This window comes from Streptomyces sp. NPDC050842 (assembly GCF_044456565.1).
Classification (GTDB): domain Bacteria; phylum Actinomycetota; class Actinomycetes; order Streptomycetales; family Streptomycetaceae; genus Streptomyces.
Genome location: NZ_JBITGA010000014.1, coordinates 113478 through 169683 on the forward strand (window position 1 = coordinate 113478; position 56206 = coordinate 169683).

General features: G+C 73.1%; 50 protein-coding genes and 1 pseudogene (2 of these 51 only partly in view). 19 read left to right on the forward strand and 32 right to left on the reverse strand.

Annotated elements, in window-relative coordinates; genetic code table 11:
* The 6 genes from ACIBG6_RS35830 to ACIBG6_RS35855 all read left to right on the forward strand — a co-directional run.
* A protein-coding gene (locus ACIBG6_RS35830) for a hypothetical protein (protein WP_399226920.1) crosses the window boundary here: on the forward strand, window positions 1–1108 show its 3' portion. 215 nt of this gene lie to the left of the window's left edge; 1108 of the gene's 1323 nt are visible here — the last part of the coding sequence; the start codon falls outside the window, past its left edge; its stop codon occupies window positions 1106–1108.
* A 46-nt stretch (window positions 1109–1154) separates the two neighbouring features.
* Window positions 1155–1859, forward strand: a complete 705-nt coding sequence (locus ACIBG6_RS35835; protein WP_399226921.1) for a TetR family transcriptional regulator — start codon at window positions 1155–1157, stop codon at window positions 1857–1859.
* Between the two features lie 102 nt (window positions 1860–1961).
* A complete protein-coding gene (locus ACIBG6_RS35840) occupies window positions 1962–4163 on the forward strand; it encodes a molybdopterin oxidoreductase family protein (RefSeq protein ID WP_399226922.1) in 2202 nt (733 codons plus the stop codon).
* A gap of 164 nt (window positions 4164–4327) precedes the next feature.
* Entirely contained in the window at window positions 4328–5773 is a 1446-nt protein-coding gene (locus tag ACIBG6_RS35845) for a CitMHS family transporter (protein WP_399226923.1), read from the forward strand.
* A gap of 176 nt (window positions 5774–5949) precedes the next feature.
* Complete coding sequence (locus tag ACIBG6_RS35850; RefSeq protein ID WP_399226924.1) at window positions 5950–6651, forward strand: hypothetical protein; 702 nt, start codon at window positions 5950–5952, stop codon at window positions 6649–6651.
* Window positions 6638–7426, forward strand: coding sequence for a class F sortase (locus ACIBG6_RS35855; RefSeq protein ID WP_399226925.1), 789 nt, complete (start codon window positions 6638–6640; stop codon window positions 7424–7426). The genes ACIBG6_RS35850 and ACIBG6_RS35855 overlap by 14 nt, the downstream gene beginning before the upstream one ends.
* Before the next feature lie 40 nt (window positions 7427–7466).
* On the opposite strand, the gene ACIBG6_RS35860 is transcribed toward ACIBG6_RS35855, so the two are convergent.
* From ACIBG6_RS35860 to ACIBG6_RS35870, 3 genes are all read right to left on the reverse strand, one after another.
* The gene (locus ACIBG6_RS35860) at window positions 7467–10796 is read right to left on the reverse strand and encodes an ATP-binding protein (RefSeq protein ID WP_399226926.1); all 3330 of its coding nucleotides are present in this window, start codon (window positions 10794–10796) and stop codon (window positions 7467–7469) included.
* Window positions 10797–10904: 108 nt separating this feature from the next.
* Window positions 10905–13769 carry a VCBS repeat-containing protein gene (locus tag ACIBG6_RS35865; protein WP_399226927.1) on the reverse strand — a complete coding sequence of 955 codons (2865 nt, stop codon included), beginning with the start codon at window positions 13767–13769 and terminating at the stop codon, window positions 10905–10907.
* On the reverse strand, window positions 13769–16312 hold the full coding sequence (locus ACIBG6_RS35870; RefSeq protein WP_399226928.1) for a S8 family serine peptidase: 2544 nt from the start codon (window positions 16310–16312) through the stop codon (window positions 13769–13771). The genes ACIBG6_RS35865 and ACIBG6_RS35870 overlap by 1 nt, the downstream gene beginning before the upstream one ends.
* Before the next feature lie 377 nt (window positions 16313–16689).
* Here ACIBG6_RS35870 and ACIBG6_RS35875 point away from each other — a divergent pair, with 377 nt between their 5' ends.
* Both ACIBG6_RS35875 and ACIBG6_RS35880 read left to right on the forward strand, forming a co-directional pair.
* Window positions 16690–18081 (forward strand): aldehyde dehydrogenase family protein, encoded by a 1392-nt coding sequence (locus tag ACIBG6_RS35875; RefSeq protein WP_399226929.1) that lies wholly within the window; start codon window positions 16690–16692, stop codon window positions 18079–18081.
* 44 nt (window positions 18082–18125) lie between these two features.
* Window positions 18126–19208, forward strand: a complete 1083-nt coding sequence (locus ACIBG6_RS35880; protein ID WP_399226931.1) for a Zn-dependent alcohol dehydrogenase — start codon at window positions 18126–18128, stop codon at window positions 19206–19208.
* A gap of 88 nt (window positions 19209–19296) precedes the next feature.
* Here ACIBG6_RS35880 and ACIBG6_RS35885 read toward each other — a convergent pair whose 3' ends face one another.
* The 10 genes from ACIBG6_RS35885 to ACIBG6_RS35930 all read right to left on the reverse strand — a co-directional run bounded on the left by ACIBG6_RS35885 (window position 19297) and on the right by ACIBG6_RS35930 (window position 28284).
* Entirely contained in the window at window positions 19297–20223 is a 927-nt protein-coding gene (locus ACIBG6_RS35885) for a PDR/VanB family oxidoreductase (RefSeq protein WP_399226932.1), read from the reverse strand.
* Between the two features lie 3 nt (window positions 20224–20226).
* Window positions 20227–21678 carry a purine-cytosine permease family protein gene (locus ACIBG6_RS35890; RefSeq protein WP_399226933.1) on the reverse strand — a complete coding sequence of 484 codons (1452 nt, stop codon included), beginning with the start codon at window positions 21676–21678 and terminating at the stop codon, window positions 20227–20229.
* The gene (locus ACIBG6_RS35895) at window positions 21675–22022 is read right to left on the reverse strand and encodes a Rieske (2Fe-2S) protein (RefSeq protein ID WP_399226934.1); all 348 of its coding nucleotides are present in this window, start codon (window positions 22020–22022) and stop codon (window positions 21675–21677) included. Before ACIBG6_RS35895 ends, ACIBG6_RS35890 begins: the two co-directional genes overlap by 4 nt.
* Window positions 22019–22885: an iron-containing redox enzyme family protein gene (locus ACIBG6_RS35900; RefSeq protein ID WP_399226935.1), complete on the reverse strand. Its 867-nt coding sequence runs from the start codon at window positions 22883–22885 to the stop codon at window positions 22019–22021. Before ACIBG6_RS35900 ends, ACIBG6_RS35895 begins: the two co-directional genes overlap by 4 nt.
* Window positions 22882–23688 carry a dihydrodipicolinate synthase family protein gene (locus tag ACIBG6_RS35905; RefSeq protein WP_399226936.1) on the reverse strand — a complete coding sequence of 269 codons (807 nt, stop codon included), beginning with the start codon at window positions 23686–23688 and terminating at the stop codon, window positions 22882–22884. Before ACIBG6_RS35905 ends, ACIBG6_RS35900 begins: the two co-directional genes overlap by 4 nt.
* 44 nt (window positions 23689–23732) lie before the next feature.
* Window positions 23733–24296: a DUF6190 family protein gene (locus ACIBG6_RS35910; protein WP_399226938.1), complete on the reverse strand. Its 564-nt coding sequence runs from the start codon at window positions 24294–24296 to the stop codon at window positions 23733–23735.
* Complete coding sequence (locus tag ACIBG6_RS35915; RefSeq protein ID WP_399226939.1) at window positions 24286–25464, reverse strand: pyridoxal phosphate-dependent aminotransferase; 1179 nt, start codon at window positions 25462–25464, stop codon at window positions 24286–24288. The genes ACIBG6_RS35910 and ACIBG6_RS35915 overlap by 11 nt, the downstream gene beginning before the upstream one ends.
* 219 nt (window positions 25465–25683) lie before the next feature.
* Window positions 25684–26430: a DsbA family protein gene (locus tag ACIBG6_RS35920; RefSeq protein WP_399226940.1), complete on the reverse strand. Its 747-nt coding sequence runs from the start codon at window positions 26428–26430 to the stop codon at window positions 25684–25686.
* Window positions 26431–26464: 34 nt separating this feature from the next.
* Window positions 26465–27265 carry an MBL fold metallo-hydrolase gene (locus ACIBG6_RS35925; protein WP_399226942.1) on the reverse strand — a complete coding sequence of 267 codons (801 nt, stop codon included), beginning with the start codon at window positions 27263–27265 and terminating at the stop codon, window positions 26465–26467.
* Window positions 27266–27345: 80 nt separating this feature from the next.
* Entirely contained in the window at window positions 27346–28284 is a 939-nt protein-coding gene (locus ACIBG6_RS35930; protein WP_399226944.1) for a DMT family transporter, read from the reverse strand.
* A gap of 122 nt (window positions 28285–28406) precedes the next feature.
* Between ACIBG6_RS35930 and ACIBG6_RS35935 the strand changes: the two genes are divergently transcribed.
* Window positions 28407–29075, forward strand: a complete 669-nt coding sequence (locus ACIBG6_RS35935) for a TetR/AcrR family transcriptional regulator (protein ID WP_399226945.1) — start codon at window positions 28407–28409, stop codon at window positions 29073–29075.
* A gap of 43 nt (window positions 29076–29118) precedes the next feature.
* Here ACIBG6_RS35935 and ACIBG6_RS35940 read toward each other — a convergent pair whose 3' ends face one another.
* From ACIBG6_RS35940 to ACIBG6_RS35955, 4 genes are all read right to left on the reverse strand, one after another.
* Window positions 29119–29898 (reverse strand): TetR family transcriptional regulator, encoded by a 780-nt coding sequence (locus tag ACIBG6_RS35940; protein WP_399226946.1) that lies wholly within the window; start codon window positions 29896–29898, stop codon window positions 29119–29121.
* 214 nt (window positions 29899–30112) lie between these two features.
* Window positions 30113–31030, reverse strand: a complete 918-nt coding sequence (locus ACIBG6_RS35945) for a DMT family transporter (protein ID WP_399226947.1) — start codon at window positions 31028–31030, stop codon at window positions 30113–30115.
* A gap of 263 nt (window positions 31031–31293) precedes the next feature.
* Window positions 31294–31989: an ArsR/SmtB family transcription factor gene (locus ACIBG6_RS35950; RefSeq protein ID WP_399226948.1), complete on the reverse strand. Its 696-nt coding sequence runs from the start codon at window positions 31987–31989 to the stop codon at window positions 31294–31296.
* Between the two features lie 18 nt (window positions 31990–32007).
* Window positions 32008–32697, reverse strand: a complete 690-nt coding sequence (locus tag ACIBG6_RS35955) for a TetR/AcrR family transcriptional regulator (protein ID WP_399226949.1) — start codon at window positions 32695–32697, stop codon at window positions 32008–32010.
* Window positions 32698–32758: 61 nt separating this feature from the next.
* On the opposite strand from ACIBG6_RS35955, the gene ACIBG6_RS35960 reads away from it, so the two are divergent.
* The 3 genes from ACIBG6_RS35960 (at window position 32759) to ACIBG6_RS35970 (ending at window position 35050) form a co-directional block, all read left to right on the forward strand.
* Window positions 32759–33910 carry an acyl-CoA dehydrogenase family protein gene (locus ACIBG6_RS35960; RefSeq protein WP_399226950.1) on the forward strand — a complete coding sequence of 384 codons (1152 nt, stop codon included), beginning with the start codon at window positions 32759–32761 and terminating at the stop codon, window positions 33908–33910.
* Between the two features lie 77 nt (window positions 33911–33987).
* Entirely contained in the window at window positions 33988–34275 is a 288-nt protein-coding gene (locus ACIBG6_RS35965) for a YiaA/YiaB family inner membrane protein (protein ID WP_399226951.1), read from the forward strand.
* A 148-nt stretch (window positions 34276–34423) separates the two neighbouring features.
* Window positions 34424–35050 (forward strand): TetR/AcrR family transcriptional regulator, encoded by a 627-nt coding sequence (locus ACIBG6_RS35970; protein WP_399226952.1) that lies wholly within the window; start codon window positions 34424–34426, stop codon window positions 35048–35050.
* Here the strand turns inward: ACIBG6_RS35970 and ACIBG6_RS35975 are convergent.
* Window positions 35041–35502: a MaoC family dehydratase gene (locus ACIBG6_RS35975; RefSeq protein ID WP_317593944.1), complete on the reverse strand. Its 462-nt coding sequence runs from the start codon at window positions 35500–35502 to the stop codon at window positions 35041–35043. The two genes, ACIBG6_RS35970 and ACIBG6_RS35975, sit on opposite strands and share 10 nt — an antisense overlap.
* Window positions 35503–35649: 147 nt before the next feature.
* On the opposite strand from ACIBG6_RS35975, the gene soxR reads away from it, so the two are divergent.
* A complete protein-coding gene (gene soxR / locus ACIBG6_RS35980; protein WP_399226953.1) occupies window positions 35650–36123 on the forward strand; it encodes a redox-sensitive transcriptional activator SoxR in 474 nt (157 codons plus the stop codon).
* Here soxR and ACIBG6_RS35985 read toward each other — a convergent pair.
* The 5 genes from ACIBG6_RS35985 to ACIBG6_RS36005 form a co-directional block, all read right to left on the reverse strand.
* A complete protein-coding gene (locus ACIBG6_RS35985) occupies window positions 36098–36829 on the reverse strand; it encodes a 3-keto-5-aminohexanoate cleavage protein (protein ID WP_399226985.1) in 732 nt (243 codons plus the stop codon). The two genes, soxR and ACIBG6_RS35985, sit on opposite strands and share 26 nt — an antisense overlap.
* A gap of 29 nt (window positions 36830–36858) precedes the next feature.
* The gene (locus ACIBG6_RS35990; RefSeq protein ID WP_399226954.1) at window positions 36859–37488 is read right to left on the reverse strand and encodes a hypothetical protein; all 630 of its coding nucleotides are present in this window, start codon (window positions 37486–37488) and stop codon (window positions 36859–36861) included.
* Window positions 37489–37634: 146 nt separating this feature from the next.
* The gene (locus tag ACIBG6_RS35995) at window positions 37635–38933 is read right to left on the reverse strand and encodes a serine-threonine protein kinase (protein ID WP_399226955.1); all 1299 of its coding nucleotides are present in this window, start codon (window positions 38931–38933) and stop codon (window positions 37635–37637) included.
* A 69-nt stretch (window positions 38934–39002) separates the two neighbouring features.
* On the reverse strand, window positions 39003–40343 hold the full coding sequence (locus ACIBG6_RS36000) for an erythromycin esterase family protein (protein ID WP_399226956.1): 1341 nt from the start codon (window positions 40341–40343) through the stop codon (window positions 39003–39005).
* 75 nt (window positions 40344–40418) lie between these two features.
* Window positions 40419–41678: an exo-beta-N-acetylmuramidase NamZ domain-containing protein gene (locus tag ACIBG6_RS36005; protein ID WP_399226957.1), complete on the reverse strand. Its 1260-nt coding sequence runs from the start codon at window positions 41676–41678 to the stop codon at window positions 40419–40421.
* Between the two features lie 139 nt (window positions 41679–41817).
* Between ACIBG6_RS36005 and ACIBG6_RS36010 the strand changes: the two genes are divergently transcribed.
* A complete protein-coding gene (locus ACIBG6_RS36010; RefSeq protein ID WP_399226958.1) occupies window positions 41818–42612 on the forward strand; it encodes an SDR family oxidoreductase in 795 nt (264 codons plus the stop codon).
* Window positions 42613–42696: 84 nt separating this feature from the next.
* Window positions 42697–43290 carry a TetR/AcrR family transcriptional regulator gene (locus ACIBG6_RS36015; protein ID WP_317593938.1) on the forward strand — a complete coding sequence of 198 codons (594 nt, stop codon included), beginning with the start codon at window positions 42697–42699 and terminating at the stop codon, window positions 43288–43290.
* Here the strand turns inward: ACIBG6_RS36015 and ACIBG6_RS36020 are convergent.
* Both ACIBG6_RS36020 and ACIBG6_RS36025 read right to left on the reverse strand, forming a co-directional pair.
* The gene (locus ACIBG6_RS36020; RefSeq protein WP_399226959.1) at window positions 43287–44501 is read right to left on the reverse strand and encodes an acyl-CoA dehydrogenase family protein; all 1215 of its coding nucleotides are present in this window, start codon (window positions 44499–44501) and stop codon (window positions 43287–43289) included. The two genes, ACIBG6_RS36015 and ACIBG6_RS36020, sit on opposite strands and share 4 nt — an antisense overlap.
* 6 nt (window positions 44502–44507) lie before the next feature.
* Window positions 44508–45530: a phosphotransferase family protein gene (locus ACIBG6_RS36025; RefSeq protein ID WP_399226960.1), complete on the reverse strand. Its 1023-nt coding sequence runs from the start codon at window positions 45528–45530 to the stop codon at window positions 44508–44510.
* 131 nt (window positions 45531–45661) lie between these two features.
* Between ACIBG6_RS36025 and ACIBG6_RS36030 the strand changes: the two genes are divergently transcribed.
* On the forward strand, window positions 45662–46993 hold the full coding sequence (locus ACIBG6_RS36030; RefSeq protein ID WP_399226961.1) for an enolase C-terminal domain-like protein: 1332 nt from the start codon (window positions 45662–45664) through the stop codon (window positions 46991–46993).
* Window positions 46994–47035: 42 nt separating this feature from the next.
* On the opposite strand, the gene ACIBG6_RS36035 is transcribed toward ACIBG6_RS36030, so the two are convergent.
* From ACIBG6_RS36035 to ACIBG6_RS36065, 7 genes and pseudogenes are all read right to left on the reverse strand, one after another.
* The gene (locus ACIBG6_RS36035) at window positions 47036–47947 is read right to left on the reverse strand and encodes an MBL fold metallo-hydrolase (RefSeq protein WP_399226962.1); all 912 of its coding nucleotides are present in this window, start codon (window positions 47945–47947) and stop codon (window positions 47036–47038) included.
* A 90-nt stretch (window positions 47948–48037) separates the two neighbouring features.
* Complete coding sequence (locus ACIBG6_RS36040) at window positions 48038–48334, reverse strand: hypothetical protein (RefSeq protein ID WP_399226963.1); 297 nt, start codon at window positions 48332–48334, stop codon at window positions 48038–48040.
* 101 nt (window positions 48335–48435) lie between these two features.
* Window positions 48436–48738, reverse strand: a pseudogene (locus tag ACIBG6_RS36045) (DUF202 domain-containing protein); the annotation flags it as partial.
* A gap of 101 nt (window positions 48739–48839) precedes the next feature.
* Window positions 48840–49235, reverse strand: coding sequence for a YidH family protein (locus tag ACIBG6_RS36050; RefSeq protein ID WP_024761968.1), 396 nt, complete (start codon window positions 49233–49235; stop codon window positions 48840–48842).
* 63 nt (window positions 49236–49298) lie between these two features.
* Window positions 49299–49820, reverse strand: coding sequence for an NUDIX domain-containing protein (locus ACIBG6_RS36055; RefSeq protein ID WP_399226964.1), 522 nt, complete (start codon window positions 49818–49820; stop codon window positions 49299–49301).
* 27 nt (window positions 49821–49847) lie between these two features.
* On the reverse strand, window positions 49848–50612 hold the full coding sequence (locus tag ACIBG6_RS36060) for a glucose 1-dehydrogenase (RefSeq protein WP_399226965.1): 765 nt from the start codon (window positions 50610–50612) through the stop codon (window positions 49848–49850).
* Between the two features lie 41 nt (window positions 50613–50653).
* On the reverse strand, window positions 50654–51283 hold the full coding sequence (locus tag ACIBG6_RS36065; protein ID WP_399226966.1) for a TetR/AcrR family transcriptional regulator: 630 nt from the start codon (window positions 51281–51283) through the stop codon (window positions 50654–50656).
* 106 nt (window positions 51284–51389) lie between these two features.
* Here ACIBG6_RS36065 and ACIBG6_RS36070 point away from each other — a divergent pair, with 106 nt between their 5' ends.
* The 3 genes in view from ACIBG6_RS36070 to ACIBG6_RS36080 are tightly spaced (at most 32 nt apart) and all read left to right on the forward strand, a layout consistent with a single transcriptional unit that may run on beyond the window.
* Window positions 51390–53045: an FAD-binding dehydrogenase gene (locus tag ACIBG6_RS36070; RefSeq protein ID WP_399226967.1), complete on the forward strand. Its 1656-nt coding sequence runs from the start codon at window positions 51390–51392 to the stop codon at window positions 53043–53045.
* A 32-nt stretch (window positions 53046–53077) separates the two neighbouring features.
* Window positions 53078–53494, forward strand: a complete 417-nt coding sequence (locus tag ACIBG6_RS36075; RefSeq protein ID WP_399226968.1) for a hypothetical protein — start codon at window positions 53078–53080, stop codon at window positions 53492–53494.
* Window positions 53491–56206, forward strand: the 5' portion of a protein-coding gene (locus ACIBG6_RS36080) for a HEAT repeat domain-containing protein (protein ID WP_399226969.1). The gene runs 674 nt beyond the window's last position; 2716 of the gene's 3390 nt are visible here — the first part of the coding sequence; its start codon is at window positions 53491–53493; its stop codon lies off the right edge, out of view. Before ACIBG6_RS36075 ends, ACIBG6_RS36080 begins: the two co-directional genes overlap by 4 nt.

The following is a 56206-nucleotide window of genomic DNA, read 5'->3' on the forward strand; positions in this document are numbered from 1 at the left end:
GCTGCGCACGGTGTGGCGGGCGGCCACGGGCGGGCGCTTCGACCTGGCCGAGCACGGCACGGACGTCCGCGGCTGGCTGCGTCGGCTCGCGGAGCCGTACCCGGCCCGCGTCCGGGAGACGACACCCCGGCACTGGTCCCTCCGGCCCCCGCCCGTGATCGACGAGGCGGGCCTGCGCGCGGACGTCGTCACCGAGATCCGGGCGTCGGCCGCCGAGGGCGGCGCCTTCACGGCCCCGCCGTTCGCCGGCCTTCCGGGAGCGCTGGAGGCGATCGCCGAAGAGGCCGACGCGGACCTCGCCCTCCGCCTGTACCTCCGGGTCCTCAAGGCCCGGCGCATCGCCGTCGGCAAGGCGCAGTTCGACCGGCTGATGGCGCTCGACGAACGCCTCGCGTACCCCGGTCCGCTCGTCTACGACGACCTCGCCGTACGGTGGCCGCCGGTGGACCCCGCCCGCCGCGACGCCGAGGGGGACTTCGGCCTCACCGCGCTCGCGTCCCGGTTCGCCGGGCCCTGGTACGCGGACACGCCCCGCGACGTCCTGGAACGGGCCGTGGCCGACGACGAAGCCGGGCAGACCCCGGGCACCGCGGCGGCCGTGCTGCTCCAGGACGCCCTCCGTCTCCTGGAATCCCCGGTGCCCACCGGCACGATCGCCACGGTGTGGGGTGCCGCATCGGAACAGGGGTACGACATCGAGGTGGCGGGGACCGACGGAAGGGAGTGGCTCCGGACGGTCGCCGCGGCCTGCCGCGACCACCTCGCCCGGGTCGCCCCCGCTTACGAGCCCCGTACGGCCCCGGTCCGGGCCGAACTCGCCGACGCCGTCCTGGACGTGCTGCGGGAGTCGGCACCGGAGCTCGCGCGCCGGACCGTCAGCCCGCACGCGCGCCCGCTCCCGGGTACGGTCGCGGCCGAGGCCGTCGCGCGGGTCGTCTCCGAGGCCGACCCGGATCTCGGCTTCCGGCTGCTCGTCCGTCTCCTCGCGGTGCTCGCCGTGCCGCTCACCGAGGAGCGGTACGCCCGCTGCCGGGAACTCGGCGAGCGATTCGGGTACGGCGCGTGGCATGTCCCCGAGGCGGTGGAGCGGTTTGTCCGATACGAGTGAGACCGGCGTCGCGGTCGGGCGAGCCGGACCCGACGGGAGCGGCATCATGGCTTCTGTGTCCCAGACCAGCCCGAAGACCCCGCCGGTTCTCCGCCGTGCCCCCGTCCAGCAGCGCAGCGCCGAGCGGCTTGCCCGGATCCTCGACGCCTGCGCCGATCTCCTCGACGAGACCGGTTACGAGCAGCTGAGTACCCGCGCCGTCGCCGCCCGCGCGGGCGTCCCCATCGGCTCCGTCTACCGCTTCTTCGGCAACAAGCGGGCGATGGTCGCCGCCCTCGCCCACCGCAACCTCGACCAGTACGCCGAGCGGATCTCCACCCGCTTCGCGGCGACGCCCCTCCTCGACGCGTACGGAGCCATCGACGGTGTCCTCGACGAGTTCATCGCCATGAAGCTGACCGTCCCCGGCTTCGCGCTCGTCGACTTCGGCGTGCCGGGAGGCGCGCCGGGGGAGACAGCGGCGGAGAGCGGTGAGGGGAAGGACGTGGGGGAGGGGGCCGAGGCAGGGCCCGGTGCCGAGACCGCCGTCGAGGACCCCAATCACCTCGTCGCCGAGCGGCTCTGCGCCCTGCTCGCCACCCACCTCGGCCGCACCGCCGACGAGGTCCTGCTCCGCAAGGTCCTGGTCGGCGTCGAGACCGCCGACGCCCTCGTCCGGCTCGCCTTCCGCACGGCTCCCGAGGGCGACCCGGCGCTGATCGCCGAGACCCGCCAACTCCTGTACGCCTACCTGGCGCCCTCGCTCGCCTAGCGCCCCGCTCCGCCTCGCCCCGCACCCGGATTCCGCGCGCCCCTCCCGTACGTGCCTACCGGTCGGTATGCTCGGCGCCACCCGACGCACCAGGGAGACGCCATGCCCACCGCCCTGCGCATCTGCCCCCTCTGTGAAGCGACCTGCGGACTGACCCTCACGCTCGACGGCTCGCGGGTCACGGGCGCCCGCGGCGACCGCGAGGACGTGTTCAGCCAGGGGTTCATCTGCCCCAAGGGCGCAGCCTTCCCCGAGGTCGACGCCGATCCGGACCGGCTCCGCCGCCCGCTCGTCCGGAAGGACGGCCGGCTCCAGGAGGCGAGCTGGGCTGAGGCGTTCGACACCATCGCCGCCCGGATCAGGCCGTTGATCGAGGAGTACGGGCAGGACTCCGTGGGTATCGTCCTGGGCAACCCCAACGTGCACACGATCGCCGGCGCCCTCTACCCGCCCCTCCTCATCGGCGCCCTGCGCACGCGGAACCTCTTCACCGCGTCCACGCTCGACCAGATGCCCAAGCACGTCTCCAGCGGCCTGCTGTTCGGAGACCCCTTCGCCGTACCCGTCCCGGACCTGGACCGCACCCACCACCTCCTGATCCTCGGAGCCAACCCGCTGGACTCCAACGGAAGTCTGTGCACCGCCCCCGACTTCCCCGGCAGGCTCAAGGCGCTCAAGCGGCGCGGCGGCGCCCTCACCGTGGTCGACCCACGCCGCACCCGCACCGCGCGCCTCGCCGACCGCCACGTCGCCATCCGCCCCGGCGCCGACGCACTCCTCCTCGCCGCCCTCGTCCACACCCTCTTCGAGGAGGGCCTCACCGACCTCGGCGCGCTCGCCGCCCATGTCGAAGGGGTCGAGGACGTACGGGAGGCGGTGAAGGAGTTCAGCCCCGAGGCCGTCGCCGCCGCCTGCGACGTGGACGCCGCCACCCTCCGCACCCTCGCCCGCGAACTGGCCGCGGCGCCCTCCGCCGCCGTCTACGGACGGATGGGCAGCTCCACCGTGGAGTACGGCACCCTCGGTAACTGGCTCGTCGACGTCCTCAACGTCCTCACCGGCAACCTCGACCGGCCCGGGGGCGCGCTCTTCCCGCTCTCCGCCACCGCACCCGCCCCGCGCCCGGCGGGTCCCGGAAGGGGTTTCGCCCTCGGCCGCCGGCACAGCAGGGTCTCGCACCACCCCGAGGCCAAGGGGGAGTTGCCGCTGGTCGCACTCGCCGAGGAGATCGAGACGCCGGGGGACGGACGCATCCGGGCAGTGATCACCGTCGCCGCCAACCCCGTCCTCTCCGCCCCCGACGGGAACCGGCTCGACGACGCCCTCGGCTCCCTCGACCTCATGGTCGCCGTCGACCCGTACCTCAACGAGACCACCCGCCACGCCGACGTCCTCCTCCCCCCGCCGCCACCCTCCCAAAGCGCCCACTTCGACTTCGCCTTCAACGGCTTCGCCGTCCGCGACCAGGCCCGCTACACCCCTGCGGCCGTCCCCCTCGAAGCGGACTCCATGGACGAGTGCGAGATCCACGCCAGGCTGATCCTCGCCGTCTCCGGCATGCATGGCGCCCCGCCGTCCGCCGTCGACGAGCTGGCGATCGACACGACCCTCGCCAAGGCCGTCACCCAGAAGCACTCACCGGCGTACGGCGCGGATCCGAAGGAGTTCGCGGGCCGGCTCACCGGCGCCACCGGACCCGAGCGCCGGCTCGACCTGATGCTGCGCCTCGGCCCGTACGGACTCACCCTCGACGAACTGCGGGCCCACCCGCACGGCATCGACCTCGGCCCGCTCAAGCCGCGCATCCCGGACCTCCTCAAGACCCGCAGCGGCCGGATCGAACTCCTCCCCGCGCCCCTCGCCGCCGATCTGCCCCGGCTGCGCGCCGCGCTGCACGCCGTACCGGCCCCCGGCACCCTCCAGCTCGTCGGCCGCCGGCACCTGCGCTCGAACAACAGCTGGCTGCACAACACCCCCGCCCTGGGCGGCGGCTCGAACCGCTGCACCCTCCAGGTGCACCCCGAGGACGCGGACCGGCTGCTGCTCACCGACGGCGGGCTCGCCCAGATCACCGGGGAAGGCGGCTCCCTCGAGGTACCGGTGGAGATCACCGACGGAGTACGTCCGGGCGTGGTGAGCCTGCCGCACGGCTGGGGCCACGACCGGCCGGGCACCCGGCTCTCCGTGGCGGCCGCGCGCCCCGGGGTCAATGTCAACCAACTCCTCGACGGCTCCCGGATCGACCCTCTCTCCGGCACCGCCGTCCTCAACGGCTTCCCCGTCGAGGTGGCGCCCCTCGACTAGCCTCCTTGCCTCGGCCCCCGCCCCCCCGTGCGGCCTCGGCTCTGACCTGGGGTTTTGCTCGTATTGCTCACGCGTCAACATCTTGTTAACGGCAGAAGAGGGCACCTACCGTCATCCGGACCGCCGCTCGGCGGCAGTTCAAGGGTGAACGTGAGGTGTCCTCCATGCTGACCGTCCTCGGCTTCGCGATGATCGCGACCTTTCTGGTCCTGATCATGATGAAGAAGATGTCGCCGATCGCGGCGCTCGTGCTGATCCCCGCGCTCTTCTGTGTCGCGGTCGGGCAGGGGGCCCAGCTCGGCGACTACGTCATCGAGGGGGTCGGCAAGCTGGCGCCGACCGCCGCGATGCTGATGTTCGCGATCGTCTACTTCGGCGTCATGATCGACGTCGGCCTCTTCGACCCGATCGTCCGGGGCATCCTGCGCTTCTGCAAGGCCGACCCCGTGCGCGTCGTCGTGGGTACGGCGGTGCTCGCCGCGATCGTCTCCCTGGACGGCGACGGCTCCACCACCTTCATGATCACCGTCTCGGCGATGTATCCGCTGTACAAGCGGCTCGGCATGAGCCTCGTCGTGATGACCGGTGTCGCCGCCACCGCCAACGGCGTCATGAACACCCTGCCCTGGGGCGGCCCCACGGCCCGCGCCGCGACCGCGCTGAAGCTGGACGCCTCCGACATCTTCGTACCGATGATCCCCGCGCTCGGCATGGGCCTGGTCTTCGTCTTCGCCCTGGCGTACGTCCTCGGGCGCCGCGAGCGCAAGCGCATCGGCTACCTCACGCTCGACGAGGCCCTGGTGCCGGAGACCGAGACCGTGCTGGTCGCGGCGGGCGGCGGAGCGGGCGGCGGGGCCGGCGCGGACGCGGACGCGCCGAAGAAGTCCGTCGGCGACTCCGGTGCGACCACGACCACGACCACGGCCTCGGCCACGGGCGCGGGCGTCGGCGCGGGTGACGGCGACGGCTTCCAGGGGCTCGACCCGAACCGGGCGAGCCTCCGGCCCAAGCTGTACTGGTTCAACGCCGGCCTCACGCTCGTGCTGCTCACCGCGATGATCCTGGAGCTGCTGCCGATCCCGGTCCTGTTCCTCCTCGGCGCCGCTCTCGCGCTCACCGTCAACTACCCGAACATGGCCGAGCAGAAGGCCCGGATCGCCGCCCACGCGGACAACGTCCTCAACGTCTCGGGCATGGTCTTCGCCGCCGCGGTCTTCACGGGGGTCCTCACCGGCACGGGCATGGTCAAGCACATGGCCGACTGGCTCGTCGGTGCCATTCCCGAGGGCATGGGGCCGCACATGGCCGTGGTCACCGGCCTGCTGAGCCTCCCGCTCACCTACTTCATGTCGAACGACGGCTTCTACTTCGGCGTGCTGCCGGTCCTCGCGGAGGCCGGCGCGGCCCACGGCGTGTCGCCCCTGGAGATCGCCCGGGCCTCGCTGGTCGGGCAGGCGCTCCACATGTCCAGCCCGCTGGTGCCCGCCGTGTACGTCCTCGTCGGCATGGCGAAGGTGGAGTTCGGCGACCACACCCGGTTCACGGGGAAGTGGGCCGCGCTGACCTCGCTGGTCGTGCTGGCGGCGGGGATCCTCTTCGGGATCATCTGAGCCGGGCGGCCCCGACCCGTCCCCGGTCCCGTGCGGCGACGGGGAGTGGGCCGGACGGGTGGAGAGGGAGGTCGGTGCGGTCGAGTCGTCACCGTTTGTGTCCATGTCGTGACAGATAGTCGGATTATCGCAAATACGCGTCCGCTGTGCTCCCTCACGACTGGAGGACCTCCCTCATGACGACTCCCCCCACCCGCACTCTTCTCCGCGCGGCGCTCGCCACCCTGGCGCTCGGCGGTGTGACCCTCGCCGGCGCCCCGACGGCCTTCGCCGCGCCCGGCGACAACGGTGACGTCAAGGTCCACCGACAGAACACCCCTGACACCAGCCAGGCCAACGAGCCCCAGGTCGGATGCACCTTCCGCTTCGCGGCCTTCAACTTCGACGGCCTGCAGAGCATCCAGTGGAACATCTATGAGCAGCCGGGCCAGCCAGGCAACCAGGACCCGTCGCTGAAGAACGGCAGCATCGCCGTCGACAGCAACGGTGACGGACACACGGACGACATCACCGGCCTGTCAACCGGCATGTACAAGGTCGAATGGACGTGGGTGGGCCAGAGCGGCGCGGCGAAGTCGAAGGTCTTCCGGGTCAACTGCCCCGGCGGCGTGATCACCAACCCGACGCCGACACCGACGCCCACCAACGGTAACGGGGGCCCCGGCGGTGGCCCCGGCGGGAACGGCGACAACGGCGGCAACGGTCACGGCAAGCCCCCGCACGGCCCGGTCGGCGCGGGCGGCGGCGGCAGCGCGCCGATCGCCGCCGAGGACTCCTCGGCCTTCGGCATCGGGGCGGCCGTCGCGGCGGGCCTCGCCGGCACGGCCGGACTGGTCCTGATCCGTCGCTCGCGCCGCCGCGACAATGGCGCCGCGTAGGTCCGGCCTCACGCCCGGGCCTCACACGCCCCGGTCCCGCCTCACGCGCCGTCACCGGCGACTCCTCCGGCTCACCAGGACCGTCACGGTGACGTGCGTCCTGGTGGCCGGGGGCGCCTGGTGGGCCGGGGGCGGGGAACCGGCCGACCCGCCGCTCGCCGCGGCACCGGCCGCACCCGGCCCGGCCGCGGCGGCAGCGTCCGCGGCGAGGGCGGCCGGCGCCCCGGCCGCCCTCGACCACAAGGCGAAGCCCAGGGCGCTCCCCAAGGCCACGCCCCCGCCCCGGCCGGCACCGCCCCCCCGGCCGCTGGCCCGGTCGCGCCCCACGGCGCTCGCCGTCCCCGCCATCACCATCGAGGCCCCGGTCATCGACCTCGGTCTCGACGGCGCCGGGCGGCTCGCCACCCCACCGGTAGAGAACCCCCGGGTCGTCGGCTGGTACGCGAAGGGCGCCACCCCGGGAGAGCGCGGCACCGCCGTCGTCGTGGGTCACCGCGACACCCGCAGCGGGCCCGCCGTCTTCCTCAACCTCGACTCGCTCAGCCCCGGCAACACCGTCCGGGTCGCCCGCGCCGACGGCAGGGTCGCCGTCTTCACGGTCGACCGCGTCCGGACGTACGCCAAGGCCGACTTCCCCGACAAGGAGGTGTACGGCGCCACAGGACGGCCCGAACTGCGGCTGCTTACCTGTGGCGGATCATTCGACCCCAGCAAGGGCTACGAGGCGAACATCGTCGTCTACGCCCACCTCACCGGCGTCGACCGGACGATCTGACCGACGGACCCCAGCCGCGTCCGTCGCTCTCTCTCCCCGTTCAGTCGCTCTCCCCGCTCCGGCGGGCTCCCGCCACCCGGCGGGCTCCCGCCGGATAGGGCAGTTCCTCCGCCAGGGCGGCCGCACGGTCGAAGCCCTCGGCCGCCTCCCGCTCCCGGCCGAGTGCCGCGAGCGCGGCGGCCCGCACCGTACGGGCCTCGGTCTCCGCGAGCCGTTCACCGGCCCGTTCCGCCCGCCCGGCCTCGGCCTGCGCCACCTCGGCGGCCTCCGCGGCCCGCCCGCACGCCAGCAGCGCCCAGGCCGTCAGATGGGCCGTGCCCGCCTCCCGATAGCCGGCGAGGAGCCGCAGCGCCTCCTCCGGCCTGCCCTCCCGCACCGCCAGCTCCGCCCGCGCCGACCGCACCTCGTACTCGGCCTGATGGTCACCCTGGGCCACCGCCGTCCGCTCGGCCGGGTCGAGCAGCTCGCCCCCGCCGGGTTCGTCCTCCCGCATCCGTACGCGGGCGAGCGCCACCAGCGCGTACGGGGCGCACCACACGGCGTGCGACTCCGAGTCCCGCACCGCCGTCTGGGCGAGCTCCCGGGCCTCCGCCACCTCCTCCACGAGGAGATGGAGCTCCGCCAGGTTGGCCCGCTCGAAGACCGTCGCCGTCGGATCGCCCGAGCGCTCCGCGAGCGCGAGCGCCCGGCGGCCCGTCGCGATGGCCTCCCTCAGCCGCCCCGCCCGCCGCGCCGTCTCGCGCAGCACCGAGAGCACCGAGGCCAGCAACTGCGGATCGCCGTACGCCTCCGCGTGCGGAAGCGCCCGGTCCGCCACCGGGCCCGCCTGCCCGAAGCGGCCCGCGAGCCCCAGCGAGGTCGCCCGCGCCGCCAGCGCCCTGGCGAGCAGCCCGCGCCGCTCCGGGCCCGTCACCGTCTGCGCCGCGTCCTCCGCAGCCCGGGCGGCGACCACCCCCTCCTCGTACCGGCCCGCGACGAAACACAGCACCGCGCGGGCCAGATGGTGGGCGCTCGCCACGGCCGCCGGGGTCCCGGGGCCGGGCGGGCAGGAGTCGAGCAGCCGGAAACCGTCCTCCGTACCGCGGGTCTTCGGCATCAGCTCCGCGAGCCGCGCCGCCGCCAGGACCCTGCCGTCAGCGTCCCCGCGCCTCCCCAGCTCCTCCAGCGCCTCGGTGAGCAGCCGGGCCGCCTCGTCGAATCGGCCCAGGCGGCGCAGCACGGCGCTCCGGTCGATCCGCGCCCGCGCGGACTCGGCCGCCAGCGCGTCGAGACGGCCGGTGAGTTCGGCGTAGTAGCGGTCGGCGGTGTCGTTGGCGTAGAGCGCCGCCGCCCGCTCGGCGGCCTGCCGCAGATAGCCGGTGGCGCGCGGGTCGTCGGCGCGGGTCAGATGGGCGGCGAGCGTGTCCACGGCTTCGGGACGGCGGCGCAGCACCGCCTCCGCGTACGCCGAGTGCAGGAGTCGGCGGCGGGCCGCCGAGAGCCCTTCGTAGCAGGTCAGCCGGACCAGCGGATGGCGGAAGGCGAGCCCGGCCACCGGCCGGCCCTCGCTGACCACCCGCCGTTCCTCGACCACCGAAGCGGCGACGGCCGCCTCCACGCCCTCCGTGGCCTCGGCCGCCGAGAGCCGCGGATGGCCGCCGCGCCGGGCCACGTCGAGGACCTCGGTGAGGGCCGCGTCCTGCCCGGCGACCGCGACCGCGTCGACCACCCGGCGGGCGGCGGGACCCAGCCGGCCCAGACGCTCCGCCACCAGCTGCCGTACGCCCTCCGGGGCGCTGGGCCGCTCGTCCCCGTCCCTTACGGCACGGGCCAGTTCGAGCGCGAACAGCGGATTGCCCAGCGACAGCTCCCACACCCGCTCCGGTACGGCTCCGTCGGAGCCCAGCGCGTCCGCCGTCAGCGCCAGACACGCCTCGCGGGACAGCCGGGGCAGCTCGACCGCACCGGCGAGGGACTGGCGCAGCAGCAGGTCGAGCACCTGGCGGCGGGGGTCGGACGCCGGAAGTTCCTCAGGGCGGACAATGGCGAGAAATCGCCAGGTACTTCCCCCTTCGCGGGCCCGGCGGGCAAGATGGCTGAGGAGCTGGAACGAGCCCGCGTCCCCCGCGTGGAGGTCGTCCAGGACCACCATCACGGGCCGCTCCGCCGCCAGTTCACCGAGCAGCCCCGCCGTCGCCCGGAACAGCCGGTCCCGCTCCTCCTCGGGACTGCGGCCGCTCTCCGGACGCACCCGCCCCAAGGACGGCAGAAGCGCCGCCAGTTCGGGATACTCCGCGCCCGCCCTGGCCCGCTCCCCGGCCGGCCGGTCCGCCAGCCAGCCGTCCAGTGCCTCGGTGAACGGTCCGTACGGCGTGTGCCCCTCCGCGTCGTGGCCCGCGCCCCACAGCACGGCCGTCCCGTCCGCGGCCGCCCGCCGGGCCGCCTCCCCGGCAAGCCGTGTCTTGCCGAGCCCCGCCTCGCCGGTGAGCACGAGCACGGGCGGGGAGCCGGGGGCGAGCAGGTGCGCGAGGAGTTCGTCCCGACCGCGCAGGGGAGCGGTGGGCGGCCGCCGCACCACGGCCGGCAGCGCGGGCCCCACCGAGCGGGGCGCCGGCACGGGCGCGGCCAGTGCCGCCCGGTGCAGCCGCTCGGTCTCCGGGCCCGGGCGCACGCCGAACTCCGCGTCCAGCGCCTCCCGGCACAGGTGGTACTGCGCCACCGCGCGGCGCCGCAGCCCCTGCCGCACGTACGCCTCGATCAGGACCCGGTGCGCCTCCTCCTCCGCCGGAGCCACCGCGAGGACCTGCTCGGCCGCGGGGACGGCCTCCTCCGGGGCGCCCGCGGCCAGATGGGCGGCGGCGAGGGCGAGCAGGGCGCGCTCCCGCAGCGCCGAGAGCCGCTCGCGGCGCGCCTCGGCCCAGGGCGCGTAGCGGTCCTCGGGCAGCAGCTCGCCCGTGAACGCCTCCAGGGCGGCGGCGAGCTCGGCGCGCCCACCGTGCGCGAGCGCAGCCTCCGCCAGTGCCTCGGCCTCGTCGGCGTCGATCCGTACCGTCCGCGGATCGAGCCGCAGCAGCGAGCCCTCACCGGTCAGATAGGAGGAGACGGACCGGGGAGCCAGCTCGGGTTCGATCGCCCGCCGGGCCGCGTGCAGCGCCACCCGCAGACTGCCCAGCGCGGCCTGCGGATCCGCGTCCGGCCAGCAGATCTCCATCGCCTGCTCGCGGTGGAGGCTGTGTCCGGGGGAGACCGCGAGCAGTTTCACCAGCGTGCGCGCGCTCGGCCGCGGCCACCGCTCGGAGAGCGGCGGCCCGCCGTCCCGGTCGACCCGGAACCCGCCGAAGAGGCGCACTCGCAGCACCGGAGGTGCGCCCGCTGGTATGTCTGCGCTCATGAGGGCGCCCACTGTAATGGGTGGCCTGTGCACCGGAATGGCGCGGTCCGGGGATGGCCGGAGACCCCCGCCCGATGGTGCGGGCGGGGGTCCGTGATCCGAGGCGGGCTACTGGGCGGTCAGCCTGCCCGTCACCATGCCGTGGATCGCGCTGTCCTGGAGCAGGTAGCGCCCGCCGGACAGTTCGATCGTCCGGTCGAAGCCGGTGTCGTCCTTGCCGAGGCCGACGACCTCGTCCACGCCGTCGCCGTCGAGGTCCGCGACGACCATGTTCTGGGTCGCGTAGCCGCCCAGCTTGGCCAGGTGGTTCGGGTAGTTGTCGCCGGCGGTGAGCACCGACGGGTCCCACAGGTAGGCCGCGCCCTCGGTGCCGCCGAAGATCAGCCGGCGTCCGCCCGGGCCCGTGCCGAACCGCGCGTTGCGCAGGGTCGGCAGCGTGTAGATCTCGTGCTCCTTCCCGTCCTTGGCGAAGGTGCGCAGGGAGGCCGTCCCGGCGAGGACCAGACCCTCGTCGCCGGTGAACCAGTTGCCGAGCGTCCAGGCGCCGCCGCCGGTCGCGGTGTGCACGACCTCGCCCGTGCGGACGTCACGGAGCTCGAAGTACGTGCTCCAGTTGGCGCCTTCCCTCACGATCCACGAGTAGACGACGGCGTGCCCGTCCGCGTACGGGATGCCGGGCGAGGCGTACACGCCGTGGAAGAGCTGCGCCGCGTAGACCGTGGTGTCCGCGTCGCCGGTCCAGGTCGGGTCCGCCGACCAGAGGGCCTTGCCCGTACGGGCGTCGAGCGCCGTCCCGCCGACGACGGCCGTCCCGTCGTTCACCCCGCGCGTCTGGTACGAGCCGAGGACCTTGCCCTCGGCGACGGCGAGGTCGGAGAAGACCAGGCCGGGCGCGGGCGCGTACGTCCAGAGGTCCCGCCCGCCGCCGCTGTAGGCGCGGATCGCGTCGGTCGGCACGAGGATCTCCTCGTCGCCGTCCCGGTCCAGGTCCGCCACCGTGACGGAGCGGACGAACCGGCCCTGCCCGTCGATGGTCTCGCGGACCTTGCCGGTGCGGGCGTCCACGACGACCGCCGCCGAGTCTGCCGCGACGACGAGGTCGTCGCGCCGGCCGTCGCCGTCGGTGTCGCCGATCCGGATGTCACCCTGCACGGAGCCGGGCAGCGTGGCCTTCCACAGCACCCGCGGCTTCCCGGAGACCAGCGACGGCCCGTCGTAGGCCCAGAGCCCCTGGGACTGGCCGCCGACGATCACGTCCTCGCGCCCGTCGCCGTCGACGTCGGCCGCGAGGCCCGTGCTGAGGTTTCCCTGGAGCGGGGTGATCGCGGCCTGCCGGCCGCTGCCGAGCCGGTACGAGCGGATGTTCTGCTCGTTGTCCACGGTCCGCACGCGCCACTCGTCGTCCTCGCGGTACGGCTGGGCGTAGATCGGCGAGGCGGTCGCGCCCGTGTGCTGCCAGCGGACCTCCCCGTCCCGGCCGTCCAGCGCGGTGAGCGTGCCGAAGCGGCCGCCGCCCGGGTTGGCGGCGGTCTCCAGGCCCTCGGTGGAGACGTACGAGGCGAGGACCTTGCCGTCGGCGATCCGCAGGCCGAGCGCGGAGTCGCCGTCCTTGACGTTGTCCTCGCCGCGCTTGACCGTGTGCGACCACAGCTCCGCCGCGTCACCGCCGTCCAGGGCGCGCACGGTGGACGTGTTGACCCACAGGTACTCGTCGAGTGTCGACTCGCTGATCGCGTACTCGGGGGCGGAGTCGCCGCGCAGCTGGCCGATCCGCAGCCCGATGCCGAGTGCGTTGATCCGGGTGTCCAGGGTGGTGCGGGTCCCGGTGGCCGGGTCGTAGGCGGCCACCTCGTACCGGATGCCGTCCCGGGCGTCCGCCTGCTCCAGGGCGACCACACGCTTCCGCGTCGCGTCGAAGGCCAGCTGGCGGGAGTAGAGGTCGTCGTCCGTCTGCCAGGCCACGGAGCCGTCGGCCGTGTCGAGGACCAGGGTGTGGCCCGCGGCGGGGTCCGTGGCGGTCTTCCTGACGTACCAGGACACGGCGACGCGCCCGCCGCCGAGCGGCAGGGTGGAGCCCCACCGGCCGTGGCGCTGTCCCGTCTCGTACGTCCAGGTCGCCGACGGCGTGAGCTTCGTGCCGTCGTACGCGAAACGGAAGGCCCGCAGGGCTGCGGTGGCGTCCTTCGGGGAGTTGAGGCTCGTCGACGGCTGGTCGCCGATGAGCAGGGTGTCGCCGACGAGCGTGACCTGCTGGGCGTCGGCGAAGAGCTGCGACCACAGCGTCCGGCCCGTGGCGCCGTCGAGGACGGTGACGAAGGTGCCGGTGGTCAGCGTGGAGCCGGGGGAGGTGAACGGACGGTACGGGCTGGTGCCCACGTCGGCCGTGAAGACGACGTCCGCGATCCCGTCGCCGGTCAGGTCGCCCTGCGTCCAGCCCCGGTCGGAGCTGTCGGCGTACGGGCTGTTGGCGTGGAAGCCGGTGGTGATCCGCGCCGGGAACGGCTCGGTCTGCCACGGGCGGATGTTCGTGACCTGCCAGTCGGCGTAGAGCGAGGCGTTGTCCCGCTTCCAGACCGTGCGGCCGTCCTCGGCGAGCCGGGTGACGGTGCCGAGGCTGTGCACGGCGAGGAAGTCGCCGCGTCCGCCGCCGAGCTGGGCGGTGTCGGCCTGCCCCTGGTAGGTCTCCAGGCCGGAAGCCTTGGTGACGGTCAGGCCGCCGGCCGTGGTGTCGGTGGTGTCGGCGGTCTCGGAGGTGCCCTGGAGCGCGCTCCGTGCCGTGTCCCGCGGGGTGACGTCGAGGGGCGCGGCCGGTTCGGCGCGCTGCTCCAGGGCGTCGGCCTGGGCATCGGTGAGGATCCGGCCGAGGGGCTCGTCGTCGGCGTACGCGGTGGTGGCGGGCAGTGCGGTGAGTGCGAGGCCGGCCGCGACGAGGGCGGAGGCGAGGCGTACGCCGCGCCGGGAACGGTGGGTCATCACGCCGCCTTCGGGGAGATACGGATGGCCGAACGGTCCATGAGGACCGGCTCGTTGAAGGAGTACTGCAGGGCGTCCGTGCCCGCCTGGTTCTCGATGCCGACGGTCGCGCCGCCGCCGGTCTCCAGGGAGTTCGCGCCGATCGACTGGTACTGGAGGACGATCGCGCCGGTCGCCTCCTCGAAGACGGCCTCGAAGGTGACGCGCTTGGCGGTGTCGGCGGCGAAGGCCGCGTTCTCCCAGACGATCGCGAAGCGCCGCTGCCCGGCGGTGCCGCTGACGGTTGTCTTCACCGCCGACTTGGAGTCCAGGGTCAGGTCGTCCCAGAAGGCGGCGAGGACGCCGTTGGGCTGGCCCGGGGACGGCAGCGCGGTGTTCTTGTAGTCGCCGAGCCGGGGGGCGAGGAAGTTCACCAGGCCGTTGGTGGTGACGCTCGCCTGGCCGTACGTGACGCCGTAGAACGAGACGGGGAAGGGCAGGGCGATCGTCTTCGCGTTCTCGTCGCCGGAGAGCGCCAGCTTCGTCGACGCGGAGGTCCACGCGTACGTGGCGGGCAGGCAGCTGTTGCCGGCGGCGTCGGTACGGGCGGGCAGGGCGGCCGTCACCGTCTCCGCGGCGTCCACGGCCAGCGCGGCGCTGTAGGTGCCGTTGCAGAGGACGGGCGCCGCCGGGGTGGCGGTCAGCGTGAACGAGCCCTCGGCGACGGCCGGGAAGCGGAAGGCGCCGGCGGCGTCGGTGACGACCGGGGTGAGCGGGGCGTCGGTGAAGCGGACGGTGGCGCCCTTCAACGGCTTCCCGGTGACGTCCAGGACGGTGCCGGTGACGGCGTGCGCGGGCACGGCGTCCAGGCCGAGGTCGTGGGCGAGGGACTGGCCGGTGGTGACGGTGAGCGCGTCCTCGACGAGGTCCCGGTAGCCGTAGCCGCCGACCGTGAGGGCGTACGTGCCCGCGGCCAGCGTCAGCCGGTAGGAGCCGGAGGCGTCGGTGGTCACGGAGCGGCGGGCCTCGCCCGCGGTGGCGGTGACCGTGACCCCGGCGAGCGGGGAGCCGGTCGCCCGGTCGGTGATCGTGCCGGTGACGGTGGCCGCGGTGTGCGGGGCCCGGTCCACGGCGGCGAGGATGTCGAGCTTGCCCTCGCCCCAGACGTTGTTGGCGGCGGCGGTGCCGCCGCAGTGGGTGTCGTCGACGTCGCGGGCGGAGCCGTTCAGGGCCGCGCGGGTGCCGTCGATGTCACCGATGAGGGACGGGGCCGAGGACCAGAGCAGGGCGACGGCGCCGGCGACGTGCGGGGTCGCCATCGACGTACCGGAGATGGCGCGGAAGGAGTTGCCCGGCCAGGCGGAGCGGACGTCCACGCCGGGGGCCGAGATGTTCGGCTTCATGGAGCCGTCGACGAGGGAGGGACCGAAGCCGGAGAAGTCGGCGATCTTCCCGTTCACGTCGTAGGCGCCGACGCCGTAGGCCGGGGCCTGGGCGCCGGGGGCCTCGGTGGTGGAGCAGCTCGTGCCGTTGCCGGCGTTGCCGGCGGCGAAGGCCTCGAAGATGCCCGCCGCGTTCCAGGACTCGATGATGTCCTGGTAGAAGGTGGTGTTCCCGCCGCCCCAGGAGTTGTTGACGATGTCGGGGGCGAGGTCGGGGCGCGGGTTCTCGCCGTTGCGGTCGGTCGGCGCCAGGATCCACTGGCCCGACTTCAGCAGGGACGAGTCCGAGCAGCTGCGGGCCTCGCAGCCCTTGGCGGCGATCCACGTGGTGCCGGGGGCGACGCCGATGCCGCCCGCGCCGGCGATCGTGCCCATGGTGTGGGTGCCGTGGCCGTTGTTGTCGCAGGGCGCGCCGGCGGCGCACTGGCCGGTCGGGTCGTACCAGTTGTAGTCGTGGCTGAAGGTGCCGTCGCCGAGGTTGCCCCGGTAGTTGCCCTTCAGGACCGGGTGGTCGTACTGCACACCCGAGTCGATGTTCGCGACGACGATGCCCTCGCCGCGGTTGTCGTACCGGGACCAGACCTGGTCGGCCCCGATGTCCTCGACGCCCCACTCGGGGGTCACCGTCTCCTCGGCGGTCGCGGAGGCCTGCTCGACCGTGTCGAGGGCGTAGTGCCGCTCCTGGCGGAGGGAGGCCACGTCGGTGCGGGCGGCCAGCCGCTCCACGAGGGCCTTGTCGCCGGTCACCTTGACGGCGTTGGCGATCCAGTACGACTCGTAGCCGACCTTGGCCCGGTCGAGGAAGCGCGTCAGGGAGACCTGACTGCGGGTGGCCTCGGTGCGCAGGGTCTCGAAGGCGGTGCGGGCCTTCTTCTCGTGGCCGCGCTGCGAGCGGGTTCGGGAGAGGTCGGCGCGGTCGGCGAGGACGACGAAGAAGGTCGCCTGGCCGCCGTCCCGGACCGTGGCGGTGATGCCGGGATCGACGGCGGCCCGGGGGGAGGGCGCGGCGGCCGTGGACGGCGCCGCGGCCACGGTGGGGGCCACGAGCAGAGCCGTAAGGGTGGCGGCGGCCGTGGCCCAGACGGTGGTTCCGCGCCGGATCGGCGAGCGGGGCAGGTGCATGTGGGTGGCTCCTCCAACGCTGGTACGGGGGAAGCCGACGCCACGCCACCCCGTACGGACCTGGGGGAAGGGCCTGGGGGAGGTGGGGCGGGCTCGGTCGGGGACGCTAGGTCCGGGCCGTTACTGGGGAATTACCGGACGGCCGGGGACGGGGGCCGGGGAGGTGGCCGAGGCCGGGGGCGCCGGTGCAAGGCGGCTTCCGCCAGTTCCGGGGACGTACGGCTGTGCGGGGTGTCCGTGGACAGGGCCGGCGCCGGGGCGGCACGATCGGTTCGGCAGTGAGACCGGGGGCACTCCGGGGACCCTGGCGCCCGAAAACTAACAGCGCTAGTTTGGGTCAGGACGACGAACCCGTCAGTAACGTGAGGAGACCGCGGATGAAGGCCCACGACGCGATGTACATCGGCGGGGAGTGGCGTCCCGCCTCCTCGGCGGAGACCATCCCCGTGATCAACCCGGCGGACGAGCAGGTCATCGGCCACGTCCCGGCGGGCACCGCCGAGGACGTCGACGCCGCCGTACGCGCCGCCCGCGCCGCGCTCCCCGGCTGGGCCGCCACCCCGCCCGCCGAGCGCGCCGCCCGCATCGCCGCCCTGCGCGACGCGCTCGCCGCCCGCGCGGAGGAGATCGCCGCCACCGTCACCGCCGAACTCGGCGCCCCGCCGCAGCTCGCCGCCGCCGTCCACGCGGGCCTGCCGATCGCGGTCGCCGGCACGTACGCCGAACTGGCCGCCACCCACCCCTTCGAGGAGAAGGTCGGCAACTCCACCGTCTACGCGGAGCCGGTCGGCGTCGTCGCCGCGATCACCCCCTGGAACTACCCGCTCCACCAGATCGTCGCCAAGGTCGCCCCCGCGCTCGCCGCCGGCTGCACGACCGTCCTCAAGCCCGCCGAGGACACCCCGCTCACCGCCCAGCTCTTCGCCGAGGCAGCGCACGAGGCGGGCCTGCCCGCCGGCGTCTTCAACCTGGTCACCGGCCTCGGCCCGGTCGCCGGACAGGCCCTCGCCGAACACCCGGACGTGGACCTCGTCTCCTTCACCGGCTCCACCGCCGTCGGCCGCCGCATCGGCGCCCTCGCGGGCGGCGCCGTGAAGCGGGTCGCCCTCGAACTGGGCGGCAAGTCCGCCAACGTGATCCTGCCGAGCGCCGACCTCCCCAAGGCCGTCGCCGTCGGCATCGCCAACGTCATGTCCAACTCCGGCCAGACGTGCAGCGCCTGGACCCGGATGCTCGTCCCCACCGAGCGGTACGAGGAGGCCGTGGCCCTCGCCGCCGAGGCCGTCGCCAAGTACGTCCCCGGCGAGCGCGTCGGCCCCCTCGTCAACGCCAAGCAGCAGCAGCGGGTCCGCGGCTACATCGAGAAGGGCCTCGAAGAGGGCGCCCGGCTCGTCGCCGGCGGCCCCGAGGCCCCGCGCGAGACCGGCTACTACGTCGCCCCGACCGTCTTCGCTGACGTCACCCCGGACATGACCATCGCCCGCGAGGAGATCTTCGGCCCGGTCGTCTCGATCATCCGGTACGAGGACGAGGCCGACGCGCTCGCCATCGCCAACGGCACCGAGTACGGCCTCGCCGGAGCCGTCTGGGGCGAGCCCGCGGAGGCCGTCGCCTTCGCGCGCCGCATGGAGACCGGCCAGGTCGACATCAACGGCGGCCGGTTCAACCCGCTGGCTCCCTTCGGCGGCTGGAAGCAGTCCGGCGTCGGCCGGGAGCTCGGCGCGCACGGCCTCGCCGAGTACCTGCAGACGAAGTCCCTCCAGTTCTGATCGGCCACGTCCCGCCAGTTTCGAGCGCAGAAGGAGCAACGAGCGTGATCCGCGCCGCCGTCCTGCCCGCCGTCGGCTCTCCCCTGGAGATCACCGGCATCGAACTCCCCGAGCCGGGCCCCGGCCAGGTCAGGGTCCGACTCGCCGCCGCCGGGGTCTGCCACTCCGACCTGTCCCTCTCCAACGGCACCATGCGCGTGCCGGTCCCGGCCGTCCTCGGCCACGAGGGCGCCGGCACCGTCGTCTCCGTCGGCGAGGGCGTCACGCACGTCGCCCCAGGCGACGGCGTCGTCCTCAACTGGGCGCCGTCCTGCGGCAGCTGCCACCCCTGCTCGCTCGGCGAGGTCTGGCTCTGCGCGAACGCCCTCACCGGCTCCGCGAACATCCACGCCCGCACCGAGGACGGCACCGAGCTCCACCCCGGACTCAACGTCGCCGCCTTCGCCGAGGAGACGGTCGTCGCCGCGAACTGCGTCCTGCCCGTCCCCGACGGCGTGCCGCTCACCGACGCCGCCCTGCTCGGCTGCGCCGTCCTCACCGGCTGGGGCGCGGTCCACCACTCCGCGCGGGTGCGGGAGGGCGAGACCGTCGCGGTGTTCGGCGTCGGCGGGGTCGGCCTCGCCACGCTCCAGGCCGCCCGGATCGCGGGCGCGTCCACGATCGTCGCGGTCGACGTCTCCCTCGAGAAGGAGGCCCTGGCGAGGGCGGCGGGCGCCACCGAGTACGTCGTCGCCTCCGAGACGACGGCGAAGGACATCCGGAAGCTGACGGGCGGCCAGGGCGTCGACGTGGCCGTCGAGTGCGTCGGCCGCGCCGTCACCATCCGCACCGCCTGGGACTCCACCCGGCGCGGCGGCCGCACCACGGTCGTCGGCATCGGCGGCAAGGACCAGCAGGTCACCTTCCACGCCTTGGAGCTCTTCCACTGGGGCCGCACCCTGGCCGGCTGCGTCTACGGCAACTCGAACCCGGCCGTGGACCTGCCGGTCCTTGCCGAGCACATCAGGGCGGGCCGCTTCGACCTCGGCGCCCTGGTCACCGAGCGGATCACCCTGGAAGGCATCCCGGCGGCCTTCGACAACATGCTCGCGGGCAAGGGCGGCCGGGCCCTGGTGATCTTCCCCTGACGGCACGCGGAATCGCGGAAGCCCGTACCGGCTCACCCGGTACGGGCTTCCGCGTCCCGGAGGCCGGCGCGTCCCAGAGGTCCGCGCGTCACAGATCCAGGACGAGACGGGCGCCGCGCGAGCGCCCCACGCAGATCATCATCGTCGCCCCCGAGGCCTTCTCGTCCGCGCCGAGGACGGAGTCGTGGTGCTCGGGCGTTCCGGCGAGCACCTTCGTCTCACAGGTGCCGCACCAGCCCTCCTCGCAGGAGTACGCGACGTCCGGCACCGCCTCGCGAACGGCGTCGAGGAGTGTCCGGCCGGGCCCCACGGTCAGCGTCCGGCCACTGCGCCGCAGCTCGACCTCGAAGCCCTCCGCGGGCACGTCTCCCGTCGACGGAACCGGCGCCGCGCCGAACCGCTCCGTGTGCAGTGGACCCCGCCACCGTTCCTCCAACGCCCGCAGAAGCCCCTCCGGGCCGCAGCAGTACACGGCCGTCTCCGTCGGAATCCCGGCGAGGACGGCGTCCAGGTCGGGCAGCCCCGCGGTGTCCCGCGGGACGAGCGTGACCCCGGGGAGTACGGCGAGCTCCTCGCGGTAGGCCATGGCCGCCAGGCTCCGGCCCCCGTACAGCAGCGACCACGACCCCGGCGGCAGGGAGCGGACCATCGGCAGCAGAGGGGTGATGCCGATACCCCCGGCGACGAACAGATACCGCTCGGCGGGCACCAGCGGGAAGCGGTTGAACGGGCCCCGGACCCCGAGGAGCGTGCCCTCGCCGACGGAGGTGTGGATCTCCTTCGATCCGCCCCGGCCTTCGGGCTCCCGCAGCACCCCCAACCGGTACGTGCTCCGGTCCGCCGGGTCACCGCAGAGCGAGTAGTGCCGGACCGCACCGGACGGCAGCACCACCTCCAGGTGCGCGCCCGGCTCCCACGGGGCCAGGGCGGCGCCCGTGGGATCGGCGAGCACGAGCCCCAGGACGCCCTCGGCCTCCTGGACGACGGACCGGACCGTGAGTCGGGCCGTGGACATGCATCACCTCGAAACTCGCGACGGCGGCAGCAGGGGCTCCGGCCACACCCGGCACAGCGCCCCGTAGAGCCCGGCGGCGACGGCGAAGGAGGCCGGCAGGCTCAGGTCGACCCCGCCGGTCAGCTCCGTCAACGGACCGGTGTACAGCGGGTTGTTGACCCACAGGATCCCGACCGCCGAACCGGCGGCGAAGGCAGCGGCGGCCCGCGGGTTGACCCCGCGCGTGTACCAGTAGCGCCCGCCCCCGCCGGTGGTGAAGGTGCGCAGCGCCGCCGCGTCGTACCGGCCGCGGTGGAGCACGTAGCCGACGGAGAGCACCGCCGCCCACGGGGCGACGACCGTCAGCAGCAGCGTGACGAACGCCGACATCGCGTCCATCGCGTCGTACACCACCGCCCCGAGGTAGAGGACGGCCATGGCGAGCAGCGCGACGACCGTGGTGACGCCGGCCCGCGAGGCGCGCCAGACCACCGAGTTGGCGGAGAGCCCGGCCGCGTACAGACACAGTCCGGCCTGCGGCAGGGTGCCCGCGAAGCCGAAGACGACGACCGCCACCGCGAACCAGCCGGGGACGGCGTCCGTCAGGCCCTGGAGCCACGGCTCGCCGGGGACGGGGAAGAGGGTCGTCACGTACGCGCCGGTGAGCAGCGCCGCGAGGCTGCTGAGGAACATGGAGATCCCGCTGGCCCGCACGACCCGGCCGGTGGGGGTGGAGGCGGGCATGAAGCGGGTGTAGTCGCCCTGGAAGGTCGCGTACGACAGCGGCATGGTCGCGGCTGCGGTGGCCGCGAGCAGCCAGGTGTGCAGGACGCTGTCGAGTGCGAGCGTCCCCCCGGCGTATCCCGCGTCGAAGTCCGGGGCCAGGACGAGGACGGTGCCGAGCAGGACCACGCCGCCGGTGACCGCCGTGACCCTGTACGTACGGACGAGGGCCTCATGGCCGCGCACGGCGACCAGCGCGACCGCCGCCGCCGTCACGAGCATCGCGACCGTCAGCGCGCCCGGGCCCGTCGGGGTGGACAGCAGCCGGTGGCCGGCGACCATGACGGCGGTGCCGCCCGTCCAGACGGCGATCGCGAAGAAGCCGAGCGCCGTCACCACCGTGATGACGTTGCCGACGATCCTGCCGCGCACCCCGAAGTGTGCCCCGCTCGCCATGGGGTCGTTGGTGCCGGTACGGACGCCGAACCGGGCGAGGGGTGCGAGCAGCAGCGAACCGACGGCGACGCCCACCGTGATCGCGCTCGCCGAGGCCCACCAGCCGAGGCCGAAGACCACGGGCAGCGCGCCGAGCACGACGGTCCCGAACGAGAACTGCGCGGACGGCCAGATCCAGCCGAAGTCGGCCGGGGACGAGGTGCGTTCGGCGTCGGGGACGGGCGCGATGCCGTCGTGCCCGACCGCCGCGCGGGGCGGCGTCACGATCGACGCCGCCCCGGTCGGTGTGGTGGTCACAGGGCGCCCCCGGCATCGTGCTCGGAGTCCGGGCCGGAGCCGTGTCCGGAGTCCTGGCCGGCTTCCCGGCCGGGCAGGACGTCGACGACCCGGAGGGCCGCGCACGCGGCGCCCGAGGTCCGCTCGCCGCTCGTCAGATCGAAGGTCGTGTGGTGCAGGGGGCAGGTGATGCGCAGCCTGTCCCCGTCGACCCTGCCGTACTTGAGCCTGCCCCCGCGGTGCGGGCAGACGGCGGCGGCGAGCACCTTGCGGCCGCCGACCTCGACCAGGACCAGTTCCTCGGTCACCTGCCGGACGACGGGCTCGTCGGCCCCCCGCCGGCGCCCGGCGGGCACGGCCGTCATCCGACGGTCTCCCGTGCCCGCGCGACGGCCGCCTCGGTGGCCGTCCCGACGATCTCGGAGGCCAGCCGCACGCCCGCCCAGATCTTCGCGAGGTCCGGCTCGTCTAGCGCCCGGATCGCCGTACGCATATGACTGCTGTGGTACGTGTCGATGTAGAGGTGCTCGGTGTAGTAGGCGTCGTGTGCGATGCCGAGCCGCTGCGCCGCCCGGGCGAAGCTCTGGAAGGCGTACAGCACGCTGGTCTCGAAGTAGGCGTACGCCCCCAGGAAGTACTGGGGCGAGGGCGCCCGGCTGGCCAGCCAGTGGAACATGTTGACGTAGGCGTAGCACTCGGGGCTCGTCTCGTCGAGGTAGTCGTCGAGCCGGATGCTCATGCCGAGCTCGGTGAGGAGGTCCCGGTAGAGCTGGGAGTGGGCCTTCTCCTCGTTGCCGCAGCCGAGTTCGTCGATGAGGACCCGGAAGACCGCCATGCCGGAGCGGTACGGCAGCCGCGGCACGACCGGGAGCAGCGACTCGGACTCGGTGAGCCCGTCGAGGGCGAACTGCCCCACCACGGCCTTGAACTGGGCCAGCGTCGCGTGCTCGGCGAGGAAGGTCGCGCTCTCCGGGAGGTCCGCCTCCTCCTCCGCGAGGAAGTCCTTGAGCGTCCCGAGCAGTTCGCCGGTGTTCGCGAACCGGGGCGCCGAGGCCTCGTGGCCGCGGGCCGCCGGCAGGATCCACCGTTCCTCGATCGCTGCCATCGATCCGTAGTCGCCGAGGCTGGGGACCCGCCGGTAGAGGGCGTGCAGGTCGCGCTGGGCGGTCGCGGCGGGGGCCGTGACGGAGTGCGCGACGACCGGAGGGCCGGAGGGCGAGGCGCTCATGCCGCCATGACCTCCTCGGCCGTGGCGGGCGAGCCGATCACGCCGCGCCGGTGCAGCTCCTTCTTCACCCAGCGGTACCAGTCGTCGAGGAAGACGCCGTACTTCTCGCAGACGGTGTTGATCTCCGCCTGGCGGTCGGGCGTCGGGTCGACGAGCATCCGGTTGCAGAGACCGGGTTCGAGGTTGGCCAGCGGGCCGATGAAGCCGTCGATGCCCCGGGCGTCGACGAGGAGGTTCTCCCAGCCCTCGAAGACCGGGATCCCGGTGCCCGCGCCGGCCATCCGCCGGGTGAACGCGGCGTCCCCGCTGGACTCCTTGATGCCGACGATCCCGGGGATCTCCTTGCAGATCCGGATCAGGGTGTCGAACTCGATGCGATTGCCCGACAGCGCCTCCTCGTTGTAGAGGAAGATCGGGATGTCGAGGGCCGCGCGGATCGCCTTGTAGTGGTCGACGATCCGGTCCTGCGTCACGTCGGCGCCGAACGGCGTGGTGACGACGACGGCGTCGGCGCCGAGCGCGGCGGCCGTGATGGCCCGGTCGACCACGGAGGCGGTGTCCGGGAGCTGGATCCCGGCGAGCACGGGCAGGCCGTCGGCGTGCTTCACGGTGTACGTGACGACGTCCTGCCACTGCCGGGCGTCGAGCTTCCAGCCCTCGCCGGAGGTCAGGGCCGGCATCAGGCCGGTGACCTCGGCGTGGATATGGCCGATGAGTCGGGCCACGCTCTGCTCGTCGACGGTGCCGTTCTCGTCGAGCGGGGTGATCAGCGGGACGATGGTCCCGGAGTACGTGCCAGGCATGAGTGGGGTGCCCTTCGCGAGCGTGTCGGTGGTGCGAGCGGGTGTCAGAGGTCTTCGGAGGCGACCGTCAGGACCAGCGAGCGCCGGTAGAGGTCCTCCAGGTACGGGGGGAACGACGGCTCCGCGACCGGGGCGGGCACGCCGGCCCGGGCGATCGGTACGACGGGGAGTCCGGCGGTCCCGAGCAGCCGGGGGCTCGCGGTGTGCAGCGTGCCCCCGCGGCCGATGACCTGGGCGAGCAGCAGGCGTTCGTGCGTGGGCAGGCCGTCGAGCCCGGGCGCGGTGAAGGCCCGGCGGACGTCCGCCTCGTCGTAGGCGACGCGGTCGATGGCGAGGTCCGTGTGGAGGACGTCCATGAAGGGGTAGTAGTCGTCCTGGACCCCTCGCTCGTACGCCCACACGAGGTCGTCGCAGCGGCCGACCTGCTCCCAGCTCATGACGACCCGGCCGGCGGTTCCCGCGGCGAGGCGGTCCGCGAAGAAGGCCTTCGAGGCGACGCGGACGGCGTCGTCCTCGCTGTGCATGCCCATGAAGAGCGTGGCGTCGATGAACACCGCGTCGGTGCGGACCACGTCGGTGGGGACCGCGGACGTGACGTCAGCCGGCATGGCGCTCGAGCACCTTCCGCATCCGCTCCATGGCGCCGGCGAACACCTCGGGCTCGCGGGCCAGCGCCAGGCGGATGAAGCGCTCGCCCTTCTCCTTGGTGTTCCAGTAGAAGAAGGTGCCCGGCAGGACGTACACCTCCTCGTCGAAGAGGACGGCCTGGAGCTGGGTGGCGGTCAGGTGCTCGGCGGTGATCCGGAACCAGGCGACGCTGGTGCCGACGACCGGCTCCTGGAACTCCAGGACGGTGCCGCTGAGCGCCGCTCGGGCGGCCTCGCCGTTGGTCGTGATGATGTCCCGCACCGAGGCGAAGCCGTCGGCGATGGAGTCCTCGACGTACTGCGTGACCATGTTGAGGACGAAGGGCGAGACGTTCAGGAGGACGCTGGTGTGGAGGTTGTAGACCTCCTCCTGGATGTCCTTGCTGGCGGTGATCATGGCGCACTTGGCGTCCTGGATCGGCCAGGTCTTCCCGGTGTCCTCCATGACCATGTACGTGACGCCGGACTCCTCCAGGAGCCGGTAGATGTCGACCCGGCCGACGCCCTCGTCGCAGAGCGCGAAGGAGGCGAAGCAGAAGTCCATGACCAGGACCTTGTCGTGGTCCACGCAGAAGCGGACGACTTCCCGGAAGCCCTCCAGCTTCTCGGCGAGCAGCGTGAAGCCGGTGGGGTTGTTCGGGTCGACGAGGTAGAGGGCGTCCGCGTCGACCTGCTCGACGAGCCGCTCGTAGATGGCGTCCTTGTCGTGCAGCGCGGACTCCGCGAGCGGGGAGATCGGCACCTGCATGTTGCGCAGGAGGTCGACGAGGTTGTCGAAGCAGGGCTCCACCAGCTGCACGGACTTGCCGCGCTGCTTGAGGAACATGCCGGCGACCATGGTCGACACGCTGGCGGAGTACGACAGGAGCGTGCGGTCCATCGCCCGGGCGGTGGGCTGCTGGTGCAGGCGGAAGAACGCGTCCAGGAACTGGCGCTCGAAGTGGGCCTGCTGCTTCGACTCGGACTCGTGCCAGAGCTCGGGCAGCCGCTGGACGATCCCCTCCTGGGAGGCGGACTGCCGCTGGTGCGTGTGGGCGTCGGCAAGGTTGAACCGGGTCTTCAGCGCTTCGATCTCGTGCTGGGTGAGATCGACGAAGGTGCTGACGTCTGCCTTGTCGGTCAACGACATGAAGAACTCCCGCTGTCGATACGGATCTGCTTCCGGAATTCCGGCGGCGTGAACGACTTTAGGAGCTTCGACCGGCCTTGCGAATAACAGCCGGGTCACGCAATTAATAATTACCGCGATGTTCTGCCGATGAAAAAAGAAACGACGGTCGGGCATTCCGCGAAAGGGAATGCCTGACCGTCGTTCCGGGGATTAGGCCCTTCTTGGCCGCGAATTCAACTATTCGGTGGCGGCCCGCAGGAGGATGTCCTCGTACACCTTCGGGTCGTCCGACGCGATGACGGGCCAGCCGATGCCGTAGCCGCCTTCCCAGCCCACGTCGATGCCCGGATTGGCATGGTCGGAGCCGTCGGACAGGAACAGGTGCGGGCTGCAGTTCACCCGGTCGGTACGGGACACGGCGGCGTGGTCGGAGAGCGTCCGGCGGGCCCGGCCGTCGTCCAGGGCCGCGCCGAGGGCGTCGACGTCGACCGCGCCGCTGTCCCGGGCCACGTCGAGGATCACCTTGCGGTGGCTGATGCAGCGCGACTCCGCCCAGAAGGCCCGGCGCAGCCCCAGGTCGAGCTGCTCCGAGGCGTGCAGGCTCTGCTCCTTCGCGGCGAGCACCGCCTCCAGGGCGGGCAGCGTCGTCGACGGATAGAGCCAGTCCTTGGCCTGCCACAGCTGCCAGCCGGCGGCCGGCTCCAGGCTGGCCATCCGGGCGACCTCGCTGTCCGTGCCGGGGCGCGGACTCGGGGCGTCGTTGAGCAGTTCCAGTGGGAAGGCGCGCAGGTCGAAGGAGACCTGCTCCGCGAGGCCCAGCCGGGCCCGGGTGGCGTGCAGGCGGTGGATGGCGATGTGCGCGAAGGAGCACCAGATGTCGGAGAAGACGGTGACGACTCCGCGGGTCGGGGTCAGGTCGACGGTGGCCGGGTCGAAGGCGGCCGGCGCGCGGGTGCTCGGCTCGGGGCTGGTCGGGTCGGACATGGTTCTCCTCGGTTCGGAAGCGGCCGGGCGGGGCTCAGCCGGTGGGGGTCTCGTGGGCGTCGAGCACCGCCTCGAGATCGAGGTCGGCGCCGGGGAGCCATGCGGGCAGGGAGGGGATGCGGGCCATCGCCTCGAAGAGCCGCGGTACGGCCTCCTCGCGGACGGTCGGACCGTGGGCGCTGAGCAGCCGCGCGGGACGCAGCGCGGCGAGTTCGCGTACGGGCCGGAGGAACTTCGCCTCGTCGGCCAGCGCGGTCCACGGGGCTATGGCCCGGTTCAGGACGTCGAACCCGCGGAAGAATTCCGCCTCGTCGAGATCGGCGAAGTCCTGGGTTATTTCGCCGACGACGGTCCCGAAGCTGTCGGAGCTGTACAGGGTGCCATCGGAATGGTCGAACACCGCAAGCGTCCCGGGTGAATCGAATGTGGGCGGCCGATGAAAACTCAGCTCCCGGTCGCCGATCTTCACTCGGCTTCCCGGGTTCGCCGTCACCACCCGGTCCTGCGGAATGTCGAACTCTTCGGATATTCGCGTCAGCGATATCGCGTTGGTCAGGACCTTCGCGCGCGGCGCGGCCTCCAGGAGGCGGGCCAGGGCTCCGGTGTGGTCGCGGTCGTCGTGGGTGACGACGATCCAGCGCAGATCGGCCGGGTCGATCAGCGACCAGAGCGAGTCCAGGAAGCCCTCGCGGTCGACGGGCATGCCGGTGTCCACGAGCATCGGCCGGCCCGACCGTAGGAGGAAGGCGTTGACCGGCTGGTCGCCGAGGTCCGGTATGGGCAGCGCCGAGGGGAGGACGTGGATGTCCGGCCCTGCGGTGTAGGTGGCTTTCACGGCACATCCCTCGGTCGGAGAGTTCGGGGAGTTCGGAGAGTGAGGAAGGGCGGGGGAGAGCTGGGGAGTGTCGGAGCGCGTCAGACGAGCTGGATGGTCAGGGAGCCGGCGATCAGCAGGACGAGGCCCAGGGCGCGCGGCTTCGTCAGCGAGCGCTGCGGCAGCTTGAACAGGCCCTTGTGGTCGATCAGAGCCGAGGTGAGCTGCTGCCCCGTCACGGTGAGCGCGATGGTCACCGCCGCGCCGATGGTGGGCATGAGCAGGAAGGTCCCGGTGACGTACGCGGCGGCGCAGGCGCCACCGAGCCAGCCCCACCAGGGCATCCTCTTCAGCGGGGCGATCTTCGGCTTCGGCGTGCGACGCGTCGCGTAGAGCACGAGCAGGACGACGGCGATCGTGAACGTCGCCACGGCGAAGCTGATCACGGCGACGGTGATGGGCTCCTTCAGCTGGGCGCGGAGCTGGGCGTTGACCGCGCCCTGCACCGGCAGGACGGCTCCGGCGAGGACGCCGAGGGCGAGCCAGCCGGTGCGCCCGGCGCTCGACATCCGGGGGGCGCCGGGAGGAGCCGACGCCTTCATGCCCCGGATGATCACGACGATGCCCGCGAGGACGGCGACGGCGCCGACGACGATCCCGGCGCTGAGCTCCTGCTGCTCCAGACCGAGGAGGCCGAAGAGGTCGAGGGCGAGCGAGGCGAACATCTGGCCGGTCACGAAGAGTCCGACGGCGGCGAGGGCGCCGAGCCGGGGGAACAGCAGGATGCCGCTGGTGATGTAGAGCGGACTGGCCAGCCCGCCGAGTAACTGCCAGGCCTCCACGTCGGGCAGTTTGCCGAGGGCGCCGAGCGCTCCGGCCGCCACCGCGAGCACGGTGAGCAGCCCGGTCGCGACGCCGAGCTGGATGGTCGAGGCGCCGTACGGGGTGCCGACGGCGGAGTTCAGCTGGAGGTTCACCGAGGCCTGGACGGCCAGGAGGCAGCCGACCAGCAGGGCCGCGGCGAGGAGCGCGGTGTGCATCTGGATCTCCCTGGGGCGGGATGACGAGCGGATAAGTGGACACTGAGTCCGTTTAGCATGCCACGCAACAACCCAAGCGGACAAGGTGTCCACTTATTGCGTGGGGAAGTAAGGTCTGGTCCATGAGCGACGACGAGCAGCGAGGTCGTGGAGCCTCCTCCGTGCACCGGGTCGGCGGGCTCCTCGGCGATCTTCAGGCGGCGGACGACCAGCCGGTCGCGCCGCGCAGACGCGCGGACGCGGAGCGGAACCGCGCCCAGATCCTGGCCGCCGCCGAGCAGCTCTTCGCCGAGCGGGACCCCCGGTCGGTCACCATGGACCGGATCGCCAAGGCGGCCGGCGTGGGCCGCGCCACGCTCTACCGGAGCTTCCCCGACCCGTCCTCCGTGGCCGTCGCGCTCCTCGACGAGCACGAGCGCCTGCTCCAGGGGCAGTTGATCTACGGACCGCCGCCGCTCGGGCCCGGCGCACCCGCGGGGGAGCGGCTCGCGGCGTTCTATCTCGCCATGCTCGACCTGCTGGAGCGTCATCTGCCGCTGGCGCTGGGGGCGGAGACCGGGCCCGCGCGCTTCAGGACGGGTGCGTACGGATTCTGGCGCGTGCACGTCCGCACGCTGCTCGTCGACCACGGGGTGGAGGATCCGGACCCGATGATCGACATCGCGCTCAGCCCGCTGGCGCCGGAGCTCTTGCAGTTCCAGCGGCACGAGCTCGGCCTGTCGACCGAGCGCATCGGCCGCTCGCTGACGGTCTTCGCCCGCCAGCTGCTGCGCTCCGGGAGCGGGAACTGACGGTGTGACGGTGTGACGGGACGCCGCCTGCGACGCTACGGCACTACGGCGCCACAGGTGAGGTGCCGGGCTCCTGGGCCGAAGGCGCGGCGGGGGTCGCGGTGGCTGCCGGAGCCGGCGCCGGGAACGTGGTCGTGGCGATGGTCTTGACGATCGCCCCCGTGCCCCGGGGCCGCCGGGCGGCCGGGTGGACAAGACCCGGCAGGATCAACTCCCAGATGCGGCGCAGGCGTTCCTCGGCCGGGCCGAGGATGGCGCCGTTCCCGGCCGGTGGCCAGGTCCCGTCGTCGGCAGCCGTGCCCGGCGAGCGCATCTCCAGCTCCACGCCGGTGATCACGTAGCCGATGAGGGCCGCCACCGCGGTCGCGTCCACTCCGGGACGTAACGCCTGCTCCGCGGCGGCGTACCGGGCGAGCCGGGCGACCTCGCGGCGCCAGGGACACTCCCCGGACGGCGGGTGGCCGGTGCCGCCCAGTTCGCGGGCCAGCCGCTCGCCCGCCCGTGCCGCGTGGTCGGTCTCGAAGAGCCGGATCAGCGCGTGCGTGGTGAGCACCAGCTTGTCGATCGAGGTGCCGCCCACGCCCTCCGTGGACAGGCAGGCCGACTCGACGGCGGTGCGGGTGACCGCCCGGGCCCGCCCCCGTACGGCGGTCGCCAGCTCCGCCTTCGTCGCGAAGTGGAAGACGAGGGCGCCGGTGGTCACCCGGGCCGTGCCGGCGATCCTGGCGAGCGACGCGCGTTCGTAGCCGAGTCCGTCGAAGACCCGCGCGGCCGCCGACAGGATTTCCTGTCTCGTCCGTTCCGCCCTCTGCTGAATCGCCATGAGCTCCCCCGTGGGCATACGAGAAGGTGCCAGAACGTGATGTTCCGGCTCGCGTCTGTGACGGTCTCGAAACTATCCGGCCGGGCGGCGGTGAAACGTATCCTCCGGCCCCTCAGGCCGGAAACGGAGCTTGACGGGCGTCACCGTTCCAGGTCGCGGGCCGGTGCGGAGCCGGACCCGCCCGCGAAGTGACCGGAACCATGGCTATCGCCTGTCAGGTGGATTCGGCCGTTCCGGGAACGGTTGCCGTCCGCGGCCGGGAGCGGGACACGGCCACACCCGCCAGACAGAGCGCGCCCCCGGCGAGCGTGAGCGCTCCCGGCAGCTCGCCGAGGAAGATCCAGGCGAGGAGGACGACGAGCGCGGGTACGGCGTACGTCGTCGCGCCCATCCGGCCCGCGGTCGTACGGGCCAGGGCGTACGCCCAGGTGGTGAAGGCGAGTGCGGTCGGGAACACGCCCAGGTAGAGCATGTTCAGGGTCGCCGACAGCGGGGCCCGGCCCGCCTCCTCGATCAGCTGCCCGGCGAACGGCAGGCAGGCCACCGCGCCCACCAGGCAGCCGAAGGTCGTCACCTGGAGCGCGCTGCCGTGCGCGAGCGCCGGCTTCTGCGCCACGACCCCGCCCGCGTACGCCGCCGCCGCGACCAGACAGAGCACCACCCCGAGCACCGAGGCGTGCGCGCCTGGGCCGGAGTCGTTCGACATGGAGAGGCCCACGGCCACCGCGCCCGCGAAGGAGACGGCCATGCCCGCGACCAGCCGCGGCGGCAGCGACTCCTTCAGGAACCTCGCGCCGAGCAGCGCGATGAGGATCGGTCCGACGTTCACGACCATCGCCGCCGTTCCCGCGTCGACCTCCTGCTCGCCCCAGTTGAGGACCACCATGTAGACGCCGAACCAGAGCAGCCCGGAGATCAGGATCCCGCGCCAGGCCGCCCGGGGAGGCAGCCCCTCGCGCCGGATCAGGAGGACGCAGCCGAGGACCAGGGCCCCGGCGAGGAGCCGCCCGAGGGCGAGGGCGCCGGGGGAGTAGGCCGCCCCGGCGCTGCGGATGGAGACGAAGGCGGAGGCCCACAGGACGACGGTGACACCGGCGGCGGCGAGCGCGAGGCGAGAGGTTCGGTTCTGCATGGCCCGACCGTAGGGCGCGGACGGTTCGGTATTCACCGCAATATCGCGGCGCGGACGGTCGAGAGGCCGACGGGGCGGACTCGGCGTAGGTCGGCGGGGCCGCGCTCGGCACACGTCGGCCGGGCGCCGGGGCGGGCTCGGCACCCCTCGGCCGGGCGGCCTCGGCCCACGTCGGCGGGCCGCGCTCGGCCCACGTCGGCGGGGCGGGCTCGGTGCAGGGCGGCGAGGTCGCGCTCAGGGCAGGGCAGGGCCACCGGGCGTGCTCAGCGCAGGGACTCCTGGGCGATGCCCAGCGTCTCGTACAGCGCGGCCTCACCCTCCGCCGTGACCTTCACGGCCCGCTCGGACCCGATCCGCACACACCACCCGGTGGCCAGCGCGTGCCGGCAGAGCGCGGCGCCCGCGATCCCGGCGAGGTGCGGCCTGCGCTCCGTCCAGTCGAGACAGCCGCGCGCGACGGGCCGCCGCCCCTTGCGTACGAGGGGGAGGCCCAGCTCCTCGAACCACGCCACGCCCCGGTCCGTGAGCGCGAACCCGGTGTCCTGGCGCAGCAGTCCGCGCACGGTCATCGCCTCGGTGATCGCGATCCCGAGCCGCCCGGCGAGGTGGTCGTAGCAGGTGCGCCCCCGGGCCATCGCCCGTCCGGCGCTCACGGCCCGCAGCGAGCCGGGCGACCCGGCCGGCGCGGGCTCCGAGCGGCTCGCCAGGTCCTCGACGAGATGCGCGATCCCGGGGTCGGCCAGGCGGACGTACCGGTGCCTGCCCTGCCGTTCCTCCGCGAGTACCCCGCCCGCGACGAGCTTTCCGAGGTGCTCGCTGGCGGTGGACGGCGCGACGCCCGCGTGGCGGGCGAGCTCCCCGGCGGTCCAGGCCCGTCCGTCGAGCAGGGCGAGCAGGAACGTGGCGCGGCTCTCGTCCGCGAAGAGCGCCGCGAGCGCGGCGAGATCACTGGCTGCCATGGCCCCAGGGTCCCGCACTCACCGTTCGGCGGGCGCCGAACCGTCGCCCGCTTCGCCGGGCGGCGCCAGGGACCCGTACTGGATCAGCAGTCCGTCGAGCAGCGCCCGCAGGCCCGTGTCGAAGGCGCGCTCGTCCACCTTCTGGCGGTGCTCGGCAAGGAGGTGGGCCTGGCCGAGGTGGGGGTAGTCGGCCGGGTCGTAGGCCGTCTCGTCGTCGACGAAGCCGCGGGCGAAGGAGCCGAGGGCGGAGCCGGTGACGAAGTACCGCATGAGAGCGCCGATCGAGGTGGCCTGGGCCGGGGGCCAGCCCGCCCGGACCATCGCACCGAACACGGCGTCGGCGACGCGCAGGCCCGCCGGGCGGCGGCCGGGGCCCTGGGCGAGGACGGGCACGACGTGCGGGTGGTCGGCGAGCGCATCGCGGTAGGAGACCGCCCAGTCGTGCAGCGCCGTGCTCCAGTCGCGGCCGTCGGTCTCCGCGAACATCGACAGGTCGATCTTCGCGCTCACCGCGTCCGCGACCGCGTCGAGGATCTCGTCCTTCGTCCGGAAGTGGTTGTAGAGCGAGGGGCCGCTCACCCCGAGTTCGGCCGCGAGCCGCCGGGTGGAGAGCGCGGCGAGTCCCTCCGCGTCCACGAGCGCACCCGCCGTCTCCACGATGCGGTCTCGGCTGAGCAGGGGCTTGCGCGGTCGGGCCATGGCGCACATAGTAGGCCCGCACAGTAAAAACTAGCAGTGGTAATTAAATGGCCGACTGGGGTGGCACCGGATGAATCTGGAACTGAGCGAGGAGCAGGAAGCCGTACGGCGGCTCGCCGAGGACTTCGTCGCGCGCGAGGTCGCCCCGCACGCCGTCGCGTGGGACCGTGCCGAGGAGGTCGACCGGGCGATCGTCAAGAAGCTCGGCGCCGTCGGCTTCCTCGGGCTCACCATCCCGGAGGAGTACGGCGGTTCGGGCGGCGACCACCTCGCGTACTGCCTCGTCACCGAGGAGCTCGGCCGCGGCGACTCCTCCGTGCGCGGCATCGTCTCCGTCTCCCTCGGCCTGGTCGCCAAGACCCTCGCCGCCTGGGGCACCGAGGAGCAGAAGCGGGCGTGGCTGCCCCGGCTCGCCGCCGGCGAGGCGCTCGGCTGCTTCGGCCTCACCGAGCCGGGCACCGGCTCCGACGCCGGAAACCTCACCACGCGCGCGGTCCGCGACGGCGACGACTACGTCGTGAACGGCACCAAGATGTTCATCACCAACGGCACCTGGGCCGATGTCGTCCTGCTCTTCGCCCGCACCGACGACACCCCGGGCCACAAGGGCGTCTCCGCCTTCCTCGTCCCCGCGGACGCACCCGGCCTCACCCGCCGCCCGATCCACGGCAAGCTCGGCCTGCGCGGCCAGACCACCGCCGAACTGGTCCTGGAGGACGTCCGCGTCCCCGCCGCCGCCATGCTCGGCCCCGAGGGCAAGGGCTTCACCGTCGCCATGTCCGCCCTCGCCAAGGGCCGCATGTCGGTCGCGGCCGGCTGCGTCGGCATCGCCCAGGCCGCGCTCGACGCCGCCGTGCGCTACGCGGGGGAGCGCGAGCAGTTCGGAAAGCCCATCGCCTCGTACCAGCTCGTGCAGGAGCTGATCACCGACATCGCCGTGGACGTGGACGCCGCCCGGCTCCTCACGTGGCGGGTCGCCGACCTGATCGACCGGGGCCAGGACTTCGCCACCGCCGCCTCCAAGGCGAAGCTGTACGCCTCCGAGGCGGCCGTCCGCGCCGCGAACAACGCCCTCCAGGTCTTCGGCGGCTACGGCTACATCGACGAGTACCCGGTCGGCAAGCTGCTCCGCGACGCGCGCGTCATGACCCTGTACGAGGGCACCAGCCAGATCCAGAAGCTCATCATCGGGCGGGCGTTGACGGGAGTCTCGGCGTTCTGACGACTGAGTACCTCGCCGGCCTCGCTGAGTACGCGGACGGATGTGGCACGGGCCACATCCGTCCGATGCTGTCAGGCATGAGCGACACACCGGTCAAGCAGCAGAACACCGCCGCCTACTACATGCAGGCCGTCATCTCCTTCGGGGTGGCCGGCGCGGCCGTGACCATCGGCATCTACCAGCTGGAGGCCAGCGCCTGGGTGCGGGCCTTCCTCGCCGTCGCGGTCCTCTACCTCACGACCTCGGCCTTCACGCTCGCCAAGGTCGTCCGCGACCGCCAGGAGGCGGGCCAGATCGTCAGCCGCGTCGACCAGGCCCGCCTGGAGAAGCTCCTCGCCGAACACGACCCCTTCCAGAAGCTCTGAGCCACCGGGCGGCAGGCCGCTGGGCAAGCAGGCCGCCGGGCTGCGGCCACCGGGCTCCACGCAGACGTCTCCGGCCGCCGATCTCTAAGCGCTTGCTCACCCTCGTTGTATGGTGTTCGTTCCGACGGGGTCCGAGAGGGAGTGTGCGATGAGCGCGGCGGAGGAGACGCCCGTGGGCGAGGACATGCCCTGGGGCGAGGTCACGCCCGAAGCGGCCCGGCGACTGCTGGTGGCCGCCGTCGAGGCGTTCGCCGAGCGCGGCTACCACGCCACCACCACCCGGGACATCGCGGGCCGCGCCGGCATGAGCCCGGCCGCGCTCTACATCCACTACAAGACCAAGGAAGAGCTGCTCCACCGGATCAGCCGCATCGGCCACGACAAGGCCCTGGAGATCCTCCGGGCCGCGGCCGACGGCGACGGAACGGCCGCCGAGCGGCTCGCCGACGCCGTGCACTCCTTCGTCCGCTGGCACGCCGAGCGCCACACGACCGCCCGGGTCGTCCAGTACGAGCTCGACGCCCTGGGCCCCGAGCACCGCGCCGAGATCGTGGAGCTGCGCCGGCAGTCCGACGCCGCCGTGCGCCGGATCATCGACGAGGGCGTCGCGGCGGGCGAGTTCGTGGTGCCGGACGTGGCCGGCACCACGGTCGCGGTGCTCTCCCTCTGCATCGACGTCTCGCGCTGGTTCAACACCCAGGGCCGCCGGACGCCCGACGAGGTCGGCGCGCTCTACGCCGACCTCGTGCTGAGGATGGTCGGGGTTCAGAAGTAGTAGCGGGAGACCGACTCGGCGAAGCACACCGGCTTGTCGGAGTCCTCGCGCTCCACGGTCACCGCCGCCGTCACCTGCACGCCGCCGCCCGCCTCCTCGACCTTCGTCAGGACGGCCGTGGCCCGCAGCCGCGAGCCGACCGGTACGGGGGCGGGGAACCGCACCTTCTCGGTGCCGTAGTTGAGGCCCATCTTCATGCCCTCGACCCGCAGGACCTGCGGGACGAACAGGGGCAGCAGCGACAGCGTCAGATAGCCGTGCGCGATCGTCGCGCCGAAGGGGCCGTCGGCGGCGCGCTCCGGGTCGACGTGGATCCACTGGTGGTCGCCCGTGGCCTCGGCGAAGAGGTCGATGCGCTTCTGGTCGATCTCCAGCCAGTCGCTGTACCCCAGCTGCTCGCCGACCCCCGCGCGCAGTTCCTCGGCGGAGGTGAAGATCCTCGGCTCGGCCATGTTCCTCGTCCCTTCTCGTACGACGTACCGCTACGACTACGACATACCGCAACGACATACCGCGCGGTATCTAAGCGCTTGCTCAGCATGTGGGGTACGGAGGCCGGTGTCAACGGCCGCTCCCCGCGGACCAGTAGGGTTCGCCGGGTGCCGCAGATTCCAGAGAAGATCCACGAGCTCACCGTCGGCCAGCTCTCCGCCCGTAGCGGGGCCGCCGTCTCCGCCCTGCACTTCTACGAGGCGAAGGGGCTCATCAGCAGCCGCCGCACCACGGGCAACCAGCGCCGCTACGGCCGCGACACCCTGCGCCGGGTCGCCTTCGTCCGGGCCGCGCAGCGCGTCGGCATCCCCCTCGCCACGATTCGCGACGCGCTCTCCCGCCTCCCCGAGGAGCGCACGCCCACGAACGAGGACTGGGCGCGGCTCTCGGCGGCCTGGCGCACGGAGCTCGACGAGCGCATCAAGCAACTGGGCCGGCTGCGCGACCACCTGACGGACTGCATCGGCTGCGGCTGTCTGTCCCTGGAGAACTGCGTCCTCTCCAACCCCGACGACGTCTTCGGCGAACGGATGGCGGGCTCCCGCCTGATGCCGCTCAGCCGGCCCGCCGAGGAGTCCTAGAGAGCGCCGCCGCGACCAGCTCGGCATTCGAGCGGGCCCGGGTGCCGTCCGGCAGGAGCAGGGTGTCGGCGAGACCGATCCGGGTGCCGAGCCCGAGGCGGCGCGCGAGACGCAGCACCGGCCACGTACCGCCGTCCACGCCGTGGAGCAGGACCGGTACGCCGGACGGGACGTCGAGGATCCCGAGCAGGGCCCGGGCCGTCACCCCGGCCGTCGCGGGATCCGGGTCCGCGACCTCCGCGCGGACCCGCAGCACGCGGGGCGCCAGGGGCGAGCGCGCGAACCGCTCCGGGCCGTCCGTGCCCGACCGCACCCCGGCCTCGACGCCGACCCCGAGCTCCAGGAGCGCCGCCGCCACCTTCTCCGCGCCCGGCTCGTGCCAGTCGGCCGAGGCGTGGTCTGGGAGCTCCGGCAGGCCGGCCCAGGAGCGCACCCGCGCCGCCCGGCGCCCGGGGTCGGGCTCGGCGGGCGCGCCCGCCGTCACCCCCACCGGTACGGCGACGGCCGCCCGGACCGCCGTCAGGACCGGGGCGAGCACCCGCGGCGAGAGGGACTCGGAGCCACAGGGCGTCCGCGGGTGCACACGCACGTCGCCCGCGCCCGCCGCCACCGCGAGGCCCGCGGCCTCGGCCATCGACTCCGGCGACATCGGCACCCCGGAGGCGTCCCCGGGCCCCCGTGACCCGTTGACACACACCTGAAGCAGAAGAGCCCCCTCGGGCCCGCCGACCGCCCTCACGCCGCCGGAGCCAGCGGCCGGCGCGCGTCCCCCCGGGCGCGCGCCAGCGCACCCGACGTGAGCGCCGCTCGCGGGACGCCCACACCGCAGTCCCCGCACACCGGACCGAGCCACGGCTCGTACGCGTCCGCTGCCCCGGCCCCCGTCCCCGCCCGCCATTCGATCCGCGGCCCCTCGCACACCGGACACCGGTCGCCCGGGCCGTCCTCCAGAGCGGCGATCAGCCGGCGCAGCACCTCCGGCAGCGGATCCGACGGGTGCACCGCCGGATCACCGCACCGCACGACACCGTTGCCGCCCCAGACCCTCCGGTGCCAGTCGTCGAGCGCGCCGAGCCCGCGCAGCCCGTCGTGTTTCTCGCGCCGGCGCCGCGCGGCGAACTGCTCCTCGTACGCGAGCCACACCGTCCGCGCCTCCTCCAGCTCGTCGAGAGCGGCCACCAGCCGCCCCGGATCGAGCTCCCGGTCCTCGGGACCGAACCTGTGCCTGCGGCACAGATGGTCCCAGGTCGCCCTGTGCCCGTACGGCGCGAACCGCTCCAGGCACTTGCGCAGCGAGTACCTGCGCAGCGCCGTGTCGCACCTCGGATCGCGCACCTGTCTCGCGAGACTCCGGAATCCGGCCATCTCTCGCCACCTCCGTCGCTGGTCCTACCGCGGTATCAGAGGGACGAACGAGTGGCCCTTCGTGTTCCATCGAAATCCGGATGGCAGCCATCATCGGGGCGCGAGTGATCACCGAAGCGCAGCGGAACCCGCGGGTCCGACGGGGTTCAGGGCCGGCCCGCCCGGGCCGCCGACACCACCACCCGGGCCAGCTCGGGACGGCTGATGTCGCTGTGCGAGCGGACCACCTCCGCCGCGTCCACGTTCACGCACCCCGAGCCCGGCACGCCGTCGCGCGGCACGTCCGCCACGGTCCGGGCCGCCGTGCCCGGCACCCCCTGGACGCCGTCGTGCCCGATCGCGCCCCACCGCGGGTCCCGCGAGCCGAGCAGGGCGCCCGGCGGACCGGTCAGCGACGCGGAGTCGCCCGCGAGCCGGGACGCCAGCGGGTACATCACCCCGAGCGCCGTGTCGTGCCGCGAGTAGCAGGCCACCACCGGACCGCGCACCCGGCGCTGCAGGTCCCGCAGCGCGCCGGACCTGCGGGGGTCGTGCGGCAGCCGGGCGGCGAAGGCGTAGTGCGAGAAGGCCCCCTGGAGCAGGGTCACGGAGGCCACCGGCCGCGCCCCCTCCGGAAGGCCGCGGAGCGCGTACGCGACGAGCCGGGCGCCCATGCTGTGCCCCACGAGGTGGACGCGCAGACCGGGGGCCGTCCGCGCGACCTCGCCGAGGAGCGGCCCGAGCCCGGACTCGCCGACCCTGCCGGCCCGCCGCTTCATCACGTAGTAGGCGGCCTGCCGCAGCGCCTCCCTGGCCCCTTTCCAGTACCGCTTGAGTCCCTCCCCGAAGCCGTCGTCCGCACCGGAGCCCCCCAGGGCCTCGGTGAACAGGGCGCACACCTCCACCGGATCCGCGACCAGGAACTCCGGCACGGGCTCCGCGAACCCGGCGGCACCCGCCGGGCCCCGGGACACGTCGGTCAGCTCCCTCAGGAGCGCACCGAACTCGGCGAACGCGGCCTCGTCCGGCGGCTCGAGCGCGAGCAGCTCCGCGAGCCGCCCGAGGACCGGCTCCTTCTCCGGGAGGACCGTCACGAGCGCCCGGTAGTCCGGCACCGGCTCGTCCGTGAACATCATCGAGGGCCAGATCACCCCCGCGTACCCGGCCTCGACCCCGGGCCCGAACAGGCCGGGGAAGGGGGCGAAGAAGTCCGAGCAGAGGCGGGTGGCACCGGACGGGGAGCTGTTCCACCCATGGGCGAGCAGCACCAGGTCCGTCACCCCCTGCCGGGCCAGCGCCGCGAGGGCCGTGGACTGACCCGACGGCCCGTCGCCGTCCTTGTCGAAGGTGATCTCCCGGTACGGCTCCACACTCATCCCGGTCACGGCCCGACCGTCCCTCCCCGTCGAGGTGGCCGCCGCGCCGAGGACGCGCGGGTGCGCGGGCAGCGGCTCCACGGCCAGCATGCCCGCGCGGGGACCCGTCCAGACGTGGCGGGGCGGCCCTCCTGTCGCGCCGTCGGCGCGGCCGTGCCGTCAGCGCAACCGCGCCGCCGAGACCCGGGGGAAGTGGATCAGCAGGTCGTACGAGTCGGGGAGCCGGAAGGGCACGACATCGCCCGGCCAGGGGTACGCCGTCCCGATGTGCCGGGCCGGCCGGGGCACGTCGAGCCAGTCGCGCGCCGCCGGGGTCGTCCGGCGCAGGTCCAGGTAGAAGGCGCCGGGGGAGACCCGGTCCAGGGTGGCGGCGTGGCTGTCGGGGCCGAGAGGGCCGACGGTGAAGGGCCGCAGCGGCTCGCCCGGGGCCTCGGTGTCGTGCGCGTTGAACGAGCCCTGCCCGAAGGACGCGCCGACGCTCACGTAGTCCGGGCCGAGGGCGTCCCGCAGGAAGGCGCCCTGGATCCGCGGGTACTGGTCCGGCTTCGGCGTCACGTACCCGACGTGTCCGTTGTGGGCGGAGAGCAGGATCCGGTCGCCGGTCTGGCGCTGCCACCACACGGTGTTCTCGGCCATCACCCGGTCCCGGTAGAGCATCGCCTCGGCGACGCCCGCGTCCGTCAGGTCGTGCGAGAACTCGGTGCCGACCTGGGCGATGACGCGCGCGTGCTGTACGGCCCAGACGTGCTCCTCCCGCGCCCCAGGGCCCGTCCCGGGCCGCTGCTCCTCCAGGAGGGCGAGCGCCCGGTTCACGTCGTCGGCCATCCGCCGCCGCTCCGGCAGCGGCTTGACCAGGTACGCCTTCATCCAGGACTCGACCTCGCCGGAGGGCCGCGACGCCCGGTACAGCCCCCGGAAGCGGGGGAGGAGCGCGGGGCTGGTGCGGGCCACGTACGCGGTGACGGTGTCGAAGAGGTTCGGTCCCGCATACCCGAGGTCGTTCCCAAGGAAGCGGACCGGGCGACGGGGGTGAAGCACGTTGTACGCCCGCATCCACTGGAAGAGGTCGAGGTACTCCTCGGTGTTCCAGAGGCGGTACGACTCCTGGAACTCGTCCCGCATGATCGCCCGGATGTCGCCCCGCCCGGTGCGGACCCACTCGTCGACGAGCAGACCGGTCGACCAGTTGGCCTCCAGGGCGAAGGTGGTGAACCCCTTGCGCTCCACGAGGTGTTCGAAGATCCGGTGCTTGCTCTCGAAGAACTCCGCCGAGCTGTGGGTGGCCTCGCCGATGCCGACGACCTTCGCCGAGCCGATCATCCGGTCGAGCGGGCGCAGGTCGGTCAGGGGGTGGGCGGAGCGGGCGAGTTCGCGAGCGGGGTCGGGTGCGGGCGGGCCGGCCGCGCCGGCGGCGGGCGCCAGGGTGCCGAGGCAGGCGGCGACCAGCACCCCGACGAGGACCGAGCCGCGGCGGCGTAAGGAAAGGTTCGCAAGGTTCATGACGTCAGCCTGCTCGGCGGGAGGTCTCCCGGGACATCCCGCCCGCCCCCATTCCCACAGGGGGGACAACCCCCGTCAGCGGTAGAGCAGATGCTCCCGCCGCACCGCCCGGAAGGCCGCCAGGTCCGTCTCCCACGCCCCGACGACCTCGTCGGTGTCCGCGCCCGCGTCGATCAGGGTCCGTACCCGGGTCGAGCCGGTCAGCTTGTCGATCCAGTTGTCCGGGCGCCAGGCGAAGCCGGACCAGGAGCTCCGGGCGGTGACCAGGAGCCCGATCCCGGTCCGTACCGGGTCGAAGGACTCCCGGTCGTGGACGTGCAGCTGCACCCCGCCCACGGTCTTTCCCTGGAACTTGGAGAAGGTCGGGGCGAAGTACGCCTCGCGGAAGCGGACTCCGGGCAGCCCGAGGGCGTTCGCCGCCTCCGCCCACCGCCGGTCGACTCCCTCGGCGCCGAGCAGCTCGAAGGGACGGGTGGTGCCCCGGCCCTCGGACAGGTTCGTCCCCTCGAAGAGGCACGTGCCGGAGTAGACGAGCGCGGTCTCGGGCGTCGGCATGTTCGGGCTCGGCGGCACCCACGGCAGCCCGGTCGCGTCGAAGAACTCGTCGCGCCGCCACCCCGTCATGCGGACGGTCTCCAGGGTCACGGGCGTGGCCAGGAACTCGGCGTTGAAGAGCAGGGCCAGCTCGGCCACCGTCATGCCGTGCGCCTGCGCGATCGGCTCGCGCCCGACGAAGGTCGCGAAGGCCCGGTCGAGGACGGGCCCGAGCGCCGCCCGCCCGGTCACCGGGTTGGGCCGGTCGAGGACGACGAACCGCTTCCCGGCGAGCGCGGCGGCCACCATGCAGTCGTACAGCGTCCAGATGTACGTGTAGAAGCGCGCGCCGACGTCCTGGATGTCGAAGACGACCGTGTCCACCCCGGAGGCCGTGAAGACGTCCGCCAGCGGCCGACCGCTCTTCAGGTACGTGTCGTAGACGGGCAGCCCGGTCGCCGGGTCGTCGTACCGACCCTCGGAACCGCCGGCCTGGGCGGTGCCCCGGAAGCCGTGCTCGGGGCCGAAGACGGCGACCAGGTCGACCCGTTCGTCCGCGTGCATCACGTCGACGACGTGCCGGGCGTCGGCGGTGACGCCGGTCGGGTTGGTGACGACGCCGACCCGCTCGCCGGCCAGCAGCGCGTACCCGTCCGCCGCGAGCCGCTCGAAGCCGGTACGCACCCGGCCGTGACCGTGACCGTGGCCGGAGGCGGTGGTGGCCGCAGCGGTGGAAGCGGTGGCCGCCACCACCCCGACGGCCCCTCCGGCGGCCAGCAGACTCCGACGCGACAGGCCCATGGAACCTCCTCGGGGTGACATGGGCACGCACGCTAGCGCCCCTGACCGCCCCGGGGAACGAGGCGTGCGGAACGGGTCTTCCGTCTTTCCATACCGACTGGTTAGTCTGTCCGGGTCGTCACAGCCGAGAGGTGGGTCCATGAACGCGGTGCACACGGAGAAGGCGGACACGAACGAGCTCCAGGGCGCCCGTGTGGTCGTCACGGGAGCGGGCGGCGGCATCGGTGCCGTGCTCGCCCGCCGCTTCGCCGCCGAAGGGGCCCGGGTCGTCGTCAACGACCTCGACCCCGTCCGTACCAAGGCCGTCGCCGAGGAGATCGGCGCCCTCGCCGTCCCCGGTGACGCCTCCGCCGTCGTCGACGAGGCCCGCGCGGCCCTCGGCGGCACCGTCGACGTCTGGTGCGCCAACGCCGGCCTCTCCTCGCCCGGCGACGCCTTCGCCGACGAGGACGTCTGGGCCGCCGCCTGGGACGTCAACGTCATGGCCCACGTCCGGGCGGCCCGCGCCCTGCTCCCGGAGTGGCTGGAGCGCGGCAGCGGCCGCTTCGTCTCCACCGTCTCCGCCGCCGGACTGCTCACCATGATCGGCGCGGCGCCGTACAGCGTCTCCAAGCACGGCGCGTACGCCTTCGCCGAATGGCTCTCCCTCACCTACCGCCACCGCGGCCTCAAGGTCCACGCGATCTGCCCGCAGGGCGTCCGTACGGACATGCTGACCGCAGCCGGATCGGCCGGCGACCTCGTCCTCGCCCCCACCGCCATCGAGCCCGAGGACGTCGCCGACGCCCTCCTCGACGCCATCGCGGCCGACCGGTTCCTCGTCCTTCCCCACCCCGAGGTCGCCGGCTACTACCGCAACCGCGCCACCGACCCCGAGCGCTGGCTCGGCACCATGAACCACGTCCAGCGCACCTGGGAGACGGGCGCCCGCTAGCAGGCGCCCCGGCGGATGGGAAGATCTACGGACGGGGACGGTGTTCCCCCGACCAGGAACGATCACGAGGGAAGGCGGCGGCGCATGGCCAGGACGACGGACGAGAGCGGGGCACCGGTCCCTCAGAGGCTCCTCGCCGCCGCCACCCGGCTCTTCGCGGAGCAGGGCTACGACCGCACCTCCGTCCAGGAGATCGTCGAGGCCGCCGGGGTCACCAAGGGCGCCCTCTACCACTACTTCGGCTCCAAGGAGGACCTCCTCCAGGAGGTCTACGCCCGGGTCCTGCGCCTCCAGCAGGAGCGGCTCGACGCCTACGCGGACGCCGACGCGCCCGTCGAGGACCGGCTGCGCGGCGCCGCCGCCGACGTCGTCGTCACCACCATCGAGAACCTCGACGACGCGGCCATCTTCTTCCGCTCCATGCACCACCTCAGCCCCGAGAAGAACAAGCAGGTCAGGGGCGAGCGGCGGCGCTACCACGAGCGGTTCAGGGCGCTGATCGAGGAGGGCCAGCGATCCGGCGTGTTCTCCTCGGCTACCCCCGCCGACCTGGTCGTCGACTACCACTTCGGCTCGGTGCACCACCTGTCGACGTGGTACCGCCCGGACGGCCCGCTGACCCCGCAGCAGGTGGCCGATCACCTGGCCGACCTCCTGCTGCGGGCCCTGCGTCCTTAGAGGTACTTCTTCAGCTCCCGCCGCGCCAGCGACCGCTGGTGCACCTCGTCCGGGCCGTCCGCGAGCTTCAGCGTCCGCGCCGCCGCCCACAGCTCGGCCAGCGGGAAGTCCTGCGAGACCCCGCCGGCGCCGTGGGCCTGCACCGCCTTGTCGATGATGTCGACCACCGCGCGGGGCGTCGCGATCTTGATGGCCTGGATCTCGGTGTGCGCGCCCCGGTTGCCGACGGTGTCCATGAGCCAGGCCGTCTTGAGGACGAGCAGCCGCAGCTGCTCGATCGTCACCCGGGCGTCCGCGATCCAGTTCTGGACGACGCCCTGCTGGGCCAGCGGCTTCCCGAAGGCCGTACGGGTCACCGCGCGCCGGCACATCAGCTCCACGGCCCGCTCGGCCATGCCGATGAGCCGCATGCAGTGGTGGATGCGGCCGGGGCCGAGCCGGGCCTGCGCGATGGCGAAGCCGCCGCCCTCCTCGCCGACCAGGTTCGCGGCGGGGACGCGGACGTCGTGGAACAGCACCTCGGCGTGGCCGCCGTGGTAGTGGTCCTCGTACCCGTACACCCGCATGGCGCGCCTCACCTCGACGCCGGGGGTGTCGCGGGGCACGAGGATCATCGACTGCTGGCGGCGGAGGTCCGGCTCGTCGGGGTCGGTCTTGCCCATGACGATGAAGATCTTGCAGTCGGGGTTCATGGCCCCGGAGATGTACCACTTGCGGCCGCTGACCACGTAGGAGTCGCCGTCCCGTCGGATGCGGGTCTCGATGTTGGTCGCGTCGGAGGAGGCGACCTCGGGCTCCGTCATCGCGAAGGCCGAGCGGATCTCGCCCGCGAGGAGCGGCTCCAGCCACTGCTTCCGCTGCGCCTCGTCGCCGAACTGGGCGAGCAGTTCCATGTTCCCGGTGTCCGGGGCCGCGCAGTTGAGGGCCGTCGGGGCGAGGTGCGGGCTGCGGCCGGTGATCTCGGCGAGCGGCGCGTACTGGAGGTTGGTGAGCCCGGCCCCGTACTCGGCGTCGGGAAGGAAGAGGTTCCACAGGCCCTGCCGCTTGGCCTCGGCCTTGAGCTCCTCGACGACCGCCGGGGTGTCCCAGGGGGAGGCGAGCAGAGCGCGCTGTTCCTCGGCGACGGTCTCGGCCGGGTACACGTGCTCGTCCATGAAGGCGAGGAGTTTCGCCCGCAGTTCCTCGGTGCGGGCGTCGTACGCGAAGTCCATGGCGGATCAGCCTTCCTGAAGGGTGGTGAGGCCGTGCTCGATGAAGACGGGGACGAGTTCGCCGATGCGGTCGAAGCCGGCGCCGACCGTCTGCCCGAGGGTCCAGCGGTAGTGGATGCCCTCCAGGATCACGGCGAGCTTGAACCAGGCGAACGCCGTGTACCAGGCGAGGGCGGAGGTGTCGCGGCCGGAGCGGGCCGCGTAGCGCTCGACCAGCTCGGCGGCGCTCGGATGCCCGGGGGCCGTGGCCGTCGTGGAGATGGGGGAGTCCGGCAGGTCGAGCGGCGTGCTGTACATGACGAGCAGGCCGAGGTCGGTGAGCGGGTCGCCGAGGGTGGACATCTCCCAGTCCAGGACGGCCCGGATGCGGTCGTCGTCGCCGATGAGGACATTGTCGAGCCGGTAGTCGCCGTGGATCACGGTGGGCGGCGGCGACCCGGGAAGCGAGCGGCCGAGAGCGGCGTGCAGCTCGTCGATCCCCGCGAGGTCCCGGCCGCGCGAGGCGTCGAGCTGCTTGCCCCAGCGGCGCAACTGCCGGTCGAGGAAGCCCTCGGGGCGGCCGAAGTCGCCGAGGCCGACGGCCGCCGGGTCGACGGCGTGCAGGTCGACGAGCGTGTCGACCAGGCCGAGGACGGCGGCGCGGGTGCGCTCGGGGCCGAGCGGCGCGAGCTCCTGGGCCGAGCGGTACGGCGTGCCCTCGACGAACTCCATGACGTAGAAGGGCGCCCCGAGGACGGAGTCGTCCTCGCAGAGCAGCAGCGTCCCGGGGACGGGCACGTCCGTCGTGTGCAGCGCGCTGATGACGCGGTGCTCGCGCCGCATGTCGTGCGCGGTGGCGAGGACGTGTCCGAGCGGCGGCCGCCGGACGACCCAGCGGCCGGTGCCGTCGGTCACGAGGTACGTCAGGTTCGACCGGCCGCCCTCGATCAGCCGGGCTTCGAGGGGGCCGGACACCAGACCGGGCCGCTCGCGGTCGAGGAACCGGCGCAGCTGCTCGGGGTCGAGACCTGGTGGCGGGGCGGAACTCATGGTGCGTACCTCCGGATCGGCTTCGGTCGGCGTTCATGATGACCGACCAGTCGGTATGTCGTCCAGAGGGAGGCCGGGAAACCCCGTACCGCCCTCTGGCTCTCGATCCCATCCCTGAATAGGGTTCACATATGGATGCGAAGATGCTGCTCGTCGACGAAGTCCGGCTGACCCCGATCCTCATCTCCGACCCGCCCCTCCTCAATGTCCAGGGCGTCCACCAGCCCTTCACGCCCCGGCTCGTGGTGGAAGTGATCACCAGGGGCGGGGTGAGCGGCGTCGGGGAGACCTATGGCGACGGTGTGTACCTGGAACTCGCCCGGCCGCTCGCCGAGGCTCTACCGGGTCGTGCGGTCACGGATGTGAACTCGCTCTTCGCGCTGGCGGCATCCGCGGCCGAGGGTGGCGGCGCGGACGCCGACACGGACGCCGACAGAGACGCCGACACGAGCGCCGACACGAGCGTCGACGCGGGTGGCCTGCGCGGCGTCAGGACCGCCGACAAGCTCCGCCTCTCCGTCGTCTCCGCCTTCGAGACCGCCTGCCTCGACGCCCTCGGCAAGAGTCTCGGCCTGCCCGTCCACGCCCTGCTCGGCGGCAAGGTCCGCGACACCGTCGAGTACAGCGCCTATCTCTTCTACCGCTGGGCCGCCCACCCGGGCGCCGCTCCCACGGACGACTGGGGCGCGGCCCTCGACCCCGCCGGGATCGTCGCCCAGGCCCGCCGCTTCGACCGCCTCCACGGCTTCCGCTCCTTCAAGCTCAAGGGCGGGGTGTTCGCGCCCGAGCGGGAGATCGCCGCGATCCGCGCGCTCGCCGAGGCGTTCCCGGGCCGCCCGCTCCGCCTCGACCCCAACGGCGCCTGGTCGGTGGAGACCTCGCTGGCCGTCGCGCGCGAGCTCGAGGACGTCCTGGAGTACCTGGAGGACCCGGCGAGCGGCACCGGCGCCATGGCCGAGATCGCCGCCCGCACGGACGTGCCGCTCGCGACCAACATGTGCGTGACCACCTTCGAGGAGGTCCCGGAGGCCTTCGCGAAGGCGGCGGTACGGATCGTCCTCTGCGACCACCACTACTGGGGCGGGCTCCACCGGACCCGCGAACTGGCCGCGCTCTGCCGCACGTACGGCGTCGGGCTCTCCATGCACTCCAACACCCATCTGGGCATCAGCCTGGCCGCCATGACCCAGGTCGCCGCCGCGCTGCCGGGGCTCGACCACGCCTGCGACACCCACTACCCCTGGCAGACCGAGGACGTCGTCACGCCCCGGCCCGTCTTCCGCGCCGGCCGGCTCGCGGTCTCCGACGCGCCCGGCCTCGGCGTCGAGCTCGACCGGACCGCGCTGGCCGCCCTGCACCGCCGCTGGCTCGACGACGACGGCACCCTGCGGGACCGCGACGACGAGGCGGCGATGAGGGTCGCGGACCCGGCCTGGCGCACGCCCTCGGTCCCGCGCTGGTGAGACCGGGTCCCGCGCCCCGAGGCCCGGGGGAGTCGCGCCGCGTCACGCGTGGCAGGCCACCGGCACCCCTCCGTTCATGGCCGCCATGTCGCCGAAGACCGCCGCGGGATCCAGCGGTGACCCCTCCGGCAGGCCGTCCAGCTCCGCGTACGCCCGGTGCAGGTTCGCGACGAGCCGCTCGCTCTCCTGCCACGCGGCGAACTCCCCGAGCTCCGCGCCCCGCGCCGTCTCCAGCGGCGTCATCCCCTTCGCGTACCCCTCGGCGGCCAGCTCCCGCACCCAGAGCAGGTACCGCTCCGTCGTGTCGTACGCCGAGGGGTCGGTCACCCGCCCGTGCCCCGGCACCACCGTCGGCGTGTCCAGCGAGCGCAGCAGGTCGAGCGCGCGCAGCGACCCGGCGAGCGACCCCATCGGCAGGAAGGGCGTCCCGCCGTGGAAGACGAGGTCGCCGGTGAAGACGACGCCCTGCTCCGGGAGGTGCACGATCGAGTCGCCGGTCGTGTGCGCGGGACCCGGGTGGATCACCCGCACCTCGATGTCGCCGACGTACAGCGTGAGCCGCTCGCGGTACGTGACGGACGGCGGCAGGATGTCGACCCGCCCGAAGTCGGTCTGCGGCCACAGCAGATGGAGCTGGTGCCCGGCGGCGAGCTGTTCGGTCCGGCAGTTCTCGTGGCCGACGATCCGCGCCTCCGGCCGGAACACCCCGTTGCCGTAGGTGTGGTCGCCGTGGTGGTGCGTGGTCACGATGGTCCGGGGCAGCGGCAGCCCCTCCGCGAGGACCGCCTCGCGCAGCAGCCGGGCCCGCCGTTCGGTGGCCGCGGTGTCGACGAGGAGGGACTCGCCCGCGTCGCCGAGGAAGCCGGCGTTGTTCAGGCACCAGCCGCCGTCGGGCTGGACGAAGGCGTGGACGTTCGGCGCGAGCGCGACCACGTAGGGATCGGTGGCAGACAAAGGGATTCCCCCGGCTGAGAGCTCAACTGGACAGGGGAAGAGTGCCAGTTGGCCGGGGCCGGGGGAAGTCGGGCCAGGTCGGGGGCGGTGTCAGTGGTCGTCCCAGTGGTTGCCGTGCGCGGCGTGCCGGTGCCCGTCGTGCGCGTAGTCGAGGTGGTCGCCGTGCGCGACGGCGGTGTGTCCGCAGTCCGGCCCGTGCGTGTGATCCGGGTGGGTGTGCGCGACGTGCAGGGTCGTGTCGCACTCGTCCCAGTGCCCGGCGTGCTCGCGGTGCAGGTGGCCGTTGTGGGCGTAGTCGACATGGTCTCCGTGCGTGACGGAGGTGTGCCCGCACGACGGACTGTGGGAGTGCGCGTGGGTGGCGTGTTCGTGGTGGAGGACGGTCATGGCGTGGCCTCTGTGGAGGTGGCGGCTGACCCTTCCAGGCTAGTCCCGTACGCCCCATTCCTCCCGATCCGTACGATCCGGAGCCATGGCGAGCCCCCGGGTCACCAGATCAGCGCGGCCCCGAAGACGGCCAGCGCGATCGTGCACCCCGCCGCGAGCAGCGCGCCCCGGTGGGAGAGCGGGCGCGGCCGGGCGGTGCTCAAGGAGCGGATCCGGCGGTGGGCGACGGCCAGGAAGCCGATCCAGACCAGCGCCGACAGCGCGAGCGCGGCAAGGCCGGTCGTCGTGGTGTCCTCCTGGAGGGCCAGCTTGACCGCGAGGACCCCCACGACCGTCCACGACAGCGTCGTACGCCGCCACGCGAGCCGCGTCCGCTCCGGCTGGAGCCCGGGGTCGCGGACCTCCGGGTCGGGGGCCGTCCCTTCGCCACGGGGCTCCGGGTCGGGGGCCGCCCCCTCGCCACGGGGCTCCGGGTCGGGGGCCGCCCCCTCGCCACGGGACTCCGTCACCGCCCCGTCCAGCCGAAGACCACGACCACCACCATCGCGAGCGCCACCACGGCCACCGCGAGGCTCAGCACCGCGGGGAACCGGGACGCCGGCAGGTCCTCGCCGCGCCGCATCGCCCGCTCGCAGCGCACCCAGTGGTTGACCGCCCGCAGCGCGCACAGCACGCCGGCCGCGAGCAGCGCGAGCGCGAGCCCGACCCGTACGCCCCAGCGCAGGTCCGGCAGGAACTGGTCGACGGCGAAACCGCCGCCGACCAGGGCGAGAGCGGTCCGGATCCAGGCCAGGAAGGTCCGCTCGTTGGCCAGGGAGAAGCGGTAGTCCGGCGTCTCCCCCTCGTCCCGGATTCGCTGCGGCGCGAACCACAGCCGCAGGCTCTGCACGAAATCGCTCACACGTGCACCCTAACGGCCGCGTGTTCCCCCTGCCCGGCACCCAAGGGCAGTCTTGTTACCCCGTCACCCCCTGCCGAGCGCCCGCAGCCGCTCGTACGCGGCCATGCCGTCGGGCACCCACTCCCAGGCCCCGTCGCCGAGCCGCGCGGTCAGCTCCTCGTCCGTCAGGAAGCCGTGCCAGGCGACCTCCTCCACCTGCGGGTCCACCGGCAGCTCGCACCGGACCTCGTAGACCGCCGACCACCACTTCCCGGCCACGCCCCCGGAGTCGTACAGGAACTTCAGCACCGGCTCGGGCCTCGGCAGCCCGGTGACCCCCAGCTCCTCCTCGGCCTCGCGGAGGGCGGCCTCGTCGTAGGACTCGCCCGCCCCGACGACCCCGCCGACGAACATGTCGTACTGGGAGGGGAAGAGCAGTTTGTCCGGCGTCCTGCGATGGACGAAGGTCCGGCCCTCGGCGTCCCGGACCCGGACGAAGACGCAGCGATGGATCAGGCCCCGCGCGTACACCTCACCGCGCGGGGCCCGGCCGATCACCCGGTCGTGCTCGTCGACGACATCGTGAATCTCTTCAGCGGCATGCATGACCGCCATCCAATCAGTGCTCCGTGGTCACTGCCCCATGACGTACTTGACCGTCGGACCGGTGGTCCAGCCGCCGTCCACCGCGAGCTCCGCTCCCGTCACGTACGAGGCGGCGTCCGAGAGCAGGAAGACGACCGCGCCCGCGATCTCGTCGGCCTCGCCGACCCGGCCCATCGGCGTGTTCGGGTACTTGCCCTCACCGCGCTCGATGCCGACCGAGGCCGTCATCGGGGTGTACGTCATGCCCGGGTGGACGGAGTTGACGCGGATCTTCGCCGTGCCGAGCTCCACCGCACCGATCTTCGTCAGCCCGCGCACTCCCCACTTGGAGGCGCCGTAGCCGGCGGTCAGGGCCAGGCCCATCAGGCCGGCGGCGGAGGAGATGTTGACGATCGAGCCGCCGCCCGCCTCCTTCATCGCGGGGATGGCGGCCTTCATGCCGATGAAGACGCCGGTCAGGTTGATGTCGAGGACCTTGCGGAAGTGCTCGACGGACTCCGTCTCCAGGAAGGCGCCGGTGGAGATGCCCGCGTTGTTCACCAGGCCGTGCAGCCCGCCGAACTCCGCCACGGCGTACGCGACGGCCGCCGCCCAGCCCTCCTCGGAGGTCACGTCGTGGTGGAAGAAGCGCGCCCGGTCGCCGAGCGCCTCGGCGGTCGCCTTGCCGTCCTCGTCCAGGACGTCGGTGACGACGACGTCGGCGCCGGCGGCCACGGCCTGCCGGGCGGCCTCGGCGCCCAGGCCGCGGGCGCCGCCGGTGATGAGCACGGTCTTGCCGGTGAGGTCGTTCATGAGGGGGTCCCTTCAGGGTCTTCGGATACGCGGTTACGGCTTCAGACGCTCCGGGGCTGTGCGGCCCGGAGAAGCGCGGTGGTCGTCTCGACCAGGTCGGCGAGGAAGAGCGCCTCGCCGGTGAGGGGCTCGGTGCCGTCGAGGTACTGGCGGGCCCGGTCCGCCATGGCCGCGCCCACCACGGTCAGCGCCAGGTCGAGGCGCTCCAGGAGCAGGGGCTCGGGCAGCCCGGAGGCGGCGAGCCGGTCCGCCATCCGCTCGATGAGGTGCCAGTAGACGGTGCCCTCGAGCGTGGGGTGCGGGGTGCGGGTGCGGATCCCGCTCTCATGGCTGAGCTGTGCGGAGATCCGCAGGCAGCGGCGGCCCCGGTCGGTGCGCAGCTCGCTCGCCTCGGCCGTGACGAGGGCGGCGACGAGCTCCTTCAGGTCGTCGGCGGCCGCGTCGAGCAGCGGCGCGAGCACCTGGCGGGTACGGGCCTGGCGACCGGCCATGACCGCGTCGAGGAGCCCGGCGCGCGAGCCGAAGTGGTACTGCACCGCGGAGGGGTTCGCCTGTCCGGCCAGGGCCACGACGTCCCGCAGCTGCGCGCCGTGGACGCCTTGGGCGGCGAAGAGCTCCTCCGCCGCGCGGATCAGTTTGTCCCGGGTCTCGGGTCCCGACGTTCTCGCCATACGAACATATTAATGCTCGACATTAGAAAACGGGAGTGGCGGGAAGAGGGAGACGGCACCGGCGAAACGGTTGACTCGATACATCCGTGTATCCAAGATGCGATCCATGTCCTACGACGCTGATGTGATCGTGATCGGGGCCGGCCTCGCCGGGCTCGTCGCCACCGCCGAGCTGGTCGAAGCCGGCCGCACCGTGATCCTCCTCGACCAGGAGCCCGAACAGTCCCTCGGCGGCCAGGCCCACTGGTCCTTCGGCGGTCTCTTCCTCGTCGACTCGCCCGAACAGCGCCGGATGCGCGTCAAGGACAGCCACGCCCTCGCCCTCCAGGACTGGTACGGCACCGCCGGCTTCGACCGGACCGAGGACCGGTGGCCGCGGGAATGGGCCGAGGCGTACGTGGACTTCGCCGCCGGCGAGAAGCGCTCCTGGCTCCACGCGCGCGGGGTGCGGTTCTTCCCCGTCGTCGGCTGGGCCGAGCGCGGCGGCTACGACGCCAACGGCCACGGCAACTCGGTCCCCCGCTTCCACATCACCTGGGGTACGGGCCCGGGCCTCGTCGCCCCCTTCGAGCAGCGGGTCCGCGAGGGCGTCGCCCGCGGCCTCGTCCAGCTCCGCTTCCGCCACCGCGTCACCGCCCTCGGCCGCACCGCCGGAGCCGTCGACACCGTCACCGGCGAGATCCTGGAACCCTCCACCGCCGCCCGGGGCACGGCCAGCACCCGCACGTCCACCGGCACCTTCGAGCTCCGCGCCCAGGCGGTGATCGTCACCTCGGGCGGCATCGGCGGCAACCACGACCTGGTCCGCGCACAGTGGCCCGCCCGGCTCGGCACCCCGCCCACCCGCATGCTCTCCGGCGTCCCCGCCCACGTCGACGGCCTCATGCTCGGCATCGCCGAGAAGGCCGGCGCCCACCACATCAACCGCGACCGGATGTGGCACTACACCGAGGGCATCGAGAACTGGAACCCGATCTGGGCCCGGCACGGCATCCGCGTCCTGCCCGGACCGTCCTCCCTCTGGCTGGACGCGACCGGCAAGCGCCTGCCCGTCCCCCTCTTCCCCGGCTTCGACACCCTCGGCACGCTCGAACACATCATGCGGACCGGCCACGACCACACCTGGTTCGTCCTCGACAAGCGGATCATCGGCAAGGAGTTCGCCCTCTCCGGCTCCGAACAGAACCCCGACCTGACCGGCAAGTCGATCCGCGACGTCATCGGCCGCGCCCGCGCCGACGTCCCGGGACCCGTCCAGGCCTTCATGGACAAGGGCGCCGACTTCGTCGTCGAGAACGACCTCTCCGCCCTCGTCCGCGGCATGAACGCGCTCACCGACGAACCGCTCATCGACGAGGACGCCCTCCGCCGCGAGATCACCGCCCGCGACCGCGAGATCGCCAACCCCTTCACCAAGGACCTCCAGGTCACGGCGATCCGCGGCGCCCGCAAGTACCTGGGCGACAAGCTCATCCGCACGGCCGCCCCGCACCGCATCCTCGACCCCAAGGCCGGCCCGCTGATCGCCGTCCGCCTCAACATCCTCACCCGCAAGTCCCTCGGCGGCCTGGAGACGGACCTCTCCTCCCGCGTCCTCACGGAGAGCGGCGAGCCCCTGGAGGGCGTGTACGCGGCGGGCGAGGCCGCCGGCTTCGGCGGCGGCGGAGTCCACGGCTACCGCTCCCTCGAAGGCACGTTCCTCGGCGGCTGCATCTTCTCGGGCAGGGCGGCGGGAAGGGCGGCGGCACGAGCGGTCGGCTGACGACGGGCCCGCCGCCGGGGCAAGATGACAGGGTGACAAAAAGCGTACTGCTCACGGCCGTTGGCGCGATCCTGGCCCTCGGAGGCCTGGCGGCCTTCCTCGTCCTCCAGGGCCTGGACGCGGCCGACAAGTGGAGCAGCGTCCTCAGCCTGTTCTTCACGGTGGCGGGCTTTGCCCTGGCCCTCGGCGGCTTCGCCACCCGGGGCGCCGCCCAGACGGCGGACCACGCCGTCACCGGCGGCTCGCTGCACCAGATCCGGAACGTCACGGGTGACGTGGTCATCACGGCGGGAGGCGGTACGGGGAGCGCCCCGGCCGCCACCCCACCGGCGGAGGGTCAGGGCGGCGGAACGCAGTCCGCCCACGGGACCCGTACGGCGGGGGACGTGCACCAGATCGACGGGGTGGACGGCTCGCTACGCATCGAGCCGCCGAGGCCGACGCCGTGAGGCGGTTCTTCAGCCGCTGGAAGACAGCTCGGCCGGCCACCCAGTCGGCGGCGGGAGCAACGACCCAGGGCCCCATCACCCTCGTCCAAGGCGTCCAAGGAGACGTCACGGTCGTCGCCGCACACGAGCCGGCTCCGGCGGGGGCGCCGGAGATCGAGACGGCCCGAGCGCAGTACGCCACCCGCGTACGCCAGCGCTACGGCCGCCTGGACCTCGAAGTCCTCACCCCGCTCCGGGAACAGGGCGATCACCCCGTCGTCCACCTCCGCGACGTCTTCGTCCCCCAGTCCGTACGGGCCGACCCGCCGCCCGTCGAGCTGCCGCAGGAACTCCTACGCCGTCTGATGGACCCGGCCGAGGCGGAGCTCCTGGACCTGCCGCCCGGCATCGACCGGGAGACGGTCGAACGCGTCCGCCGCGCCTACCGGGAGCGCCCGCCGCAGGACGTCCTCGACGTGCTGACCGCCCCCGAACACGACCGCGTCGTCATCCTCGGCCACCCGGGCGCGGGCAAATCGACCCTGGCCCGCTACCTGACACTGGCCCTCACGGCCCCCGAACCGCAACCGGGAGTCGAAGCTCTGCACGGCCGCCTCCCGCTGATCGTCGAACTCCGCGGCTACGCGCAGGCCGCCTGGCGCGACCGGAGCTTCGAGGACTTCCTCGCCCACCAGCACGCGACGGAAGGCCTGGGCCTCCCACCGGAGATGCTGCCCGCGTTCCTCGACGGCGAAGGCCCGTACAGCTCGCTCGTGATCTTCGACGGCCTCGACGAGCTCTTCGAGCGGGGCGTCAGGGACGCGGTCGCCCGCCGCATCGCCGGCTTCGCCGCCCGCCATCCCCGGACCCGGATCGTCGTCACCTCACGTGAGTACGGCTACCAGCGCACGGTCCTCGACGGCGCGGGCTTCACCAACTTCATGCTCCAGGACCTCGACAGGGAGCAGATCGGCGCCTTCGCGGAGCAGTGGTTCGCCCTCGCGCACCCCGAAGACCCCGGCCAGGCCCGGAAACTGACCGAACGCGTCACCGCGGCAGTGGACGCCTCCCCCTCCGTCCGCGAACTCGCGGGCAACCCCCTGATCCTCACGATCCTCGCGATCATCGGCCGCCGCCGCGAACTCCCGCGCGACCGGCGCACGGTGTACGAGCACGCGGTCGACGTCCTGGTCGAGCACTGGGACCCGAGCAAGTACCTCAAGGACCGTCAGGTCGAGGAACACCTCCCGTATCTGGCCGCCGAGGACAAACGCGAACTGCTGCGCCTCGTCGCCCGCCGGATGCAGGAGGGCCACGGAGGGATCTCCGGCAACCACATCGCGGGCCCCGACCTCCTCAAGAGCTTCGAGGAGTACCTCAACGACCGCTACGCCCTTCCCCCGGACCGCGCGGCCACCGCGGCGCGCGTGATGCTGGACCAGTTCCGCCACCGGAACTTCATCCTGAGCCGCTTCGGCGGCGAGATCTACGGCTTCGTCCACCGCACGTTCCTGGAGTACCTCACGGCGACGGACCTGGCCCACCGCTTCAACCACCAGCGGGCCCTGTCGGAGGAGGACCTCCAGAACCTCTTCGCGACGAAGGTCCACGACCCGACGTGGCACGAGATCCTGCTCCTGCTCGTGGGCTCCCTCGACGAACGCTTCGTGGCGGGCGTACTCGACCGGCTGCTGGCCCCGCGCCCGATCCGTGCCCCTCTGCAACAGCGGGGAGACAAGGCCTTCGCCGAGGTCGCCTTCGTGGCCCGTTCCCTGGCCGAAGTCCGCCGGCTCGGGACGCTCGCACCCCAGAGCAGGGCGATGGTGCGGGAGGTGATCCGGCTGTTCACCCTCACCGAGGTGCTGGGCACGACCTCGTTCTTCCCCTGTCGGAACATGGCGTCCCTCGGGCCGTCCTTCGCCGCCCTGGGGCGACGCTGGGAAGGACGCGACACGTACCTGGAGTGGCAACGGGAATGGCACGACCGCAGGAAGACGCGAAACCCTTGGTACCTCCCCGTCAACAGCGCGGAGCACCTGGCGGTGGACATCATGCTCTTCCTGTGCGGCGACGAGGGTGTGTCCCGGACCGAAGCCCTCGTGGACCTGGCGACCGGACACCCGCGACCGGTCGTGAGGCTCGCCGCGGTACGTCACCTCCGGAGCCGTCCCGGCGACGACCCGGCCGTGCGGGAATGCGTGCGGAGTCGTCTGCGGGACGAGGAGAGCCCCGCCGTACGGAGAGAGATCCTGGAGGACCTGCGGCACACCCCGCGCGGCGACGCGGAGACGACGACCCGCCTCGCCCTGGACCGGCTCGCCCACGACGACAGCGCCGACGTGCGCGCCGCCGCCGTCGACTGCCTTCCCCACCAACGCCTGGACGACCGCGAGGTCCGGACGGCGCTCGACGCGGCCCTCAGGGACCCGGATCCGGTCGTCCGGTCCCGGACGGTCCACTGGCTCGTCGGCAACCGGGAGGACCCGGCCGCGGCGAGAGCGGCCCTGAGGACGGCTCTGGGCGACGAGGATCCCGGACTGCGGTCAACGGCCCTGGACGCGCTGGAAGAGAGCGCGGGGGACGATCCAGAGGTCCGGGACCTGCTCTTCGACAGCGTGCGGAACGACGAGGACCCGCAGGTGACGCAGGCCGGGGTGCGTGCCCTGCGGTACGTCGGGGCGGACGATCCGCTCGTCCGTGCGTTGCTCCACGACTTCTGTGGGCACGAGGAGC

Bases quoted from the DNA above. Each gene is read 5' to 3' on its own strand.
- ACIBG6_RS35835 (WP_399226921.1), top strand. From the start codon at position 1,155: ATGGCTTCTGTGTCCCAGACCAGCCCGAAGACCCCGCCGGTTCTCCGC.
- ACIBG6_RS35840 (WP_399226922.1), top strand. From the start codon at position 1,962: ATGCCCACCGCCCTGCGCATCTGCCCCCTCTGTGAAGCGACCTGCGGA.
- ACIBG6_RS35845 (WP_399226923.1), top strand. From the start codon at position 4,328: ATGCTGACCGTCCTCGGCTTCGCGATGATCGCGACCTTTCTGGTCCTG.
- ACIBG6_RS35850 (WP_399226924.1), top strand. From the start codon at position 5,950: ATGACGACTCCCCCCACCCGCACTCTTCTCCGCGCGGCGCTCGCCACC.
- ACIBG6_RS35855 (WP_399226925.1), top strand. From the start codon at position 6,638: ATGGCGCCGCGTAGGTCCGGCCTCACGCCCGGGCCTCACACGCCCCGG.
- ACIBG6_RS35860 (WP_399226926.1), bottom strand. From the start codon at position 10,796: ATGAGCGCAGACATACCAGCGGGCGCACCTCCGGTGCTGCGAGTGCGC.
- ACIBG6_RS35865 (WP_399226927.1), bottom strand. From the start codon at position 13,769: ATGACCCACCGTTCCCGGCGCGGCGTACGCCTCGCCTCCGCCCTCGTC.
- ACIBG6_RS35870 (WP_399226928.1), bottom strand. From the start codon at position 16,312: ATGCACCTGCCCCGCTCGCCGATCCGGCGCGGAACCACCGTCTGGGCC.
- ACIBG6_RS35875 (WP_399226929.1), top strand. From the start codon at position 16,690: ATGAAGGCCCACGACGCGATGTACATCGGCGGGGAGTGGCGTCCCGCC.
- ACIBG6_RS35885 (WP_399226932.1), bottom strand. From the start codon at position 20,223: ATGTCCACGGCCCGACTCACGGTCCGGTCCGTCGTCCAGGAGGCCGAG.
- ACIBG6_RS35895 (WP_399226934.1), bottom strand. From the start codon at position 22,022: ATGACGGCCGTGCCCGCCGGGCGCCGGCGGGGGGCCGACGAGCCCGTC.
- ACIBG6_RS35900 (WP_399226935.1), bottom strand. From the start codon at position 22,885: ATGAGCGCCTCGCCCTCCGGCCCTCCGGTCGTCGCGCACTCCGTCACG.
- ACIBG6_RS35905 (WP_399226936.1), bottom strand. From the start codon at position 23,688: ATGCCTGGCACGTACTCCGGGACCATCGTCCCGCTGATCACCCCGCTC.
- ACIBG6_RS35910 (WP_399226938.1), bottom strand. From the start codon at position 24,296: ATGCCGGCTGACGTCACGTCCGCGGTCCCCACCGACGTGGTCCGCACC.
- ACIBG6_RS35915 (WP_399226939.1), bottom strand. From the start codon at position 25,464: ATGTCGTTGACCGACAAGGCAGACGTCAGCACCTTCGTCGATCTCACC.
- ACIBG6_RS35920 (WP_399226940.1), bottom strand. From the start codon at position 26,430: ATGTCCGACCCGACCAGCCCCGAGCCGAGCACCCGCGCGCCGGCCGCC.
- ACIBG6_RS35930 (WP_399226944.1), bottom strand. From the start codon at position 28,284: ATGCACACCGCGCTCCTCGCCGCGGCCCTGCTGGTCGGCTGCCTCCTG.
- ACIBG6_RS35935 (WP_399226945.1), top strand. From the start codon at position 28,407: ATGAGCGACGACGAGCAGCGAGGTCGTGGAGCCTCCTCCGTGCACCGG.
- ACIBG6_RS35940 (WP_399226946.1), bottom strand. From the start codon at position 29,898: ATGGCGATTCAGCAGAGGGCGGAACGGACGAGACAGGAAATCCTGTCG.
- ACIBG6_RS35945 (WP_399226947.1), bottom strand. From the start codon at position 31,030: ATGCAGAACCGAACCTCTCGCCTCGCGCTCGCCGCCGCCGGTGTCACC.
- ACIBG6_RS35950 (WP_399226948.1), bottom strand. From the start codon at position 31,989: ATGGCAGCCAGTGATCTCGCCGCGCTCGCGGCGCTCTTCGCGGACGAG.
- ACIBG6_RS35955 (WP_399226949.1), bottom strand. From the start codon at position 32,697: ATGTGCGCCATGGCCCGACCGCGCAAGCCCCTGCTCAGCCGAGACCGC.
- ACIBG6_RS35960 (WP_399226950.1), top strand. From the start codon at position 32,759: ATGAATCTGGAACTGAGCGAGGAGCAGGAAGCCGTACGGCGGCTCGCC.
- ACIBG6_RS35965 (WP_399226951.1), top strand. From the start codon at position 33,988: ATGAGCGACACACCGGTCAAGCAGCAGAACACCGCCGCCTACTACATG.
- ACIBG6_RS35970 (WP_399226952.1), top strand. From the start codon at position 34,424: ATGAGCGCGGCGGAGGAGACGCCCGTGGGCGAGGACATGCCCTGGGGC.
- ACIBG6_RS35975 (WP_317593944.1), bottom strand. From the start codon at position 35,502: ATGGCCGAGCCGAGGATCTTCACCTCCGCCGAGGAACTGCGCGCGGGG.
- ACIBG6_RS35990 (WP_399226954.1), bottom strand. From the start codon at position 37,488: ATGGCCGGATTCCGGAGTCTCGCGAGACAGGTGCGCGATCCGAGGTGC.
- ACIBG6_RS35995 (WP_399226955.1), bottom strand. From the start codon at position 38,933: ATGCTGGCCGTGGAGCCGCTGCCCGCGCACCCGCGCGTCCTCGGCGCG.
- ACIBG6_RS36000 (WP_399226956.1), bottom strand. From the start codon at position 40,343: ATGAACCTTGCGAACCTTTCCTTACGCCGCCGCGGCTCGGTCCTCGTC.
- ACIBG6_RS36005 (WP_399226957.1), bottom strand. From the start codon at position 41,678: ATGGGCCTGTCGCGTCGGAGTCTGCTGGCCGCCGGAGGGGCCGTCGGG.
- ACIBG6_RS36010 (WP_399226958.1), top strand. From the start codon at position 41,818: ATGAACGCGGTGCACACGGAGAAGGCGGACACGAACGAGCTCCAGGGC.
- ACIBG6_RS36015 (WP_317593938.1), top strand. From the start codon at position 42,697: ATGGCCAGGACGACGGACGAGAGCGGGGCACCGGTCCCTCAGAGGCTC.
- ACIBG6_RS36020 (WP_399226959.1), bottom strand. From the start codon at position 44,501: ATGGACTTCGCGTACGACGCCCGCACCGAGGAACTGCGGGCGAAACTC.
- ACIBG6_RS36025 (WP_399226960.1), bottom strand. From the start codon at position 45,530: ATGAGTTCCGCCCCGCCACCAGGTCTCGACCCCGAGCAGCTGCGCCGG.
- ACIBG6_RS36030 (WP_399226961.1), top strand. From the start codon at position 45,662: ATGGATGCGAAGATGCTGCTCGTCGACGAAGTCCGGCTGACCCCGATC.
- ACIBG6_RS36040 (WP_399226963.1), bottom strand. From the start codon at position 48,334: ATGACCGTCCTCCACCACGAACACGCCACCCACGCGCACTCCCACAGT.
- ACIBG6_RS36055 (WP_399226964.1), bottom strand. From the start codon at position 49,820: ATGCATGCCGCTGAAGAGATTCACGATGTCGTCGACGAGCACGACCGG.
- ACIBG6_RS36060 (WP_399226965.1), bottom strand. From the start codon at position 50,612: ATGAACGACCTCACCGGCAAGACCGTGCTCATCACCGGCGGCGCCCGC.
- ACIBG6_RS36065 (WP_399226966.1), bottom strand. From the start codon at position 51,283: ATGGCGAGAACGTCGGGACCCGAGACCCGGGACAAACTGATCCGCGCG.
- ACIBG6_RS36070 (WP_399226967.1), top strand. From the start codon at position 51,390: ATGTCCTACGACGCTGATGTGATCGTGATCGGGGCCGGCCTCGCCGGG.